The organism is Paenibacillus sp. NPDC056722, assembly GCF_042790635.1.
Lineage (GTDB): Bacteria > Bacillota > Bacilli > Paenibacillales > Paenibacillaceae > Paenibacillus_AQ > Paenibacillus_AQ agri.
Genome location: NZ_JBHTYV010000001.1, coordinates 57,672 through 114,129, shown reverse-complemented (window position 1 = coordinate 114,129; position 56,458 = coordinate 57,672). Strand labels below are relative to the sequence as shown.

General features: G+C 46.1%; 59 protein-coding genes, 1 pseudogene and 3 riboswitches (2 of these 63 only partly in view). Of the genes and pseudogenes, 51 read left to right on the top strand and 9 right to left on the bottom strand.

From position 1 onward, the window contains the following. From ACFRAM_RS00580 to ACFRAM_RS00550, 7 genes are all read left to right on the top strand, one after another. Positions 1–91 carry the end of a DsbA family protein gene (locus ACFRAM_RS00580; protein WP_379464001.1) on the top strand. 665 nt of this gene lie to the left of the window's left edge, so the window shows 91 of its 756 coding nt (coding positions 666–756); its start codon lies off the left edge, out of view; it ends in the stop codon at positions 89–91. Position 92: 1 nt separating this feature from the next. After that, entirely contained in the window at positions 93–539 is a 447-nt protein-coding gene (locus ACFRAM_RS00575; RefSeq protein ID WP_379464000.1) for a disulfide oxidoreductase, read from the top strand. Between the two features lie 214 nt (positions 540–753). Beyond that, a riboswitch (cyclic di-AMP (ydaO/yuaA leader) is annotated at positions 754–911 on the top strand. A 125-nt stretch (positions 912–1,036) separates the two neighbouring features. Next, positions 1,037–2,854 carry an APC family permease gene (locus ACFRAM_RS00570; protein WP_379463998.1) on the top strand — a complete coding sequence of 606 codons (1,818 nt, stop codon included), beginning with the start codon at positions 1,037–1,039 and terminating at the stop codon, positions 2,852–2,854. A gap of 465 nt (positions 2,855–3,319) precedes the next feature. Then, a complete protein-coding gene (locus ACFRAM_RS00565) occupies positions 3,320–4,333 on the top strand; it encodes an iron-hydroxamate ABC transporter substrate-binding protein (RefSeq protein WP_379463996.1) in 1,014 nt (337 codons plus the stop codon). 124 nt (positions 4,334–4,457) lie between these two features. Next, positions 4,458–5,525: a FecCD family ABC transporter permease gene (locus tag ACFRAM_RS00560; RefSeq protein ID WP_379463994.1), complete on the top strand. Its 1,068-nt coding sequence runs from the start codon at positions 4,458–4,460 to the stop codon at positions 5,523–5,525. Then, complete coding sequence (locus ACFRAM_RS00555) at positions 5,522–6,553, top strand: FecCD family ABC transporter permease (RefSeq protein WP_379463992.1); 1,032 nt, start codon at positions 5,522–5,524, stop codon at positions 6,551–6,553. Before ACFRAM_RS00560 ends, ACFRAM_RS00555 begins: the two co-directional genes overlap by 4 nt. A 60-nt stretch (positions 6,554–6,613) precedes the next feature. Continuing rightward, positions 6,614–7,420: an ABC transporter ATP-binding protein gene (locus ACFRAM_RS00550; RefSeq protein WP_379463990.1), complete on the top strand. Its 807-nt coding sequence runs from the start codon at positions 6,614–6,616 to the stop codon at positions 7,418–7,420. A 142-nt stretch (positions 7,421–7,562) separates the two neighbouring features. Here the strand turns inward: ACFRAM_RS00550 and ACFRAM_RS00545 are convergent, their stop codons facing one another. Next, positions 7,563–8,081, bottom strand: coding sequence for an NAD(P)H-dependent oxidoreductase (locus ACFRAM_RS00545; protein ID WP_379463988.1), 519 nt, complete (start codon positions 8,079–8,081; stop codon positions 7,563–7,565). Between the two features lie 120 nt (positions 8,082–8,201). Here ACFRAM_RS00545 and murB point away from each other — a divergent pair, with 120 nt between their 5' ends. Then, positions 8,202–9,113, top strand: a complete 912-nt coding sequence (gene murB / locus ACFRAM_RS00540) for a UDP-N-acetylmuramate dehydrogenase (RefSeq protein ID WP_379463986.1) — start codon at positions 8,202–8,204, stop codon at positions 9,111–9,113. Between the two features lie 116 nt (positions 9,114–9,229). Here the strand turns inward: murB and ymzB are convergent, their stop codons facing one another. Continuing rightward, positions 9,230–9,565 carry a protein YmzB gene (gene ymzB / locus ACFRAM_RS00535; protein ID WP_379463984.1) on the bottom strand — a complete coding sequence of 112 codons (336 nt, stop codon included), beginning with the start codon at positions 9,563–9,565 and terminating at the stop codon, positions 9,230–9,232. A 211-nt stretch (positions 9,566–9,776) separates the two neighbouring features. Next, a riboswitch (PreQ1 riboswitch) is annotated at positions 9,777–9,820 on the top strand. A gap of 163 nt (positions 9,821–9,983) precedes the next feature. On the opposite strand from ymzB, the gene queF reads away from it, so the two are divergent. The 5 genes from queF to ACFRAM_RS00510 all read left to right on the top strand — a co-directional run bounded on the left by queF (position 9,984) and on the right by ACFRAM_RS00510 (position 13,096). Then, the gene (queF, locus tag ACFRAM_RS00530; RefSeq protein WP_379463982.1) at positions 9,984–10,484 is read left to right on the top strand and encodes a preQ(1) synthase; all 501 of its coding nucleotides are present in this window, start codon (positions 9,984–9,986) and stop codon (positions 10,482–10,484) included. A 30-nt stretch (positions 10,485–10,514) separates the two neighbouring features. Then, on the top strand, positions 10,515–11,180 hold the full coding sequence (gene queC / locus ACFRAM_RS00525; RefSeq protein ID WP_379463980.1) for a 7-cyano-7-deazaguanine synthase QueC: 666 nt from the start codon (positions 10,515–10,517) through the stop codon (positions 11,178–11,180). Then, the gene (locus ACFRAM_RS00520; RefSeq protein ID WP_379463978.1) at positions 11,174–11,656 is read left to right on the top strand and encodes a 6-pyruvoyl trahydropterin synthase family protein; all 483 of its coding nucleotides are present in this window, start codon (positions 11,174–11,176) and stop codon (positions 11,654–11,656) included. Before queC ends, ACFRAM_RS00520 begins: the two co-directional genes overlap by 7 nt. Continuing rightward, complete coding sequence (gene queE / locus ACFRAM_RS00515) at positions 11,649–12,371, top strand: 7-carboxy-7-deazaguanine synthase QueE (protein WP_379463976.1); 723 nt, start codon at positions 11,649–11,651, stop codon at positions 12,369–12,371. Before ACFRAM_RS00520 ends, queE begins: the two co-directional genes overlap by 8 nt. A gap of 410 nt (positions 12,372–12,781) precedes the next feature. After that, a complete protein-coding gene (locus tag ACFRAM_RS00510) occupies positions 12,782–13,096 on the top strand; it encodes a hypothetical protein (RefSeq protein WP_379463974.1) in 315 nt (104 codons plus the stop codon). Between the two features lie 139 nt (positions 13,097–13,235). On the opposite strand, the gene ACFRAM_RS00505 is transcribed toward ACFRAM_RS00510, so the two are convergent. Beyond that, the gene (locus tag ACFRAM_RS00505) at positions 13,236–13,448 is read right to left on the bottom strand and encodes a hypothetical protein (RefSeq protein WP_175370154.1); all 213 of its coding nucleotides are present in this window, start codon (positions 13,446–13,448) and stop codon (positions 13,236–13,238) included. A gap of 256 nt (positions 13,449–13,704) precedes the next feature. Between ACFRAM_RS00505 and ACFRAM_RS00500 the strand changes: the two genes are divergently transcribed. From ACFRAM_RS00500 to ACFRAM_RS00485, 4 genes are read left to right on the top strand one after another with little or no spacing between them, the layout of a single operon-like run. Beyond that, on the top strand, positions 13,705–14,223 hold the full coding sequence (locus ACFRAM_RS00500) for a sigma-70 family RNA polymerase sigma factor (RefSeq protein WP_379463972.1): 519 nt from the start codon (positions 13,705–13,707) through the stop codon (positions 14,221–14,223). A 33-nt stretch (positions 14,224–14,256) separates the two neighbouring features. After that, entirely contained in the window at positions 14,257–15,372 is a 1,116-nt protein-coding gene (locus tag ACFRAM_RS00495; RefSeq protein WP_379463971.1) for a hypothetical protein, read from the top strand. After that, positions 15,369–16,355, top strand: coding sequence for an ABC transporter ATP-binding protein (locus ACFRAM_RS00490; protein WP_379463969.1), 987 nt, complete (start codon positions 15,369–15,371; stop codon positions 16,353–16,355). The genes ACFRAM_RS00495 and ACFRAM_RS00490 overlap by 4 nt, the downstream gene beginning before the upstream one ends. Next, entirely contained in the window at positions 16,355–17,242 is an 888-nt protein-coding gene (locus ACFRAM_RS00485) for an ABC transporter permease subunit (protein ID WP_379463967.1), read from the top strand. Before ACFRAM_RS00490 ends, ACFRAM_RS00485 begins: the two co-directional genes overlap by 1 nt. Before the next feature lie 105 nt (positions 17,243–17,347). Here the strand turns inward: ACFRAM_RS00485 and catR are convergent, their stop codons facing one another. After that, entirely contained in the window at positions 17,348–17,674 is a 327-nt protein-coding gene (gene catR, locus ACFRAM_RS00480) for a catDE operon transcriptional regulator CatR (RefSeq protein ID WP_175370149.1), read from the bottom strand. 198 nt (positions 17,675–17,872) lie between these two features. Between catR and ACFRAM_RS00475 the strand changes: the two genes are divergently transcribed. From ACFRAM_RS00475 to ACFRAM_RS00450, 6 genes are all read left to right on the top strand, one after another. Next, complete coding sequence (locus tag ACFRAM_RS00475; RefSeq protein ID WP_379463965.1) at positions 17,873–18,655, top strand: GTP cyclohydrolase II; 783 nt, start codon at positions 17,873–17,875, stop codon at positions 18,653–18,655. Between the two features lie 125 nt (positions 18,656–18,780). Beyond that, complete coding sequence (locus ACFRAM_RS00470; RefSeq protein WP_379463963.1) at positions 18,781–19,833, top strand: ABC transporter ATP-binding protein; 1,053 nt, start codon at positions 18,781–18,783, stop codon at positions 19,831–19,833. Between the two features lie 76 nt (positions 19,834–19,909). After that, positions 19,910–20,704: an ABC transporter permease gene (locus tag ACFRAM_RS00465; RefSeq protein ID WP_379464721.1), complete on the top strand. Its 795-nt coding sequence runs from the start codon at positions 19,910–19,912 to the stop codon at positions 20,702–20,704. Positions 20,705–20,752: 48 nt separating this feature from the next. Then, positions 20,753–21,496: an ABC transporter permease gene (locus tag ACFRAM_RS00460; protein WP_379464720.1), complete on the top strand. Its 744-nt coding sequence runs from the start codon at positions 20,753–20,755 to the stop codon at positions 21,494–21,496. A 338-nt stretch (positions 21,497–21,834) separates the two neighbouring features. After that, entirely contained in the window at positions 21,835–23,313 is a 1,479-nt protein-coding gene (locus ACFRAM_RS00455) for an Lsa family ABC-F type ribosomal protection protein (protein ID WP_379463961.1), read from the top strand. A gap of 211 nt (positions 23,314–23,524) precedes the next feature. Next, positions 23,525–24,985 (top strand): DHA2 family efflux MFS transporter permease subunit, encoded by a 1,461-nt coding sequence (locus ACFRAM_RS00450; RefSeq protein ID WP_379463959.1) that lies wholly within the window; start codon positions 23,525–23,527, stop codon positions 24,983–24,985. 103 nt (positions 24,986–25,088) lie between these two features. Here the strand turns inward: ACFRAM_RS00450 and ACFRAM_RS00445 are convergent, their stop codons facing one another. Continuing rightward, entirely contained in the window at positions 25,089–25,979 is an 891-nt protein-coding gene (locus ACFRAM_RS00445; protein ID WP_379463957.1) for a LysR family transcriptional regulator, read from the bottom strand. Between the two features lie 156 nt (positions 25,980–26,135). On the opposite strand from ACFRAM_RS00445, the gene ACFRAM_RS00440 reads away from it, so the two are divergent. The 6 genes from ACFRAM_RS00440 (at position 26,136) to ACFRAM_RS00415 (ending at position 32,007) form a co-directional block, all read left to right on the top strand. After that, complete coding sequence (locus tag ACFRAM_RS00440) at positions 26,136–26,888, top strand: SDR family NAD(P)-dependent oxidoreductase (RefSeq protein ID WP_379463955.1); 753 nt, start codon at positions 26,136–26,138, stop codon at positions 26,886–26,888. A 178-nt stretch (positions 26,889–27,066) separates the two neighbouring features. Beyond that, a complete protein-coding gene (locus ACFRAM_RS00435) occupies positions 27,067–27,873 on the top strand; it encodes a hypothetical protein (protein WP_379463953.1) in 807 nt (268 codons plus the stop codon). A 110-nt stretch (positions 27,874–27,983) separates the two neighbouring features. Beyond that, entirely contained in the window at positions 27,984–29,471 is a 1,488-nt protein-coding gene (locus tag ACFRAM_RS00430; RefSeq protein ID WP_379463951.1) for a spore germination protein, read from the top strand. After that, complete coding sequence (locus ACFRAM_RS00425) at positions 29,410–30,705, top strand: Ger(x)C family spore germination protein (protein WP_379463949.1); 1,296 nt, start codon at positions 29,410–29,412, stop codon at positions 30,703–30,705. Before ACFRAM_RS00430 ends, ACFRAM_RS00425 begins: the two co-directional genes overlap by 62 nt. A 36-nt stretch (positions 30,706–30,741) precedes the next feature. Further along, entirely contained in the window at positions 30,742–31,845 is a 1,104-nt protein-coding gene (locus ACFRAM_RS00420) for a GerAB/ArcD/ProY family transporter (protein WP_379463947.1), read from the top strand. 9 nt (positions 31,846–31,854) lie between these two features. Beyond that, entirely contained in the window at positions 31,855–32,007 is a 153-nt protein-coding gene (locus tag ACFRAM_RS00415; RefSeq protein WP_175370597.1) for a hypothetical protein, read from the top strand. A 661-nt stretch (positions 32,008–32,668) separates the two neighbouring features. Here ACFRAM_RS00415 and ACFRAM_RS00410 read toward each other — a convergent pair. Further along, positions 32,669–33,538, bottom strand: a complete 870-nt coding sequence (locus ACFRAM_RS00410; RefSeq protein ID WP_379463945.1) for a LysR family transcriptional regulator — start codon at positions 33,536–33,538, stop codon at positions 32,669–32,671. A gap of 150 nt (positions 33,539–33,688) precedes the next feature. Here ACFRAM_RS00410 and ACFRAM_RS00405 point away from each other — a divergent pair, with 150 nt between their 5' ends. The 14 genes from ACFRAM_RS00405 to ACFRAM_RS00340 all read left to right on the top strand — a co-directional run bounded on the left by ACFRAM_RS00405 (position 33,689) and on the right by ACFRAM_RS00340 (position 46,070). After that, positions 33,689–34,432, top strand: a complete 744-nt coding sequence (locus ACFRAM_RS00405) for an SDR family NAD(P)-dependent oxidoreductase (RefSeq protein ID WP_379463943.1) — start codon at positions 33,689–33,691, stop codon at positions 34,430–34,432. Positions 34,433–34,497: 65 nt separating this feature from the next. Further along, positions 34,498–34,830 carry an NIPSNAP family protein gene (locus ACFRAM_RS00400; protein ID WP_379463941.1) on the top strand — a complete coding sequence of 111 codons (333 nt, stop codon included), beginning with the start codon at positions 34,498–34,500 and terminating at the stop codon, positions 34,828–34,830. Positions 34,831–35,082: 252 nt separating this feature from the next. Continuing rightward, positions 35,083–36,108: an NADH:flavin oxidoreductase/NADH oxidase gene (locus ACFRAM_RS00395; RefSeq protein ID WP_066361320.1), complete on the top strand. Its 1,026-nt coding sequence runs from the start codon at positions 35,083–35,085 to the stop codon at positions 36,106–36,108. 21 nt (positions 36,109–36,129) lie between these two features. Beyond that, the gene (locus tag ACFRAM_RS00390; protein ID WP_379463939.1) at positions 36,130–37,311 is read left to right on the top strand and encodes an MFS transporter; all 1,182 of its coding nucleotides are present in this window, start codon (positions 36,130–36,132) and stop codon (positions 37,309–37,311) included. Positions 37,312–37,450: 139 nt separating this feature from the next. Further along, positions 37,451–37,885: a MarR family winged helix-turn-helix transcriptional regulator gene (locus ACFRAM_RS00385; protein ID WP_379463937.1), complete on the top strand. Its 435-nt coding sequence runs from the start codon at positions 37,451–37,453 to the stop codon at positions 37,883–37,885. 314 nt (positions 37,886–38,199) lie between these two features. Beyond that, positions 38,200–38,658, top strand: coding sequence for a MerR family transcriptional regulator (locus ACFRAM_RS00380; RefSeq protein ID WP_379463935.1), 459 nt, complete (start codon positions 38,200–38,202; stop codon positions 38,656–38,658). A 13-nt stretch (positions 38,659–38,671) separates the two neighbouring features. Next, complete coding sequence (locus tag ACFRAM_RS00375; RefSeq protein ID WP_379463933.1) at positions 38,672–39,619, top strand: SDR family NAD(P)-dependent oxidoreductase; 948 nt, start codon at positions 38,672–38,674, stop codon at positions 39,617–39,619. A 372-nt stretch (positions 39,620–39,991) separates the two neighbouring features. Continuing rightward, complete coding sequence (locus ACFRAM_RS00370; protein ID WP_379463931.1) at positions 39,992–40,570, top strand: ABC transporter permease; 579 nt, start codon at positions 39,992–39,994, stop codon at positions 40,568–40,570. 24 nt (positions 40,571–40,594) lie between these two features. Continuing rightward, positions 40,595–41,530, top strand: a complete 936-nt coding sequence (locus tag ACFRAM_RS00365) for an ABC transporter substrate-binding protein (RefSeq protein ID WP_379463930.1) — start codon at positions 40,595–40,597, stop codon at positions 41,528–41,530. Between the two features lie 130 nt (positions 41,531–41,660). Next, complete coding sequence (locus tag ACFRAM_RS00360; RefSeq protein WP_379463928.1) at positions 41,661–42,998, top strand: LLM class flavin-dependent oxidoreductase; 1,338 nt, start codon at positions 41,661–41,663, stop codon at positions 42,996–42,998. Between the two features lie 16 nt (positions 42,999–43,014). After that, positions 43,015–44,367, top strand: a complete 1,353-nt coding sequence (locus ACFRAM_RS00355) for an LLM class flavin-dependent oxidoreductase (protein ID WP_379463926.1) — start codon at positions 43,015–43,017, stop codon at positions 44,365–44,367. Positions 44,368–44,725: 358 nt separating this feature from the next. Continuing rightward, the gene (locus tag ACFRAM_RS00350; RefSeq protein ID WP_379463924.1) at positions 44,726–45,070 is read left to right on the top strand and encodes an ArsR/SmtB family transcription factor; all 345 of its coding nucleotides are present in this window, start codon (positions 44,726–44,728) and stop codon (positions 45,068–45,070) included. 28 nt (positions 45,071–45,098) lie between these two features. After that, on the top strand, positions 45,099–45,611 hold the full coding sequence (locus ACFRAM_RS00345) for an SRPBCC domain-containing protein (protein WP_379463922.1): 513 nt from the start codon (positions 45,099–45,101) through the stop codon (positions 45,609–45,611). A gap of 81 nt (positions 45,612–45,692) precedes the next feature. Further along, complete coding sequence (locus tag ACFRAM_RS00340) at positions 45,693–46,070, top strand: VOC family protein (RefSeq protein ID WP_379463920.1); 378 nt, start codon at positions 45,693–45,695, stop codon at positions 46,068–46,070. 91 nt (positions 46,071–46,161) lie between these two features. Here ACFRAM_RS00340 and ACFRAM_RS00335 read toward each other — a convergent pair whose 3' ends face one another. Beyond that, a complete protein-coding gene (locus ACFRAM_RS00335; protein WP_379463918.1) occupies positions 46,162–47,316 on the bottom strand; it encodes an epoxide hydrolase family protein in 1,155 nt (384 codons plus the stop codon). A 108-nt stretch (positions 47,317–47,424) separates the two neighbouring features. Here ACFRAM_RS00335 and ACFRAM_RS00330 point away from each other — a divergent pair, with 108 nt between their 5' ends. Then, positions 47,425–48,279, top strand: a complete 855-nt coding sequence (locus tag ACFRAM_RS00330; protein WP_379463916.1) for a helix-turn-helix domain-containing protein — start codon at positions 47,425–47,427, stop codon at positions 48,277–48,279. 438 nt (positions 48,280–48,717) lie between these two features. Beyond that, positions 48,718–49,425 carry a DsbA family oxidoreductase gene (locus ACFRAM_RS00325; protein WP_379463914.1) on the top strand — a complete coding sequence of 236 codons (708 nt, stop codon included), beginning with the start codon at positions 48,718–48,720 and terminating at the stop codon, positions 49,423–49,425. A gap of 276 nt (positions 49,426–49,701) precedes the next feature. Here ACFRAM_RS00325 and ACFRAM_RS00320 read toward each other — a convergent pair whose 3' ends face one another. Continuing rightward, positions 49,702–51,033 carry an MFS transporter gene (locus ACFRAM_RS00320; protein WP_379463912.1) on the bottom strand — a complete coding sequence of 444 codons (1,332 nt, stop codon included), beginning with the start codon at positions 51,031–51,033 and terminating at the stop codon, positions 49,702–49,704. Between the two features lie 693 nt (positions 51,034–51,726). Continuing rightward, positions 51,727–52,275 (bottom strand): TetR/AcrR family transcriptional regulator, encoded by a 549-nt coding sequence (locus ACFRAM_RS00315; RefSeq protein WP_379463910.1) that lies wholly within the window; start codon positions 52,273–52,275, stop codon positions 51,727–51,729. Positions 52,276–52,443: 168 nt separating this feature from the next. On the opposite strand from ACFRAM_RS00315, the gene ACFRAM_RS00310 reads away from it, so the two are divergent. The 6 genes and pseudogenes from ACFRAM_RS00310 to ACFRAM_RS00285 all read left to right on the top strand — a co-directional run. After that, a complete protein-coding gene (locus tag ACFRAM_RS00310) occupies positions 52,444–52,614 on the top strand; it encodes a DoxX family protein (protein WP_379463898.1) in 171 nt (56 codons plus the stop codon). 122 nt (positions 52,615–52,736) lie between these two features. Further along, positions 52,737–53,582: an SDR family NAD(P)-dependent oxidoreductase gene (locus ACFRAM_RS00305; protein ID WP_379463896.1), complete on the top strand. Its 846-nt coding sequence runs from the start codon at positions 52,737–52,739 to the stop codon at positions 53,580–53,582. Next, positions 53,579–54,262 (top strand): SDR family NAD(P)-dependent oxidoreductase, encoded by a 684-nt coding sequence (locus ACFRAM_RS00300; protein WP_379463894.1) that lies wholly within the window; start codon positions 53,579–53,581, stop codon positions 54,260–54,262. The genes ACFRAM_RS00305 and ACFRAM_RS00300 overlap by 4 nt, the downstream gene beginning before the upstream one ends. A 2-nt stretch (positions 54,263–54,264) precedes the next feature. Then, positions 54,265–54,350, top strand: a riboswitch (cyclic di-GMP riboswitch). 264 nt (positions 54,351–54,614) lie between these two features. Beyond that, a pseudogene (locus ACFRAM_RS00295) lies at positions 54,615–54,779 on the top strand (TetR family transcriptional regulator); the annotation flags it as partial. Positions 54,780–54,845: 66 nt separating this feature from the next. After that, positions 54,846–55,229 (top strand): hypothetical protein, encoded by a 384-nt coding sequence (locus tag ACFRAM_RS00290; RefSeq protein WP_379464757.1) that lies wholly within the window; start codon positions 54,846–54,848, stop codon positions 55,227–55,229. A 30-nt stretch (positions 55,230–55,259) separates the two neighbouring features. Then, positions 55,260–56,458, top strand: the 5' portion of a protein-coding gene (locus ACFRAM_RS00285; protein ID WP_379463892.1) for an MMPL family transporter. 1,162 nt of this gene lie beyond the right edge of the window; the window shows 1,199 of its 2,361 coding nt (coding positions 1–1,199); the start codon lies at positions 55,260–55,262; its stop codon lies beyond the right edge, outside the window.

Below are 56,458 nucleotides of genomic sequence, written 5' to 3'. Positions count from 1 at the left end.
CATTAATGGCGTGAAATCCGCAGAGCCGTTTAACTTTGACGCTATTTCGGCGGAAGTGAATACTGCAGCCAAAGCGGCGGAGGCCAAGTGAAATGAGTAAATTCTCCCTATTTTGCCGCCGTAACGCTCTTTATCTGGCCTGGTTTGTGTCAGTAGTGGCCGTGGCAGGCAGCCTTTATCTAAGTGAGGTTCTAAAGTATGAGCCCTGTAAGCTCTGCTGGTTCCAGCGCATTTTTATGTATCCCCAGCTATTTCTGCTAGGCATTGCCACGTACCGGGGAGACAAGCGCATTATTCCTTATGTGCTGCCACTGAGCATTATCGGGGGAAGCATTTCACTGTATCATTACGCAGAACAGAAAATTCCAGCTCTTAGCAAGATTATTCCCTGCACAGTGGGAGTTCCTTGCAACAAAGATTATTTGAATTATTTTGGTTTTATCACGATTCCTTTTATGGCGCTAATCGCCTTTGCCTTGATCACGGTTTTGCTCTGGTTCGGCCGTAAGCCGCTGGAGCAGGAAACAGAAGAAGCATAAGCAAGTACAACCAAAAAATATTCCCTGCTGATTCGTCACAAATAACGTCAAAATGTTATAAAAACACGGGCCGAAGGGATAATAGAAGAGAATGAAAGAGCGGACAGTTCCCGATATAAAATTTGCGGGTTTTGAATGTTTTTTCATTCTTTTTTCATTTTTTTCACCGCTTTACTGGATGCACTTTGTAGACTAATATTAGACCTTGTGAGAAGTTGAATATGCGCTGAATTTTCCTAGGAAAAACGGGGGAACCAATCTTGGCATAACGATGCCAAAGGGGTGAATCGGAAGCGGCCTATACGGCCGAACCGTAGGGCTACCACAGCCCGAATCCGCCAGCTAACCTCGTAAGCAAAAGTGGGATAATGACCATGCCCCAGGCATGCGGATCATTTCCGTATGCTTGTTTTTGTGCCTGCATTTATGAAATCCACCCGTGAAAACGGCGCACGGTATGACCGATTCAACTCACAAAGAGAGGAACTGTTTCTACAATGGTAAGCAAAGTAAAACGACTTTTGATCGGGCGTCCGATGAAATCCAACGAACTCGATCATGAAAAGTTATCCAAGGTGAAAGCACTGGCTGTTCTGTCTTCAGATGCGCTCTCGTCTGTAGCCTACGGAACGGAACAAATCCTGATTGTACTGGTCGCCGCGGGGTTCACTGCGATCTGGTACTCACTGCCAATTGCACTTGCCGTATTGGGACTGCTGGCGATTCTGATTTTATCATACCGGCAGACGATCTTTGCTTATCCACAAGGCGGCGGTGCTTATATCGTAGCTAAGAACAATCTAGGCGTTCCGACCGGGCTTTTGGCTGGGGGCTCTTTGCTCGTGGATTACATTTTGACGGTTGCCGTAAGTGCGTCAGCAGGGACAGATGCGATCACATCGGCTTTTCCAAGCTTGCATGGTCATACCGTTCTTATTGCAGTTACCGTAATTATCATCCTAACGATACTTAATCTACGCGGTGTAACAGAATCCGCATCTTTCATTGCTGTTCCAGTATACCTGTTTGTTATTTCCATTTTTGTCTTGATTATTTCAGGGGTTATAAAATATGCTACGGGCGGTGCGCATGCCCATGTCCCCGAGATCGGGACTGCGGTATCCAATGTCAGCTTGTTCCTGCTCTTGAAGGCCTTTAGCTCTGGCTGTTCGGCTTTGACCGGGGTTGAGGCTGTATCCAATGCTATTCCGAACTTTAAAGCGCCTGCTGAGAAAAACGCGGCAAAAACCCTAATGGCCATGGGCCTCATTCTAGGGATTATGTTCACAGGTATAACCGTCCTGGCTTACTGGTATGGCATTGTGCCCGATGAGAAAGCTACCGTCGTATCCCAGATCACGGAATCCACCTTTGGACGCGGCGTGCTGTATTTCTTCATTCAAGGGATTACCGCTGTCATTCTGTTCCTGGCAGCCAATACCGCTTACTCAGCGTTCCCGCTGCTCGCCTGTATGTTTGCCAAAGACAAATACATGCCGCATGCGTTCATGGTTCGTGGAGACCGGCTCGGTTTCTCGAATGGGATTATTTTCCTCGGTGTGATGTCTGCACTACTGGTAGCCGCATTTCACGGGAATACAGAAGGTCTGATTCCACTGTATGCTGTCGGTGTGTTCATTCCGTTTACATTGTCTCAGCTGGGCATGATGGTTCGCTGGTACAAATTGAAGCCGGCAGGCTGGAAAAGTAAATTTGCTGTCAACACAATCGGCATGCTGACGACATTAACGATTACCTTGATTTTCATCATCACCAAATTCTCCAGTGTGTGGATGGCCTTTCTCTTCCTGCCAATCGTAATGTTCGTGTTCTACCGCATACATGGTCACTACATGAATACAGCGGATCAGCTTCGTATCTGTCTCGACAAAGATAAACCAGTTATTAAAGGAAGCACCGTGGTTGTGCCTGTAGCTGGCGTTACTCGCGCCGTTCTGCATTCGCTTAGTTACGCAAAGTCGTTAACGGATAACGTGGTTGCAGTGTACGTCGGTTTTGATGAAGAGGAGATTCACCGGATGGAGCAGAAGTGGGAAGAATGGAATCCGGGTGTACGGCTTATTGTCCTGCGCTCCCGGTACCGCAGTATTCTCCGCCCGCTGCTTAAGTTCATCGATACGGTGGAGTGGAAGACCGCTTCGACAGATCACATTACGATCCTGATTCCGCAATTTATTACGAAGCATTGGTGGCAGGCTCTATTGCACAACCAGACCAGTTTCTTGATTCGTTCCTATTTAATGAACCAGAAGGATGTCGTGGTCGCCACAGTGCCTTATCATTTGAATAAATAGCTCAGAAGTAGCTGTACATTGAAGAGAAGCCGCGATGCGGCTTCTTTTTTTATTTCCATTCGTTTTGTTTGTGTCAAACAGGCGCGAACCCTGTAGAATTTTTAATATTTATGTTGACATAGATAATGAGAATCAATATCATTTAAAAGAGTTAAGATAAGAGGTAATGATCTATATAAGCCGAACAAAAGAAAGTAACAAAAAGCGAGAAGGAACGAAGGGGGAAGGTTGGAACTGTAGGAGCGAAAGCGCTCGCCTAAAAGCTTTCCGAAGGAAAGCTCGCATCGGAAGCCTAAGCTGGTGTCCGGATTTCAACCGCTAGAAGCGGTTATTCAGATGAAATCTGGAGACAACAGCGGCCGGAAGTCCAAACATTCCACCGAAGTGACGACCGAGCCTTACGTTCGGATCTTAAGTTCGTCTTATATAGAATAGGAATGGAAGCAGATACAAGGGGGATTTTGAATGTTTGCATTAAAAAGAAATATATCAGGCAGTACAAAGCTGGCGATGGCGGGTCTAGCGGCCCTCATGGTGATCTTGTCTGCTTGTGGCAATAACAATGCCGGGAACGCGGCTAATAGCGCTGCTGGATCAACGGCTGCTCCTTCTGCTCAAGCTACTGCAGCTCCGAATCAAGGGGAAGCGAAGACGGTAACAGATGCTATGGGTCATCAGGTCAGCATTCCAGCCAATCCGCAGCGTGTGCTTGCTTCCTATCTTGAAGATCACCTCGTTACACTAGGAGTTACACCTGTAGCACAGTGGTCGGTTCCAAACGGAATACAGGAGTATCTGTCTCCAGAATTAAAAGAGGTTCCGACAATCAGCTATGATCTTCCGCTTGAAGCGGTGACTAGCTTTGCGCCGGATCTTATCATCGTGGATTCGGAATCTGCGGTTCAGAACGGCCTGTATGATCAATATAACAAAATCGCACCTACGTATGTGCTTGGCGATGCCGTGAACAAAGACTGGCGCAAAGCCTTGACGACTATTGGTGATTTGCTCGGCAAGGGTGCAGAAGCCGCGCAAGCGATCAAAGATTATGATCAGAAAGCCGCAGAAGCTAAAGAGAAGCTTGCCAGTGTTGCCGGCGGACAGTCAGCTGCTGCTTTGTGGCTGGTGCAAAAGAATTTCTACCTAGTAGATGAGACACGTGCCAGTGGGGAAGTGTTGTATAAGGATCTGGGACTTGCTTCACCAAACCTGGTGACGGAAATTCCGGCAGATCAGAGAGCGACGTGGAATCCGATCTCTCTAGAGAAGCTCTCTGAACTGAAAGCTGATCATATCTTCCTGGTGAACAGTGACCAATCGGACAACTCGGAAATTTTGAATAGCGCGACCTGGAAAAGTATCCCTGCAGTCAAAGCGGGACATGTCTATGAGCTGAGTTCCAACAGCACCTGGTTGTATAGCGGGGCTACTGCAGATTCCAAAACCATTGACGATGTATTGAAGTTTCTCGTTAAATAATAAGTTTTTCAATGATCTACTGCAATTTTTGTAGATCTCTTTATCGGGATATTGTACATACTTCATATATTTGCGATAATGAGAATGATTCTTGTTATTACTCAATAAGGAGACAAGTTATTGAATGGTTTCATCCCAGGATTCAGATTCGATAAATAGCACCAAGTTAAGGACATCTGATCTTCCCATTACTTCGCGGCCGACAGCGGCCATCCTCATTCTGATCATTGGGCTGGGAGGTATTCTGTTCGGACTCGCGCTCTCGATCTCAGTAGGCGCTGCGGATATTAAACTATCGACAGTATGGGAAGCCGTATTTCATTTTAATCCTGACATACGACAGCATCAGGTGATATGGGAGCTGCGCATCCCGCGTTCCCTCGCCGGGGCACTGGTTGGAGCCTGCTTTGCCGTAGCTGGAGCTATGATGCAGGGGATGACCCGTAACCCGTTAGCGGATTCAGGCCTGCTTGGTCTGAATGCCGGAGCGACAGCTGCGCTGGCCTTAGCGTTTGCTTTTACACCTTCGATGCCTTTCACTTTGATTATGCTGTTTTGTTTTATCGGCGCAGCGTTAGCGGCCTTGCTTGTGTTCGGGATTGGCTCCCTCTCCCGCAATGGATTAACACCCATTCGTCTTACACTTGCCGGAGCTGCAGTAAGTGCGCTCTTGCTCGCTGTCAGCCAGGGAGTAGCGATCCTGTTCCACCTGTCTCAGGATCTAACGTTCTGGCTGGCCGGCGGGGTCGCCGGAACGACATGGGGTCAGCTTAAGATTATGGCACCGCCAATCCTCGTTGCCCTTATCGTGGCAATGATGATGTCTCGTTCCATTACACTGCTTAGCCTCGGCAGCGAGGTGGCAGCAGGACTTGGACAAAATACAAGGCTGGTGCAGGCCGGAGGCATGCTCACAGTTGTGGTGCTTGCCGGAACAGCGGTTTCGGCTGTAGGTCCGATTGCTTTTGTCGGTCTGCTGATTCCTCATATTACACGTTACCTGGTTGGCATTGATTACCGCTGGGTCATTCCTTGTTCAGCTGTACTCGGCAGTCTGCTGCTGATCTTTGCAGATATTGGAGCCAGACTCCTGAATGCACCTTATGAGACGCCGATCGGCGCTCTAATCTCGCTGCTTGGTGTACCGTTCTTTATTTATCTGGCGAGCAGACGGAAGGGGGCGCTGTCATGAGTAAGCCCATCCTCAGTACTTATGAGAAGCAGAGACGAACAAGGAACATCACGGTTCTGTCACTGCTCGGTTTTCTTATCGCCACTGTGTTCGTCATCAGCATGAATACAGGCTTTATGCGTCTCTCACCGCTGGAGGTTCTGCATACGATCCGCGGACAAGGAAATCATCAACAGAAGCTAATCCTGTTTGATTTCCGGTTGCCTCGTATCGTGATTTCGCTGCTAGTTGGGGCGGGCTTTGCAGTCTCCGGCTGTATACTGCAAAGCTTGTCGCGCAATGCATTAGCTGAACCTTCTACCTTAGGGATCACCGCAGGTGCTGGTTTTGCGGTCATCTTGTTTATTTCTTTCTTTCCAGCTACAACGGCGGCGCCGATCTACGTGCTTCCGCTGCTAGCCTTGCTGGGCGCCGGTCTTACAGCCGCGCTAATCTACATCCTGGCTTTTCGCCGGGAAGGGCTGTCCCCGGCAAGGCTTGTGCTGATCGGGATCGCGGTTGCCGCAGGCATCAACGCTTACCAGATTGTGTTGGCGCTGAGACTTGATCCCAAGAATTATCAATTCGTGGCCACCTGGATGGCCGGGAAGATCTGGGGTGGCGATTGGCGCTTTGTACTGGCGCTGCTGCCGTGGATTGTCGTTCTTCTGCCGTTCGCGTTCTATAAAGCCCGAGTGCTGAATGTAATGAATCTGGGCGACCAGATGTCCACCGGGCTTGGCGCTCCAGTGGAGCGTGAACGCTTGCTGCTGCTCGCGGCTGCGGTAGCCCTTGCAGGCTCCTGCGTCGCTGTCAGCGGCGGCATCGGTTTCGTTGGTCTGATTGCACCCCATCTGGCCCGCAGGCTGGTGGGGCCGCGGCATCAGGTGCTGCTGCCGGCCGCTGCCCTTACAGGCGGACTACTGCTACTGGCCGCCGATACCATCGGCCGCTGGATCATGCAGCCGGCGGAAGTGCCGGCAGGCGTCGTAGTGGCTGTAATCGGCGCACCCTATTTTTTATATTTGCTCGCCAAATCAAGAGCTTAATTTATTCTACAAATCCAATATTAACGGGCATACCCCGAAAAACTACAGGGAGTGAAGATCATGTCAGAACGTTTGAATACAGAACAGCTAAGCATCGGGTACTCGGAAGCTACTATAGTTAAGGGATTGAACCTGACGCTTCCAACAGGGAAAATTACGGCGCTTGTCGGGGCTAACGGCTCCGGAAAGTCGACGATTCTGAAGACGATGGCCCGGATCATGAAGCCGAAGAGCGGCAGTGTAATGCTGGATGGCAAATCCATTCATAACCTCTCGACCAAAGAAGTGGCCCGTCAGTTAGCGATTTTGCCACAGAACCCAACAGCACCAGACGGACTTACTGTAGCGGAATTGGTAAGTTACGGTCGTTATCCCCATCAGAAGGGCTTCGGTACATTAACACCGGAAGACCGCCAAATTATCTCTAATGCGATCGCTGAGACGGGGATGTCGGACTTCCATGACCGCCCGATTGATCGTCTCTCCGGGGGACAACGTCAGCGTGCTTGGATTGCTATGGCATTGGCGCAAGAGACGGATATTCTGTTCTTGGATGAACCTACAACGTTCCTTGATATGGCGCATCAACTGGAAGTGCTGCAATTGCTGCAAAAGCTGAATGAAGAGAAGGGCCGTACCATCATCATGGTAGTCCATGACTTGAACCATGCTTCCCGTTACGCGCAGCATATGGTGGCGATCAAGTCCGGCACAGTGATTAGTGAAGGTGCACCTGCCGAGGTAATGACCACACCGGTCTTGCGTGAAGTATTCGGAATCGAGTGCGATATCGTGCCTGATCCGCGCACGGGCGTGCCGCTGTGTCTCCCATATGAGCTTGCAGCTTACAAAGCTGTTGGACTGTAGCAAGCCATCAAGGGAAATTGGTTATATCGTCATAAAATTATCCATAATATCAATATATGTATAGAAGAACAGGCTCCCGTCATTGACAAGGGAGCCTGTTCGTTGTTAAAGTTGTGGTTGCCTGATCATCTATCCTTGATTCTTAGGTAGTGATAAGCTTGGCATATTGTATTGCAGAAGCATGAATTTCTTCATCTGTGATGGTCATTGCGCCACTGAGAATGAAGTAAGGCTGCAGTTTTGTGCCAATGAGATTGGAAGTAGCTTCAATGGGTCTAAGCAGCTCTTCCAGGCTGAATTTGTTATAGCCGGTTGGGGTATAAGCTTCCTTAGGACCGCCGGTGGACAATGCAATCTGCAATTCCTTGCCATGCAGCTTGTTGCCGTTCTCGCCATAAGCCCAGCCGTAGGTAAGCACGGAATCGAACCATTTTTTCAAAAGTGGCGGTGTGCTGTACCAATAGAAGGGATATTGAAGCACGATGCGGTCATGCTGTTCCACCAGCTTCTGTTCACGCTCTACATCGATAACCTCTGAAGGGTAAGTCTCATAAAGATTGTGTACGGTAACATCAGTATTGGCCTCGAGGTATTCCTGCCAGTATTTATTGATCTTGGATTGTTCAAGGTTGGGGTGCGCGACGATAACTAAAGTTGACATGAGTTAACTTCCTTTCCATAATAAAAATTAATTTTTAATGTTTGACCTGTAATCATTATAGTTACAAGTTTAACTCCCGTCAAGCGGGTTTATTTCTATTCCATCAAAGGGGTATGCAATATGAATATCAGCAAAGTTCAGGACGATCTGCAAGCCATTGTCACAGCAGGCGTCGTTAAAAGTCATGAAGAATTAAAGGACCGGGTATTCACCAAAATGGGGGGACGGGCAGATATTCTGGCAGCTCCCGCTACTTATGAAGAAATTCAGAAAATTGTTACATATGCGAGTGAACAGCGTATTCCGCTGACGGTACTTGGCAATGGCTCTAATGTCATTATCCGCGACGGAGGAGTACGCGGTATTGTGCTACAAACCTCAGACCTGACGGGCATGGAAGTGCGGGATGGACTGTTGTATGCAGAGTGTGGCGCCAAAATCATTGATGTATCGCGTTATGCGCTGGATCAGGAATTGGCGGGCCTGGAATTTGCTTGTGGTATCCCTGGTACAGTAGGGGGCGCTCTTTACATGAACGCAGGAGCCTATGGTGGTGAGGTCAAGGATGTACTCCACAGCGCCGTTGTCTTGAACATGGCTGGCGAACTAATAACGCTTCAAGGTGACCAAATGCAATGGGGATACCGGAAGAGCATCTTCTCCAGTGGTGAATACGTTGTTCTGGAGGCACGGTTTGCTCTTAAGCCGGGGGAAGCTGCAGCCATCAAGTCCGTTATGGATGAATTGACGTTCCTCCGGGAATCGAAGCAGCCACTGGAATACCCGTCTTGTGGTAGTGTTTTCAAACGTCCTCCAGGGCGGTTTGCCGGGCAGTTGATCCAGGAGAGCGGACTTCAGGGAACCCGTATCGGCGGTGCCGAGGTGTCCCGTAAACACGCTGGATTTATCGTAAATGCAGATCATGCCACGGCTAGCGACTATATCGGTCTGATTCAACATGTCAGAGAAACCGTGATGGATAAATTTGGCGTAGAGCTGGAAACCGAAGTGGAGATCATCGGTGAAGAGTAGTAGATATGGACTGGCAAGAGGCTGCGGGCTTTATCCGCAGCCTCTTTAGTCATCTTTTCATAACAAACGGTGTTATCCTGTTACAGATCACATGTGGTATTACGAAGCCTGAGGTATCATTCTTTAGACAAAGTGTAATGGGCACGGTCTGTCTTCACCTCTGCAGCCTCTGCATCGGAACGATTCAGCCGCAGCCCGCTGACTGCAATTTCGTAGTTCGCCTGGGGCAAGCGCACTAATTCGCCATCTCTGTTCAGCGTGCTTCCCGAACCTCTAAGAATTAGCGCACTATCCAGATAATCATCAATGACATCATCCGCATCACGGTAATCGACGCCTTCCAGCTTGAAATGAATGGTGTCTGTATCCGAAAGCTCTTGCTTCTCAATTAGAATCGTCTGGTTCACCTGTGTATTCAGCCAATCCGAGAGCTGTTGTACCTGCTGTTCCATAACCTGATCCCATCCTTTAGAAGATGATCTATAGGCTATAAGTTACCCTGTTCGCCAAAAATGAATCCGTCATTTTTGCGGTAGGAAATAAATTTATCACATTTATAATTAATATAATTAATCATTATTTTTACACTTGTCATCCCGCATACCCCATGGTATAGTTCAAGACGCACGATATCAGTTAAAGAAGAAGTCTGCGTCATTGTGCGCAGGAGAGGTTCGCAAACTCCCTCTATAAAAAACTAAGACCCTTAAGGGACGTCAGATGCCATAGCGAATGATGTTCCGCGTATAAACGGGATAACTCTGTCCATGGGTCAGTACTCGTTTATTCTTAGTAGAGCCAAGTTTTCGAAATCTCGTTCTTCTTTCCAATTCCGGCGCAGGCCGAAGGAAAAGAGAGGGATTTTTTGTCATGTCTGAAGGAAGATTGAAAGATGAAATGAAGGAAGTTACACTGCTGGGCAATCAGGGAACTCAATACCATTTTGGCTATGCGCCAGAGGTGCTGGAATCGTTCGATAACAAGCATCCGGGACGCGATTATTTCGTCAAGTTCAATTGCCCGGAATTCACCAGTCTGTGCCCCGTTACGGGCCAGCCGGATTTTGCAACACTGTACATCTCGTACATCCCGGAGCAAAGAATGGTGGAATCCAAATCGCTGAAGCTGTATTTGTTCAGTTTCCGCAATCATGGGGATTTCCATGAGGACTGCGTCAATATCATTATGAATGATCTCATCAGCCTAATGGACCCGCGTTATATTGAAGTATGGGGGAAATTCACCCCGCGGGGCGGCATTTCGATTGACCCTTATTGCAACTGGGGACGTCCGGGAACGAAGTATGAGGCAATGGCAGAACACCGTCTCATGAATCATGATCTTTACCCGGAAAAAGTGGATAACCGCTAACCCTATTTTGTAAAAAAGGAGATTTCGAAGATGAATAAAAAAGCATTGGTCGTCTTTAGCGGCGGCCAGGACAGCACGACCTGTCTGATCTGGGCGCTTCAACACTATGATGAGGTCCAAGTGGTCACGTTCAATTATAATCAGCGGCATGCCGCTGAGATTGAAGTAGCACAGCAGATTGCCGCTGATTTTAAAGTAAAGCAACATATTCTTGATCTGGGACTGCTAAATCAGCTGGCACCCAACGCATTGACACGGGAAGATATCGCCATTGAAGAAGGAGCAGAGAATGAGCTCCCAAGTACTTTTGTGGATGGACGTAATCTGTTGTTCCTGTCGTTTGCGGCAATTCTTGCCAAGCAGCTTGGCTACCATAATATTGTAACAGGGGTCTGTCAGACTGATTTCAGCGGATATCCGGACTGCCGTGATGTGTTCGTGAAATCGCTGAATGTGACGCTCAATCTGTCGATGGACTACGAATTCGTGATTCATACGCCGCTGATGTGGTTGGATAAAAAAGAAACCTGGAAAATGGCCGACGAATTGGGCCACTTTGATTATATTCGTGAGCGCACGCTGACCTGCTACAACGGGATCATTGGGAGTGGCTGCGGGACTTGTCCCGCGTGCCTCTTGCGCAGCCGTGGACTGACGCAGTACGAAGGGGAGCGAAAGAAGGGTGACTCATGCTGAACGAGGTTTCGGTATGCAAAATCTTCACCTTTGACGCTGCCCATCAGCTTATTGGTCATAAGGGGAAATGCAGCAATCTTCACGGCCATACCTACAAGCTGGAGGTTGTGCTGAAAGGTGTTCCTTCCGTGCAGGAGGGGCATTCTGACGAAGGCTTCGTCGTTGATTTTAGCGACATCAAGGCGAGGGTGCAGGAGGTACTGATTGATCGTCTGGATCATGCTTTTCTCGCTACAGGCAATGAACCTGTACTTGAGTCGCTGTACAGCTCGGGCTCTAAGGTTGCACAACTCTCATTCCGCACGACAGCCGAGAATTTGTCATCCTACGCGGCCTATGAGTTGAAGAAAGCCGGGCTGCCGTTGTACTCTGTGAAGCTCTGGGAAACACCAACGTCATGGGCGGAAGTATTGGCGGAAGATATTCCGATAGAAGGTCCGTCTTACCGCCTTTATGGGGGGTGTGACTGTGAGTAAGCTGCCGGTCATCGAGATCTTTGGCCCTACCATTCAGGGCGAGGGTGCAGTTATTGGGGTGAAAACGATGTTCGTACGCACTTACGGTTGTGATTACCGCTGTAGCTGGTGCGACTCGGCTTTTACCTGGGATGGGTCAGCTAAAGACAAGCTCCGCCTGCTGGAACCAGAAACGATTGTAGAAGAGCTGATGGCTCTGGCTGACGGCAATTTTGACAGTGTGACGATTTCTGGGGGCAACCCGGCGCTGATCGGTGAGGGGATGAAGCATTTCATCGATCTTCTTCATAGAAAAGGCATTCAGATCGCTATCGAAACCCAAGGGAGCCGGTGGCAGGATTGGTTCTATGATGTGGATGTCTTAACCATCAGTCCGAAGCCGCCAAGCTCGGGGATGAAGACCGATTGGGAAGTACTGGACCATATTCTGCGGAACATGAGGGAGTATGGACGCGCGACACATAATCTGAAGGTCGTGGTCTTTGGGGAAGAAGATTTGGAATATGCCAAATCGGTTCATAGGCGGTATGAGGATGTACAGCTCTTCTTGCAGCCGGGTAACGACAATGTTAAGGAGGCTGGCGACATCTCGGGAAGGCTGCTAAGGCGCCTGGAATGGCTGTTCAACAAGGTGATCGCCGATCCTGCATTGAACCGGGTGCGGGTATTGCCACAATTACATGCCTTAATCTGGCATAATAAACAAGGCAAGTAATAGGTTCATTGATGTGAGGTCCGGTTTCTTCCGTGTGGAGGGGCCGGTCTTTTTTACATAAGACGAATAAAAGAAATTAAAACAAAAAGTGAGAAGGAACGAAGGGGGAAGTTTGGAACTGTAGGAGCGGTAGCGACCGCCCAAAAGCTTTCCGAAGGAAAGCTCGCGACGGAAGCATAGGCTGTCTTCGGATTTCAACCGCAAACAGCGGTACAATGGAAAGAAATCTGGAGACAACAGCGGCCGGAAGTCCAAACATTCCACCGTAGTGACGACCGAGCCTTACGTTAGGATCTTAAGTTCGTCTTATGTAGAAAAGAAGATTTTACAATTTTTTATGGATAAGGCATTGCATTTTCCTTAATACCGAGTATAATACTTGGTATACAGAGAGTAAGGAGTCGGTACACATGTCAGTCGATGATTATCTGGATCTTTTAAATTACGCCAAAGCGATTAACGATGGACAGTGGCAGGCTGACATCATTGAGCGATTGAATAACCTTCCCGCAGCTTCCGCTCAGAAGCAAAGAGAAGAAAGTGTCCGGGAATTGTGGGTACAATTTGACGATGTGAATGCAGTATTGGTGGAGTTGTTCAACAAGCTGCGTGAGAATGAACCTACAGAGGATCAGAATTCGCTGAAAGAGAAGATCTGGGAGCTAAAGCTGGAACGGATTAGATTAGCGAAGCGGATTCAGAGTAAATATATCGGTATTAGATAGCAGAGGAAGAGATACGAGAGTAATAGGTGAACATAAAAAAATGGCATGCAGTTGTCTGCTCTGCCAAGACTTGATGGTCTTCTTGTAAAGTGAATTTTGGGGATTCACTTGATTAAGAAAAATAAATCAGACAATGGAATTACTTAGACATTTGCATTCCTTCACGCATCATGGTCATGCACATTGTCATCATTTCATCGCAGTCTTGCATTTTCTTCATCATCATGTCCATATCCATGTCCATCATGTTCATTTCAGACATCTTCTCCATGCACATCTTCATGGTGTTCATCTTAGCCATCATGTCCTCCATACACATGCTCATCATCATTTCCATACACATTTTTTCCATTTTAATTCCGCCTCTCAATTTGGTTTACTTGCCTACTTAAAATTACTATATTTTACTAGATAATTCAATAGCAAATTGTGAAGATTTCTAGCTTATTCCAGCATTAAACTGGGAAAAGTAAAAGACAGCTCTTTAAAAGGAGCTGTCTTTTTGCATGTGTTAAGATAAAAATGATTTTTTTCTAATCCTTCTGATACAAAAAATAGCTGTTAGTCGTCTTACTTATAGCTGCAGCGGATAAGGAGGTATAAACAAAATGAATATTCCGGAATCAGAAATATTTCAAAATATATTTTATGAACACTATCCCATTGTAAGACGTAAATTGGTGGCGCTGATCAGAGATGAAGCGGCTGCGGACGATTTGGCACAGGATGTGTTCCTGAGGCTGTACCGCAATCCACCGGATGATCCTGCAGCCCTTGGCGCATGGCTCCATAGGGTGCTTACTCGGATCGGATATGACTACATGACCAAGAAGGCCAGGGAACGCCGATTACAGGACAAGCAAGAATTGTTCTTAGGCAGTGAAGCTGCACCCCCGACGGGTGAAGACGCAGTGCTTCGTAAGCTGGACCAGGAGGATGTACGGGAATGGCTGGATGAACTGCCGGAACGTGACCGGCAGGTACTGCTCCTGAAATACTCGGGCTACAGTTATGCAGAAATCGCCGGTGAGCTAGGGGTGAAGGCACCCGTAGTTGGTACGTTGCTTAACCGGGCTACGACAAGATTGAGGAAGACGGCAACCAAAGCCCAGCCACAAATCGATTAAAGAAATCTTTTAAATTAAAGGAGGGTGAAACCGATGACGAAACTTCCCCTGAACAACGATAGAGAGAAACAAGCAACGGATGAGGCATGGGCCAGATTGCAAGCCACCCTTGCCGGAGAGGCAATAAATCCCCGCTGGAATGAATGGGGACTGACTTCAGATAAAGAAGAAGGGGGCCCTGTAATAAGCATGAAGTCTGAAATAACGGTTGGAGAAATGCCGCAAGAGGAGAGGGCCACGTATTCGGATAGCTCTTCTCACAATAATGTGCCATTACGCCGCTGGAAAATGACTCGTCGCAGCAAGTGGGCGGCGGCAGTAGCCGGCGTGGCTGCTCTTGCTGTAGTATTAGCGACCCCTGTCGGCAACACGGCCATGGCCTCGCTCCTGAACCAGTTCCGCATGGAGACAGTTACAGCTGTCAATGAGGATGACTTGCGTAATATGTTCTACCAGCTCACCGACAGAGATAACATCCATGAAGCTGTCAATGATTTTGGATCATTCCAGAGCACGCCTGGCATGGTTTCGGGAGACATGTCCCCGGCGCAAATACAGGAGTCCTTAGGTTATTCTCCCTTGAGCGCTGCACTCCGGAGTAACCATGGACAGCTGTTTGTTTCATCTTCGCAGGAGATTAAGCTTAGTCTGAAAGTTGAAAAAACAAACGAAGTCATGAAACGATTAGGAGCGGTAAAGCTGCTGCCTGAATCGGTGGACGGTAAGCCAATTACGCTGCATATCCCTGAGATTGTAAATTACAATCTTGCAGAGAATAAAAATGATTGGGCAAGCTTGCAGCAGATGAAGACACCTGTATTGACGGTAGATCCTTCTATTAAAGTAGAGGAAGCGCTGGAGGCCGTGCTCAACTTCCCGCTACTCCCTGAAAGCCTAAAGAGCAGTCTGCAGCAAACAGGAATCTTGTCAGGTGAAATTCCGATGCCGGTATTTGTTAACGACAGTAGCGAACAAGTTCAGGTAGCTGGCGTAACGGTTATGCTGCAAACGACCGATATGGGCAAGGATTATAAGAATTACAGTGCCATTTGGGTGAAGGACGGGCAGTTGTTCAACTTTAATGGAGGGAACACATTCAATAGTAAAGAGAAATTGATGGCTAAACTGCAGGAGCTGATCCAATCATGAGTGTTGCCGCGATCGAAACCCAGGGACTTAGCAAAACGTATGACAACGGCCGTGGCTGCCAAAATGTCACAATCACTGTAGGGAAAGGGGAAGCCTTCGGCTTCCTCGGCCCCAACGGGGCGGGCAAGAGCACCTTTGTCAAAATGCTCGTGGGGCTGATTTCACCGACGAGCGGTAGCGCCTCTCTAATGGGACACAGAATCGGTACAATGGAAGCCAAGTCACTGATCGGGTATTTGCCAGAATTGTACCGTTATCAGGAGTGGCTGACTGGACAAGAAGTGGTCAAGCTGCATGCCCGGCTCAGCCGAGTGGAGTCCTCTTCCATAGAGCGGAGAGTTCGTGAGGTTCTGGAAGAAGTCGGGATTGGTATCCGAAGCCGGGATAAGGTCAAGCATTATTCCAAGGGGATGCAGCAGCGGCTGGGATTAGCGTGTGCGCTAGTGGCTGACCCCGCAATTGTCTTTTTGGACGAGCCTTCCTCGGCCATGGACCCAATTGGACGCAGCGAAGTGCGCATTATCCTGAAGAAGCTCAAGAATCAGGGGAAGACTATATTTCTCAACTCCCACCTGCTGGAGGATGTTGAAATGCTGTGTGACCGGATGGCGCTGCTGAATAACGGAGTTATTCTGCGGCACGGCAGTGTATCCGAGGTGCTTCATAAGCGAATGAGCTGGCTTTTTAAAGTTGGCGGTTATTCGCCTTTTTTGCTGTCTTGGCTGGAAGAGAGAACCGGACTTGTCATCAAAGTGGCCATCGATCTGAAGAGAGACGCAAACGCCTTTTCACCAGCACAAGCAGAAGACAGCAGTGTGGTCTGGCTGGAAGCAGAGCTAGATAGTGAGGAGCAGGTAGGCTGGTTAAATTCGCTGATTATGGAGCAGGGGATGACCTTATATGAAGTTTCACGTAAAAAAGAACGTCTGGAAGAATGGTTCGTGAACGTCCTGTCGGGGCTGAACCATCGGGGTGAGCGATAATGGGCATCATTATGGGGATGACATGGAAAGAAATGCTGCGTAAGCGAGTCATGGTATTAACGTTGCTAATGACGATCATCTTTTTGTTGGCTTTTTGGTTTGTGGCATCCAGCTTAGGTAAACATGGGATTCCCGAGGGGAGATGGGGAACGGGCAATTCAGAACTGCTGATCGCCAAGTTTACCAATGGTACAATTATATTGACGCTAGGATTTTTCTTCGGTTCATTCGTGCTAGCATTTCTGGCCATTTTCAGTTCGTTTTCAGCTATAGCGGGAGAAGCTGAGCAAGGAGTGCTGCAAGCGTTGCTGCCTCGGCCACTCCCGCGCTGGAAATGGTATCTGGGTCGCTGGCTGGGGTTTATTACGCTGGGTCTGGGTTATGCCTTACTCTTGTATGTTGCCATTATGCTGATCACGAAATTTCATGCTGCAATACCAATGGACCCTACCGCGTGGATCCTGTCGTTTCTATTGTTTGCATCAGCAGTTCCCATGCTGGTGACGGTATCTATGTTGGGATCGAGCTGGTTCTCAGCTTTGGGCAATGGTGTATTTATGACCATGCTATACGGGGCGGGCTGGCTAGGGGGAATGATTGAGAAGCTGTCGACCTCGATTGGTCTGGAGCCTGAAATTATGAATTCGCTGAAAAATATGACCGGAGTCATTTCACTGCTCATGCCGGTAGACGGAATGCAGCGTAAGATGCTATCCGAGCTATTCAATTTAAAAGAACTGGGTGGTGTGGTTTCGCTGCAAACCGCTGCCTTCGGAATCAACAGTTTTGCCAATGTTCCATCAGGCACTTTCGTTATGTATGGCGCCGGATATACCTTAGTAGCATTTCTGCTAGGTCTGTGGATATTTGGGCGCAAGGATCTGTGAGCGCACGCAATACGCGCAGGAAATCTCTCCAACAACAAAAGCAGCCCTTTTTGGCTTCCGTATAGACGGGAAGTCAGAAAGGGCGCTTTTGCTTGCCGCGGGGAATCAAATCTTTACACCAAGCTCAATCCAGTCTGAAGACCAGTTGCTGATTTCCCCAAGGATCGGGGCTAGCGCATGACCTTTGTCCGTAAGCGAATACTCGATTCGTACCGGCATCTCCGGATAGACTTTGCGTTCGATAATTCCCTCATTCTCCATTTCCTTCAGACGGTCGGACAAGACTTTACCGCTGAGGTTCGAAAGACAGCTCTCAATTTCGCCAAATCGACGAGGGCCTGGGATGAGTACGAAAGCAATCAGGGCCACCCACCGTTTGCTCAATAGATCAACGGCTTTCTCGAAGCGCGGACACATGTCGAAATCATTCATTGGCATCACCTCTGCATTCATTATATCACAAACTTACATTAAGTAATTATAAATATTAAAATATATATTATAACTTGACGAAGTTATATTACAATGATAAACTAACTTACAAATAGTTACTTGTTTAGCGCAGCCTAATTGCAGCAATATTCTGTTTAACAAACATAACCTATAAATGAACTCAAGGAAGGTGTACTCATGATTAAACCTGATATCATTTCTATTCTGCAAAAAAAAATTAAGAAGATTACAATGGATGAGTCCACCAATATATTGGTAGGCCCGATTACTCTGCCAGTCAATCTGGACGGGGAGACGGTGACTTTTAAATGGTATAACTGGTTGAAAGTTACCGATGAAGAACTGCTTCAAGAAGACAGTCCGGAAGCTACAGCAGCCCTGATTAAACGTTTATCATCTCTGAATCTTGCCGAAGGTCAACAGTCGAGCGTATTGGTCTACGGCGACTTTGAAGGTTCTGAGGATGCGCTGATCCGTATGCACAGCATCTGCCATACCGGGGATATCTTTGGTAGCAAGCGTTGCGATTGCGGCTTCCAGTTGCATCAATCCATGAAAATGATCGTAGAGCATGGCTCAGGCGCCTTGTTCTATCTCGCCAATCATGAAGGAAGAGGCATTGGCCTGTTCAGCAAGGCGATGGCTTATATTTTACAGGAAGAAGGATACGATACGGTAGAGGCTAATCTGGAGCTGGGGTTTGCAGATGATTCCCGGAACTACTCCGATGCGATCAGCGTGCTGCAGCACCTGCGCCACAAACCAGTCACTCTGATTACCAACAACCCTAGAAAGCTTGATGCCTTGAAGACAGCGGGAATGAATGTTGTGAAAAGAGTACCGCTTTGGGGCGATGTTTCCTCCTTCAACGAGAAGTATCTGCGCACCAAGGTTACCCGTTCAGGTCACCTAAACGATGATACTAATGGCGAGCTACGCGACAATATTAGAATCGTTTAATAATTGTATCTTTTAAGCGGCTTCCACACACAAACTGGAAGCCGCTTATTTTGGCTAGTGCTTTTCCGCATTGTGCATTATAATATTAATCTGTTCATTCAACTCTTAGCTTAGCGAGGTATAATATGGCTGCCATTCAAGTGCAGGACTTAAGAAAGACATTTAAAGTCCAGAAAAACCGCGAGGGCCTCAAAGGGGCCTTCGCTGATTTGTTTAAAAGGGAATACACCGAAGTCACTGCGGTCAAGGACATCTCTTTCACGATTCCCGAAGGAGAAATCTGCGGGTACATCGGAGAGAATGGAGCCGGGAAATCGACAACCATCAAGATGCTGACCGGCATTCTTGTGCCGACCTCCGGCGTACTTTCGGTTGGTGGTTATGTGCCGTATGAAGAACGGGAGAAGTTCGTTCGTAATATCGGCGTTGTATTCGGACAGCGCAGCCAGCTATGGTGGGATATCGGCGTTATTGAATCCTTTCAGCTGCTGCGCAAGGTATATCGTGTATCGGAAGCTGACTTCAAGAAGCGGCTGGACGAGCTGGTGGAACGGCTTGCGCTCCAAGAACTGTTGAATCGTCCGGTGCGCAAGCTCAGCCTGGGTCAACGGATGCGCTGCGAGCTTGTGGCGGCGCTGCTGCATAATCCTTCGATCTTGTTCCTCGATGAGCCAACAATCGGACTGGATATTGTAGTGAAATCGGAAATTCGCGACTTCCTCAAGGATATGAACCGTGAGCATGGCACGACCATTCTCCTCACAACACATGACTTGCAGGATATTGAAGCACTATGCTCACGTGTCATTATGCTGGATGACGGACGGATCATTTATGACGGAGGACTGGAAGAGCTGAAGCAGCGCTGGGGGACCGGCCGGGAAGTGCTGTTCCAATTCGGAACGGCCACCAAGCTTGGACAGCTTAATCATTGGACGGACGGCATGCCGGTGACCTGGTCTGCGGAGAACGACCTGAATGCCAAAGCATGGATTCCGCTGGACTTGAACGTATCTGATGTGCTGGGCCGCGTGGTCGGACAGGCTGATATCACGGATATTAAGATCATCGAGACGAACACGGACGATATCGTACGCAGCATCTACCAATCTGGCTCTGCCGAGAAACCGGAAGAAGCGCGGGCCGAGCAGGACGGGAAAGAGGTTGTACATGTCTAAAATGCTCGGTGTGGCATCTTCATCTCCGGGTGGTTCCACCCGCAGGCCTGACTCCGGGGGCAACAGCCGCAAGCTGCTGCTCGGTGCCTATTTCGATTTCATTCGCATTCGTTTTCTAACGATGCTGGCTTACCGGGTGAATTACTACTCAGGTATCCTAATCTATACACTGAATATTGGGGTCAACTATTTTACCTGGAAAGCAATCTACGGCGACGGACAGGCACTTGGCGGCTTTACGGCTGCTCAGATGACCACCTATGTTGCGGTTTCCTGGATGGCGCGTGCGTTTTACTTTAACAATCTGGATAGGGAAATCTCGACAGATATACGGGATGGTAGTATCGCAATCCAATTCATACGGCCTTATAACTATATACTGGTCAAAATGATGCAGGGACTCGGAGAGGGACTCTTCCGGTTTATGCTGTTCATGATCCCAGGTATGGCCATTGCCATGCTGCTGTTCCCGGTAAATCTGCCGACTGCCCCGTCTGCTTGGATCGGATTCCTGGTCATGCTGTTCTTTAGCTTCCTGATCAACTCACAGATCAACATAATCACCGGTCTCTTGGCCTTCTTCGTGGAAAATAATGAGGGCATGATGCGGATGAAACGTGTTGTCGTCGATCTGTTCTCGGGTCTTATCGTACCAATCAGCCTCTTTCCGGGCTGGATGTCCTCCGTGCTTGAGGTGTTGCCGTTTCAGGCAATCACGTACCTGCCGGGTTCCGTGTTCACGGGACGGGTACAGGGCGTTGGAATATGGAATGTGCTAGGAATTCAGGTTCTCTGGTTCCTGCTGCTGCTCATTCCGATTGTCTGGCTATACCATGCGGCGCGGAAGCGTCTGTTCGTGCAGGGAGGTTGAGGAAGTTTGTATTACTTTGGATTAGTCATAGAGTATCTTAAAAATTATATGAAGACCCGGCTGACCTACCGTGCCGACTTTTGGGTAGAGGTCATTTCGGATTTGTTGTTTCAGGCAACGAACTTTATTTTCATTCTTGTTATATTCATGCATACCAACAGCCTTGGCGGCTGGAATCAGAACGAAGTGGTGTTCGTCTACGGCTTCTTTATGGTGCCTTTCGGCGTGTTCAGTTGTTTTGTGAACATGTGGGGCTTCAGTGAGCGTTATATCGTTAAGGGTGAGATGGACCGTATTCTGACGCGTCCGGCGCATAACCTGTTCCAGATTTTTCTGGAAAATATAGATCCGCCGGCACTCGTGGGCTCCTTCATCGGTCTCATCATCATGGGGATCAGCGGGTCCAATCTTGGCCTTCCGTTTGAGTGGTGGACCATACCGGTGCTGATCCTCTTTACACTAAGCGCGGTAGCGATCTATACAGGCATCTATACGGCTTTGACTTCGTTATCGTTCTACTCGGATGCACCGACCGGGATTCTCCCGCTGATGTACAACATTCAGTCGTATGGTCGCTATCCGGTGACGATCTATAACCGGGCAATTCAGGTGCTGCTCACCTGGATTATCCCGTTTGCGTTTGTGGGTATCTACCCAGCGGCGCTTTTCCTGCAGCGTGACGAAATGAAGAATATGGCGTTATTGACGCCTGTTGTTGGCCTGGTATTCCTGGGCATCGGACTGATGGCTTGGAACTATGGGGTAAGACGTTATAAAGGTGCAGGCTCGTAAAAAAGCAGCCGATTCTTATCGAAAAGAGCTCGCTAAAGGGAAATTTGCAGAGGAAACGAATTTGAAAGTTGAAATTTAACGACATGCATGTTAAAATTACCCTAATTATTGATGACAGGGGTTGAAAGGAATATGTAGAATTCTTGCGAAGCGATAAAACAAAAAAGCGATGATTTTTCGCATGTTTTATTTGTGATGCAAGAAAGTTACGTATTCTTTTCACTCAAACAATATCTCCTTATCTATGCCCTCAAGGGGTTAGATTTGTTGTGTTTATTTGAGCTACGAGAAAGTAACTTTCTTGTAGCTCTTATTTTTTTACACAAGGAGATGGTTGTATGTCATTGATTAATGTTATGAACCTCACGTTTGCCCATGAGGGCAGCTACGATAATATATTTGAGAATGTAAGCTTTCAGCTCGATAGTGATTGGAAGTTAGGATTTACGGGCAGGAACGGCAGAGGGAAGACGACCTTTATGAACCTTTTGCTCGGTAAATACGAATATAGCGGTCAGATTTCTGCTAAGGTCAGCTTTGATTATTTTCCGTTCCACGTTGAGCACAAGGAGTACCATACGATAGATGTCGTAGAGGAAATTTACCCGGATTATCAGCATTGGGAGTTGATGCGTGAGCTTACATTGCTGGAGGTATCTGAGGATGTGTTATACAGACCCTTTGATTCCTTATCAAACGGGGAACAAACCAAGGTGTTGCTGGCTGCTTTATTCCTCAAAGAGGATAGCTTCCTGCTCATCGATGAGCCAACCAACCATTTAGACATGAAGGCAAGGCGGCTCGTTAGCGACTATCTGAACAGCAAAAGCGGATTTATCCTCGTGTCGCACGACCGGTCCTTTCTGGATCACTGCGTGGATCACATTCTCTCAATCAACAAGACCAACATCGAGATTCAAAAAGGAAATTTCTCGGATTGGTGGGAGAACAAACAGCGTCAGGATCAATCAGAGCTGGCTGAGAACGAGCATCTGCGGAAAGATATCCGGCGTTTGTCGGAAGCGGCTAAACGAACTAGTGACTGGTCGGATAAAGTGGAAAAATCGAAAAATGGTACCCGCAATTCCGGCTCCAAGTTAGACAAAGGATACGTAGGCCATAAGGCGGCCAAAATGATGAAACGCTCTAAAGGTATTGAGCAAAGACAGCAGACGTCCATTGACGACCGTTCCAAGCTGCTCAAAAATATTGAAAGCTCCGAAAATCTGAAGATCTCACAGCTGGCTTATCACAAAAACCAGCTTGCCGAGCTGATTGGAGTCTCGATCCAATATGGGGAGAAGACGGTGTGTGAGGATGTCAGTTTCACCATTGAGCAGGGCGAACGGATCGCGCTTTCAGGGAAGAACGGTTCCGGTAAATCGAGCATTATCAAATTGATTTGCGGGGAGGAGCTTAGTTATACCGGTACTTTTAGAAAAGGAAGCCAGCTTAAGATCTCCTATGTATCCCAGGATACCTCACATCTAGAGGGTAATTTGACAGATTACGCGAGGCGGAATGACATAGATGAGAGCCTGTTCAAAGCGATTCTTAGAAAATTGGATTTCTCCAGAGTGCAATTCGAAAAGAACATTGAGGATTACAGCGGCGGACAAAAGAAAAAAGTGCTGATTGCCAAAAGTCTATGTGAGAAGGTCCATCTGCATATTTGGGACGAGCCGCTTAATTTTATTGATGTGATTTCCCGGATGCAGATTGAAGAGCTGCTGCATGAATACGCACCGACGATTCTTTTTGTAGAGCATGATAGTGAGTTCTGCAACAATATTGCCACTAAAGTAATTGAACTGTGATAAGATGCAAAAGGGAATGAGCTTAAAGCCGCGAATATCGCGGCTTTTTTTCGTGCGGTGATGTACATTTTCACGGAAATCAGGTGAGCAGATTCTTTGGATTATACAATTTAAATTGTTAATCAACAAAATATACATTCTTTTTCAAGTTAATAATACTCCTTATACTTTGTATGTAATCCCAACAAATACAGTGTAAGGGGGCAAAAAGATGATCACAGGAAGCAACACATCATCCAAAGTAGATTTAAGCACGATTAAACGTGGACCGATCATTACGGCTCTGATCATCGGTGCTTTTGTAGCGATTTTGAATGAGACGCTAATCGGCATCGCTTTTCCGGATTTAATGAAGCAGTTCAATGTAGAAACCTCGACCATACAATGGCTGTCAACGGTCTATATGTTGGTTATTGGCATTTTGGTGCCCGTAACGGCATTGCTGCAGCAATGGTTTAGCACGCGCCAGATGTTCTTATCTGCCATGATGCTTTTTCTGGTCGGCACTATAATCTGCGGATTCTCCGGTTCCTTTGAGCTTCTCCTCATTGGGCGAATTGTGCAGGCTGCGGGTACAGGACTCTTAATCCCGGTGATGATGAATACGATCCTGATTATTTATCCTCCAGATAATCGGGGAGCGGCTATGGGGATGATCGGGCTCGTGCTTATGTTTGGGCCAGCTATCGGTCCCACTTTATCCGGACTCATTATTGACTCTTTGTCTTGGCATTGGTTATTTTTCCTGGTCATTCCGTTAGTCGTAGTATCGCTTGTTTTTGGCTTCATTTATTTAAAGAATGTATCGGATATTACCAAGCCGAAAGTAGATTTCTTGTCTATTCTGCTGTCTACCATAGGCTTCGGCGGGATTGTGTATGGCTTTAGCAAAGCGGGAGAGATCTCCTGGTCAGAGCATGAGGTGATCTGGACCATTGCCGCAGGCGGAGTGTCCATCTTGCTGTTCGTCTGGCGTCAACTGGTCGTCAAAGAGCCGATGATGGACATGCGGGTATTCAAATATCCGATGTTCGCGCTAACGACTGTACTTATGCTTGTGATGACGATGACCTTATTCTCAACGACGATCATATTACCGCTATACATGCAAAAAGCATTGCTAATGACAGCATTCGCCGCTGGGTTGACACTCATGCCAGGCGGTATTGTCAACGGGATTATGTCGCCGATCTCCGGCAAACTCTTTGATAAATTTGGCCCTAAAGTGCTTATCGTACCGGGTCTCATCATCACGGCAATTTCACTCTTTCTCATTACAGGCATGGATTTAGAGACGTCCAAAGGAACATTAATCACGCTGCATGTCATTCTGATGATTGGTATTTCCATGATCATGATGCCGGCGCAGACGACAGGACTGAATCAGCTGCCAAGAAATCTGTATCCGCACGGCACGGCCATTATGAATACACTGCAGCAGGTGTCAGGTGCGATCGGGACAGCGCTGTTCATCAGTATTTTCTCAAATGGAACCAAGCGGTATTTGGAGTCGTCCGCCAATCCAACAGGACTTGAGGAAGCCACTAAGGGATTGGTATCAGGTATGCAGGGTGCCTTCCAGGTTGCTTTTTACATCTGTCTCGTTGCACTCGTGCTAGGTCTTTTTGTTAAACGGACGAAGGCGCCGGAAGAGAGTGCATCCAATGGATAAGAAGCAGCGCCTAAGAAAATGATTGCGGCATAAATAAGAAAGAATCCCTGCCATTCGTGGAATCGGCGGGATTCTTTTTTGTTTGCTTTTCTATGAACAGCATTCAAGGAATAAAGCTTCTTACGACTTCTGCGAATTGTTCTACCTGTGCCGTCTCGTTGCTGTGGAGCCAACAAATCGCGAGCTGAATGTTAAACATCGACTCCGCCATTGGAACATAAGTAATATCATTTTCGAACAGCCTGCTCATACAGCCCAGCACCAGAGCAGTACCCACACCAGCGGCTACTAACCCAATAACTGCCTGATCACTGGCAGCTTCCTGTACTATATTCGGACTGAAGCCGGTCTGACGGCAGAAGAGGACGAAAATATCGAACAACACGGGTGAATCGTTCCGGTTCAGCATAACAAAGGGCTCTTTTTCTAAATCGGCCAGGGAAAGCTCTTTTTTCGTGGCTAAGGGATGATGCTTCGGCAGGGCAAAGACAATGGACTCTGTTGAAAATGGAAGCCAATTCATACTCAGCTCGCTATGCTTATCGTTAAGATACACAGAAAAACCGACATCAATTTCGCCTTGTAGCAGCTTTTCCTCCAATTGGTGGGAGGGCAGCTCCTGCATAACAATCTCAACCTCGGGATAACGTTCCCGGTACAGTCGAACGGCGCTTGGTAAAATGCTGTAGAGCATAATGCCAAAATAACCTATTGTAAGCCGGCCCCTGCGGCCATGCTCTGCCCGTACGGCTTCGTCTATCCCTCGCTGTAAATGCTTGAAGACAAGATGAACCTGCTCAAGCAGCGCTTCCCCGGATTGTGTCAGCTCCACCTTACGCGTTGTACGCTTAAAGAGTTGAACGCCTAGCTCGCTTTCCAACTGTGCGATTTGATGGCTGACGGACTGCTGAGAAGCATGCAATCGTTCGGCAGCACGCCCAAAATGCAATTGATTGGCTACCTCGACAAAGTATTTAAGCTGCTGAAGCTCCATAATGTAATCTCCTTGTAAGCTGGTTCTGTACGCCTATTATGAAATTATACCGTTACGCTTGTTAATCGACAAATTATCCGCTCTATGTCCAGTCAATGGTTACCACTATACTTTGTCTATGCATCAAGCAATAACAATAAAACCTGAGGTGATAACATGAGAAAACTAGAGAATAAGGTAGCGATTATTACGGGCGGGGCGTCGGGCGTAGGGAATGGTATTGCCAAAGCTTTTGTAAAAGAAGGGGCAAAGGTTGTAATCGTGGACTACAACGAAGAGGCAGGCAATCAAGCCATTGAGGATCTGAAGCTGCTTGGGCCGGAGTCTATTTTCATTCATGCCGATCTGGCAGATTTCAGTACACATTCGAGAATTGTCAGTCGGACGATCGACGTCTTTGGACAGCTGGATATCCTGGTTAACAATGCCCAAGCTTCGCGCGTGAAGCCTTTCATGGAGATCACTCCAGCTGACCTGGAGCTGCCGTTCAAAACCGGATTCTTCCCCACGTTCTTTCTCATGCAGCAAGCCTTTCCTTATTTAAAGGAAACTCAAGGGCACATCATTAACTTTGCTTCCGGAGCGGGAATTAACGGAGACTTGAACCAAGCTGCCTATGCCGCCTCCAAAGAAGCTGTTCGGGGATTGTCCCGTGTCGTAGCCAATGAATTTGGACCACACGGCATCAAAGTCAACGTGATCTGTCCATTTGCTAATTCTCCAGGTGTTCAACAGTGGGCGCAGCATATGCCGGAGCATTTTGAAGAAACGTTATCCAAGATCCCGATGCGAAGAGTGGGAGATGTAGAGGACGATATCGGACGCGCTGTTGTTTTCTTTGCCAGCGATGATTCCAATTATATTACGGGTCAGACGTTGATGGTGGATGGCGGGGGGTGTCGCTTGTAAATTGAATTGAAAATGTAATGCCTAAAAAGTGTTCATGAACCTTGGCTAAATAGCTGGGTTTTTGAACACTTTTATCGTGGAGAGACTATGAGAAACCTCCTTTCCCATGCTAATGATTCCTATAGAATAGGACATATATTGGATGAAATAGGCTATTTTACAATGTAGGAGGGGTAGTATGAACAGTAAAGTGACAAAGAATAGATTCTATGATGATCTTCAGGATGCCAACAGATTCACTGAACTTGAAGAGATGTTGTTAGGTGAATCCAATTTGCCGGGACCACGTGCGAATCTGGAGATCGCTGCTACGTTTGCGAATGCTTTTGAATCTAGTGTGGTCACAAGCGACGCTTGGAGCCTTATCTTGAAGTGGGTGAACATCACTGCTACTGATGCGCCTACCAATAATCCCTGTGAATATCTACCTTTCTGTGCGCTGCAGGCGATGGGGGCCTATTACTATTATGCAGAGCTTTCTAGAAAGCAGATCATCCTCGAAAAATGCCAAGCGGCTATGAATGATGTCAGATGGCGAATGCGCGAAGCGGCAGCTATGGTACTCCAACGGATCGGAGAAAAAGAATTCAATGTCATCCAATCTCTGTTTGATTCCATCGGTCCCCAGGCCAATCCGCTGGAGAAACGCGCCTTTGTTGCGGCATTGGCCCATCCGCCTCTTCTGAAAGAATCCTCCCACGTACTGTATGCCTTAAAATTATCAGAACAAATTCTAGATGAGATTACTGCCGGCCAAATGAACCATAATACAGAAGATTATCGGGTATTATCCAAAGGATTGGAGTATGCGGTCAGCCTGTTTGTAGAGCGGGCCCCCGAAGCTGGTTTCGCGCTGTTGGCCAAATTTGCTAGGTCAGAGGACAAACGAATACAAAAGATTGTAAAATCCAATCTCGGCAAAGCAAGGCTTGCTAAAAAATTCAGCCAGGAAGTGGAGCGTATTGGGCGGTTGCTGAATGCATAACTCTTTGTGTATCCCCGAGCATCGTTAGACAACTAGTCACTTGCATATTAAAAAAGCGGGTTGGTTATATTAACAAAAATTAGTTGTCCAAAAAAAGGAATGAGTCTGAAATGGCCTCCAACTTACCACCAGCAGACGTTAATACCCACAATTACACCTTGAGCAGAGATTTGAATGAGAATCTCCAGCAATTTCTGGCTATTTTTGATAAGTGTGCGGATATTCAATATCGTCCATTTGAGATTAATGTTGGGCAAAAAGGGTCACTTATTTACTTGAGCGGAATGGTCGACACCAAATCCATTGATTTGGACATCATGAGACAGTTCATGGAGTCCAGTATTACAGGGGATTTCGTCAAGCTAACGGATGATATCAAGCATACGATTCAGTCTAAGCTGAGCTTCATTTCTCAAGTAAGCTGGGCGAAAGATTTTCAAGAAGCGGTTGGATATATTTTATCTGGCGATTTGGCGTTACTGATGGACGGGTGGAATCAGGTTCTAATTATGAATGCAAAGGGCTGGGAGAAAAGAGCGATCGAAGAACCCGCTACCGAAGCGGTGATTCGGGGTCCCAGGGAAGGCTTTCAAGAAGATCTGAGTACAAATATCAGCCTCATTCGCAGAAGACTAAAGACCGTACAGCTTAAAATGGAGATGGTTGTGCTCGGTCAGTTGTCCAATACGAATATAGCCATTACTTATCTGGAAGGCGTGGCGAAGGATGACTTAATTGCTGAAGTGAAAAAAAGGGTGGGCAGTATTCGCATCAACGCAATTCTGGAAAGCGGGTATATTGAAGAGCTGATTGAGGATAATTCGTTATCGCCCTTTCCCCAAGTGGTGATTACCGAACGACCGGATCGGGTAGTCGGCAACCTGCTCGAAGGGAAGGTAGGGATACTGATTGACAATACGCCGTTTGCAATCATTGTACCCGGAACATTTTTTCAATTGCTGCAATCGCCCGAGGATTATTATCAGAGGTATCTCGTTTCTACGTTTATTCGTTTTTTGCGTCTGCTGGCCGTTGCTTCCTCACTACTTTTGCCCTCGCTTTATATTGCCTTGACGACCTATCATCACGAAATGATACCGACTATGCTATTGGTCAGTATAGCTTCTTCCCGGGAAACCGTGCCCTTCCCCGCATTTGTGGAAGCTTTGCTGATGGAAGTTTCATTCGAGGGCTTGCGGGAGGCGGGGGTGCGTCTTCCGAGGCCAGTCGGACAAGCCGTAAGTATCGTTGGAGCTTTGGTCATTGGACAGGCTGCTGTAGCGGCCGGTATTGTATCTTCACCACTGGTTATTATTGTGTCCATGACCGGTATTGCTTCTTTTATTTTTCCAAGCTTTCAATTAGGGCTCTCCTTCCGCCTGCTTCGTTTCCCTATGATGATTGCGGCAGCAACACTGGGGCTCTATGGAATTTTGATGCTGCTTTTGATGCTCCTGCTTCATATGTTGAATCTCCAGTCTTTCGGTCATCCTTACATGGCACCTCTGGCACCTCTGCGCTTCCGCGGAATTAAAGATGTCATTGTTCGTGCCAACCGGCTCCGAAGATTTAAAAATTCGTCTCGTACAAGCGAATAATAAACTCGCACAAGAGGTCCTAATGAGAAAAACGCTGATTCTGATACTCACATTGCTAATCTCTATATCGCTATCGGGCTGCTGGAGCAGAGTGGAGTTGAACGACGTGGCTATTGTCACCGGGACTGCGATAGACCTTGCCGAGGACGACAAGCTGCAACTAAGCTTGCAGATTTTGAAGGTGAAAATGACCAAAGGAATCAGTGAAAAAGGAGGTGCAAGTGATAGCGCGACGCTCGTCGTCTCCGAGACGGGGGAGACTATCTTAGATGCCTATCATCTTCTTCAGAAAAAGCTTTCTCGCGTTGTGATTTTCTCTCATAATCGTGTGGTCATTGTGGGCGATAAATTCGCACGCTCGGGGATTACACCTGCGCTGGAATTTTTCAGCAGACACAGGGAAGCCCGGGGAAGTAACTTTTTACTTACAACTCAAGGAAAGGCGAAGGATTTATTAATGACACCTCCCAATTTTGAAATCTTTACGGCCGAGGAGATCAGGGAAGAGGAGAAGGCTTTGCTGATGGAGAGTGCCACTGTTCGGGATTTTATCTTTCGACTGCTTGAACAAGGGATCGAGCCGTTGAGCACACAAGTACAAGTTGTGCCCCTAAACGGCCTTGATAGCTCTCAATCCCAGAACGACCCCTCAGGATTCGGTATGGTGGGTGTAGGCATTTTCAATAATGATAAATTGATCGGATGGATGAAGCGGCGAGATGCTGAGACTTTATTATGGCTAAAGGGTAAAGTGAAAAACACTGCGATTACCGTCACTATGCCCGATGAAAAGGCACCCAATGAAAGGATATCCGGAAAAATAAGTGCTCAGCTCTATAAAGCCAAAACCAACATTAAACCCAAAATTCAAGGGGATAACATAAGCTTTGAGATTAATGTTCATATCACAGGCGAAATATTTGAGAATTCCACCAAACTTAACTTCACAGAGGTTCAAAGTTTAAATAAAGTGCAACATGCGCTGGAGCAAGAGATTGAAAAAAGAGTCACGAGCACTGTAGAAAAGTTAAAGAAGCAGTATAAATCTGATGTTATTGGACTGGGGATCCTCTTGCATAGAGCCAATAAGAAAGTATGGAATGAGAAGTATTCCAAGCAATGGCAAGAGGAATTTCCAAAGGTTGCGATCCAGACGAAAGCTCATTTTAAAATCGTCGGAACAGGGCGTGTGAACGACTCCATGTTCTGGGATGAAAAGAAATTAGACAAATAGCTGTATTAAATTTAACTAAGGAATAGGGACAACCGTATGGAAACCATCTCACGGCACCAATTGCTGACTATTTCGATTATTTATCAAATTGGAACGACCATCATATTTGGTTTCGCGGCTGGCGCAGGGAGAGATTCCTGGTTGGCTGTTTTGATATCCACTATTTTGGGTACAGGTGTTGTCTTGATTTATGTCAGTGTCACTAAATTAAATCCGGGGCTTACCTATGTTGAATGTTTTCCGAAGCAATTTGGCCGTTGGCTGGGTACGCCTCTTGCCTGGCTCCATCCACTTTTATTTTTGTATATCGCCGGGAGAATCGTGGCGGACATCAATAATTTAGTACCCTCAACCATTTTGCCCCGCACGCCTCCCTGGGCCATTTTGATTTTGTTTATGATTGCCCTCGCCTATGCTCTTTTTTTGGGAATACGAGTAATGGGGCGGCTCGCCGAGCTGATACTGCCGATCCTGGCCCTCATTTATGCAGTAGAAGTGATCTTAATATTTAGTTCTGGAGTTGTAGATACAAGAAATCTTTTTCCACTACTGGACCAAGGATGGGGCAGGATATGGAAAGTTGTATGGCCGTTAGGAGTTATCCAATCCTATGGGGAATCTCTGGCCTTGGCACTAATCTGGACTTCTGTCAAGCCCAAAGGGAAAGTAGGAAGGACAATGGTTGTTTCAACATTGCTGGCCGGCAGTTTTATCGCTTTCACCGATGCCTTGGCCATTTCCGTATTTGGGGAAGCGATTTTCCAGCGGGCAACTTACCCGATGTATGCGCTGATCCAAGTGATCTCTGTGGCAGACTTTATTACCCAACTTGATGCTACAGGCGTTCTTTATTTTTGCTTTATGGCATTCCTGAAGACCTTTATTTATTTGTTTGCCACGATCCGGAGCGTTCAAAAGCTGACTTACACACAAAGCAGCCGCATTTTTATTCTGCCTGTGGTCATCATTGCTTTCGTGTTAGGGATGACGATGGCTCCCAATGTCATTGAGCATATTGCTGTGGTGGAAAAGGTCGTTCCGTTCAGTCCGGTTTATATATTGTTAATGTTCGTGATCCCAATGATATTAATGTTTGTTTCATGGATTCGGCGAAAAAAACAAAATCTGACCAGCGAGTGAGGCGATTAAATGACAAACTGGATAGCCTTCTGGAAATCTAATGTGATGTTGGAACATCCTTGGGTTCAGCCTGTATACTTTGTGATTATTGCATTCGGATTGTCGTTCTTTACTTGGTTTAGAAAGCCCCGCCAAGAGCGGCGCAAGAAACCAAAAGATTAACGTCTGTGCAAAACTATTTGTTCAAGTTCAGGTGCAAGTTCCATATTTTTTGTTCGTATGAATTTTCTACGTAGTTCCCCCGAGTTGATTTCTATGTTACCTCCAACCAATGATAGACTCCAGTTAACGGTGAATGATCTATTTCGCAACAAGAACATATGTTCGTTACCGGTAATTATCGCATTTTTTCGCTTGAGAAGATACTCGATTTGAATACTCAAATAGGTATATTATAGGAATTATGACTTATTTGCGATATTAATAAACGATATGAGTCGTGTGTCGATAAAAATGCTGTTTTTACGTATATAGAACATATGTTCTATATTGCTTGAAATCGCATTTTAATTGTGCTATGTAAGCCGAACAACTAGAAGCGGCAATTCCCCTGCACCAGATGTCTTAACAGTGAAAAAGAGGGGACACTTACCCAATTAACGGCATTTTTGTACCTTATTTTCCTTCTATATAGGCAAAAGAGGGGAATAAGGGCATTTCTGTATCTTATTTTCGAAAAAGCAGGCTGTACGGGGTATTCTGGAAAATTTAAGGTACAATATTGCACTTAATCTCCACTAACCGCTAGCGGCAGAGGATTTAAGGTACGAAAATGCCGCTAATTACACTACGATACATTCTATATAGCGCTATTTCCAATGCTTCAGCTAAAGTGGGACCGCATTTCCGACAAGAAGGTTGATAAGGCAGGCGTCATTAAAGTGTCTTTTCGCATAATGAACACGGTTTGCGCCAAGGCATGTTTGTCAGAGATGGTATGACAGCGGACACGGCCTTGCTGCTCCGACACGGCTACCATGGAACGCGGCATAAGCGAAATCCCCAAGCCAGCGCTGACACAACCGATGATCGTTTCGAGCGATGCGAATTCCATCATCTTCTCAGGTGAGATCCCTTCTTCCTGGAGCATCTGACTTAATTTGGACCGATAGGTGCAGCCGCTTGGAAAGACAAGAACTGTGCGAAGCTGTATGTCATGGATTGCCTGGACGGGCGGATGGGAGAGGGGGGTGACAAGCACCATTTCTTCCTCAATGACATTTTCTTGAATCAATTCCGGATGCTCCACGGGGCCCGATACGAATGCTCCGTTCAGCTCATAGTGTAGAACCCCGTGAAGATGCTGCTCAGTTGGACCTGTGATTAAAGAAAAGTCGACCGCCGGATATTCGGCGTGATATTTAGTAAGCAGGGCAGGCAGCCGAACGGCAGCAGTGACTTCCAGGGACCCGATGTGGAGCTGTCCTGCAGGGACGGCAGTGTCTCCAACGGCCAATCTCGCTTCTTGAATAACATGTAATATTTTCTCCGCATAGGTAATCAGGGTTTGGCCGGAAGGGGTAAGTGTAATGCCCCGATTGTGACGGTAAAATAACTGTGTCTGCAAATCGGCTTCCAACTGTTGAATCTTATGCGTGACATTGGATTGAGCAAAGTTTAATTTATTAGCCGCCTTCGATATACTTCCTTCCTGAGCTGTGGTGAAAAACACTTTGAGCAACTGAATATCCATGTTGACCTCCTGTAGAGTTGATTTAGGTATCTTGATTATAGATATTTGGCATCATGATTCTGTATTATACATGATAGCAGATATCATTGTATGATGAGTGGGCAGATAAATACAATTACCTATTAAAAGGTAGACAAAGGAGATAACAACATGAGTTTTCAAAATAAAGTAGCAGTAGTTACAGGCGGAAGCAGCGGTATCGGAAAGGCAGTAGCGATTGAGTTGGTACAGCAAGGTGCAAATGTAGTGATTAACGGGCGCCGTGAGCAACTCTTGGTGGAAGCTGCTAAGGAAATCGATCCAACAGGTAAGCAGATCGCTTATGTTATCGGCGACATTTCAAATCCACAAATCGCAAAACGTTTGATTGCTGAAGGGTTATCGCGTTTTGGACGTATCGATACCTTGGTGAACAATGCCGGCATTTTTATATCAAAATCTTTCACAGATTATACTAAGGAGGACCTTGAATCCAAGCTGGACGTCAATCTCAAAGGATTCTTCCATGTGACCCAGCATGCGGTGACTGAGATGCTGAAGACGGGTTCTGGTCACATCGTTAACATCACGGCGAGTGGTGCTGTTGATCAGCCTATCAAAGGTGTGCCATCCGTACTTGCTGCCCTGACTAAAGGCGGTTTAGCGGCGGCAACAAAATCGCTTGCCATTGAGTATGCCGATCAAGGCATTCGCGTAAATGCAGTAGCGCCAGGGATTATCAAAACACCGATGCACCCTGTAGAGACACATGATTTCTTGGCTAAGTTGCATCCTATTGGTGTGATGGGCGAGGCTCAAGATATTGTGAATGCTATTCTGTATCTGGAATCGGCACGGTTCGTAACCGGTGAAATCCTTCATGTCGATGGGGGTCAAAGTGCTGGCCGGTGGTAAGCTATAGAACATCTTGCAAACGGGAATAATACTTGCATTCATAAAATGAACGGAGGATGATGTTTATGCTATATGAGCTGCGGATTTACCATGTCATTCCTGGTCGCATGCAATCTATACTGGATCGATTCCGGGATGGTACGATAACAATTTTTGCCAAGCATCATATGAAGGTCACTGAATTTTGGGTGGAAGCGGATGAATCCACGAATCGGTTGTACTATGTACTTGAACATCGTGATCTGGCTGCGCGGGAACAGAACTTTAAGGCTTTTCAAGAAGATCCGGAATGGCTCGAGCTTAAGGAGAGAACGGAACAAAATGGACCTTTACATGAGAATATCGACGTTGTGTATCTGAAAAAAGCAGATTTTTTTCCAGATGGAGTAAGAAACTAAGGGATTATTGTTACTAAAAAATCGGCTATCTCCATAAATAGATGTTCTGACATGTTATCGGACAATTGAAAAAAAAAAGTTAGTTTACATCGCCCTACGGGGCGGTGTTTTTCTTTTCGTAGAACTACAGTTGACAATGGATTTTTATTTTTATATATTATATGCATACGCATGCATCTAAATTTCGCATGCTGATTATTACAACTTGCAAGTTGATTACAGATCAAATTGCATATACAGAGGAGAGAAATCATGAATTACTTATTCAGTCCGTTTGAACTCAGTTCCTTGCAATTGAAGAACCGTGTCGTTATGCCTCCGATGTGTCAATATTCCGTAGTCAACAAAGATGGTATTGCTAATGACTGGCACTACAATCACTATGTTAGCCGGGCGGTTGGTGGAGCTGGATTGATTATTATAGAAATGACAGATGTAGACCCGGATGGTCGCATCTCTGATTACGATCTTGGAATCTGGAACGATGAGCAAATCCCTGCTCTAGCTAGAATTGTAGATGCCGTTCATGCTCATGGCGCAAAGGTTGGAATTCAGATTGCCCATGCTGGACGTAAGGCAGAGGATGCTGCCGTTCCGGTTGCGCCTTCAGCTATTCCTTTTAGCTCAAAATCCAAAACTCCGCGGGAGCTTACTACTGAAGAAGTGAAGGGTATGGTGGAGAAGTTCCGTCTCGGCGTTAAACGTGCGGTGCAAGCCGGAGTGGACGTTATCGAACTGCATGGTGCACATGGCTACCTCATTCACCAATTCCATTCACCGTTAACGAATCGCAGAACAGATGAATACGGTCAGGATCTAACCCTGTTTGGTAAAGAAGTGATTGCTGCCGCCAAAGGGGAGATGCCTGAAGGAATGCCGTTAATTATGCGGATCTCTGCCAAGGAATACACAGATGGAGGATATGATTTGCCTCAGGCAGTGGAATTCAGTAAAGCGTACAAGGAAGCAGGAGTAGATATGTTCCATGTCAGCTCCGGTGGTGAGGGTCCTGTATCACCTGCTAATGCCCCGGGAACACAGGCGGCTTATCAGATTTCGTTAGCTAGAGAGATCAAACAAAAATTGCAAGTTCCGGTTATTGCCGTAGGGAAGTTGGATGAGCCGGCGGTTGCGAACGCAGTTATTGCTAATGAAGATACTGACCTTGTTGCCGTAGGCCGAGGCATGTTGAGAAATCCATATTGGGCATTAACTGCTGCAGATTCCCTCAAACAGGAGAATAGCATCCCTAAACAGTACGCGATGGGATTTCGTTAATTCAGATTTGAGGAGGATTGAATGACAAAGACTAACCCTTTGCTTATAGTAGTATTGGCTTTAGGTGTATTCGGAATTATTACAACGGAGATGGGGATTATCGGCGTGCTACCGCAAGTAGCGCAGAAATTCAATATTTCTACATCAGAGGCCGGTTGGCTTGTTAGTATATTCGCCTTGGTCGTTGCCTTGTCTGGACCTTTTATAACCCTGTTCTCTTCAGGGATCAATCGTAAATTCATATTGTTAATCGCTGTGTTGCTGTTTGCGATCTCTAACGTTGTTTATATTTTCGCTACAAGCTTCAATGTGATGCTGGCATTTCGGATTATACCGGCTTTGGCGCATCCTGCTTTCTTTTCTGTAGCTCTTGTGGTGGCAGCTTCACTGGTTTCTCCAGAGAAAAGTAGCCAAGCGGTAACCAAAGTATTTACAGGGATAACAGCAGGCTTTGCCTTTGGTGTACCTTTGACCTCTTATCTCGCAGAGCGGATTTCCGTTGAAGTTGCCTTCATGTTTGGTGCCATAATTAGTATCATAGCCTTTATCGGCATATTGATCTGGCTTCCTTCGATGCCTGTTCAAGAAAAGATGACTTATGGAGAACAACTCCGTGTTTTACGTAAACCTGCTTTGTGGTTAAACATCGCATCTGTTGCAGCTTTATTTGCGGCTATGTTCTCTGTATATAGTTATTTTGCCGAATATCTCGGACAAGTAACTCAAATGAATGGCTCCTGGGTCAGCATCATGTTATTCATTTTTGGAGTGGTCATGATTTTGGGGAACTTCATATTTGGAGGGTTCGTGCAGAAGAATATTACGCTCACAACAACGTTGTTTCCTCTAATTTTCCTTATCATTTATGTGATGCTATATTTTTTAGGAAATCATTTTATTCCTATGTTTGCACTGATTTTCTTATGGGGTATTGTACACGCTGGTGGACTTATCATTGGTCAAAGCTGGCTGATCATCGAATCTCAATCAGCGCCTGAATTTGGAAACAGCTTGTTTGTAACCTTCACGAATTTAGGAATAACAATCGGAACAGCGGTCGGCGGCTGGTTTCTAGTGCAATGGGGAGTACATCAGCTTGTATGGTGCGGAATTGGATTTGCTGTACTGGCCTTCCTATTGATTATCATTAGAATAAAAATGTATGGTAAGCCCACAGCTAAGAAGCTGGAATTGCATCCCTAATCATTTTAACTATTTTATTGTAACTAGTGTTGTGTATTGGACGAGGTAACCTGCGAGTACATCATTAACTCTTATATGATCTCTTATGATATTATAGGATAGATGGTGTACAGCATTACCTTTAGAAAGGAAGTGTAAGATGACTACTACGTCTAATAATAATCTTATCGCTAACTGGTTAGCCTTTACACAAATGCAAAGTACTGTTGCGAATAAATTAGAGGCAAAGCTAATGGAAAAACATAATTATTCTTTAAATGATTTTTACTTGTTGATGTTTTTATCGCAAGCACCTGAGAAAAAACTTCGGTTGCAACAACTGGAATCCATGATCGGGCTGAGCCAAAGTGCGATATCCAGACTTGTGAGCCGTTTCGAAGCTCGAAGTTGTGGTGCTCTGGAAAGAATCTCTTGTGATGAAGATCGCCGCAGTATTTATACAGCGTTGACAGATCTCGGACAATCTAAAATAGATAGCGCTATGGTCACTTTTAATGAAGAATTGGCTGAGGCTTTTTCTACTGAGGAAGTTAGACAACTCCTAGAGCAAATGATGTCTCCTAAAAAGCCGTGAACAGCTTAACACATAATGCAGGGATTCTCTCCCACTCGAGCTTTACAAAACAAAACACCTTTCAGAGTATGCTCCCATGTCAGAGGATGTGGTGAACGACTTTGGAGGTGTTTTTCTGTTTGTATGCACGGGATTACATACTAAACGAGATCATTTTAGGAGAACATTGAAGTACAGCCGCTAGAACGGATGGCTTGACTTGGAGTGTACTCCAAGTTGTACATTTAACAGGTCACTATTTTTCAACGCCATTCTAAAAAGGTTAGATACAGTGTCCCCTGATATAGATCTATAAGGAGGCTTCATTAACGAAAATGTCCCAATTCCCTGGTAAGACTGAATGGGCTAATCTCATCCAGAAAATTCCGGAGCTTGTCACCTCCATCAAGGAAGCAGCACAATTGACAGGCCTGACAGAAGATACAATTCGTTATTATGAGAAAATTGGATTGCTGCCCTATGCCGATCGGAAGAAAAATGGGCATCGGGTGTATAGCCGGGAACAAATCCATAGTATTCTCTTTCTAACCCGATTGAAAGCGACTGGAATGACGATAGCGGAAATGAAGAAATTTCAGGAAATGACGAGTTCCGGTGATGAGACCATACCCGGAAGACTGTCACTGCTAGAAGAGCATAACCGGAATATTCAAAGCGAAATTGCCAGATTGTCTGAAATTCAAAAAATTATTGAATTTAAGATTCAGAACTTTCGGGAGATTTTCGAAAATCCAAGCGGTACGAATTGCCCGAAAACTTCAAAAGAAGAGTAGAGGTGAATGATAAATGCAGACAGCTGCAAAAACGGTCATTATTACAGGGGGCAATACAGGGCTTGGGTTTGAAACGGCCAAAGTCATTGCCAGCTCTACAACGGAGTGGCATATCGTTATCGCATCACGCAGTCAGCAAAAAGGAAACGAAGCAGCCCAAACCTTGATTCAGGCTACTCGTAATCCTCATATATCTGCAATGGTACTGGATTTATCCTCGTTCTCGTCGATTAAGCAATTCTCAGATCAATTCACGAAGAGTGATCTTCCTCCGTTACATGCTATCGTCTGCAATGCCGGTGCTGCTTTTGTACAGGGCACTCAAGTAACTGCGGATGGCCTTGAAGCAACCTTTGGTGTCAATCATATGGGACATTTCTTGCTCGTGCGGCTGCTTTATAATCAGCTGGTGGAGCCGGGGAGTATCGTTGTTGTTAGCAGTGATACGCACCAATCAAGGGGCAATTCTGCGACATCCGTTCGCTACGCTAGTCCGGGAACTATGGCCGATCCTGTGGCTTCGGATCAGAACTTGCACGATCTGAACGATTTTTCTAAAGGAATGGTTCGCTATGCGACCTCCAAGCTTACTAACTTGTACTTTACGTATGAGCTCTCACGCCGGGTTCAGCAGTCCAAGCCATCCGTATCCGTTGTCGCCTTTAATCCTGGTATGATGCCCGGTAAAGGCTCGGCACTAGCCAGGGACTATAATCCTGTTATGCAATTTGCCTGGAATCATATCATGCCGTTGTTCCGCTTCGTCAGCTCAGGTATTCGTTCAACCAAACAGTCCGGCAATGATCTTGCTCAGTTAGTATTAAAAGAATCGGTGAAGAGTGGAACGTACTGGGATGGCACGAAGGACATTGCCTCCTCCGAAGAGTCCTACGATGTCAGTCGTGCAGTTGAGCTATGGGACTGGAGCAGTGAAAAGGTTGGGCTGAAAAAAGAGCTATAATTAAAAATTCAGAAACATATATAGAAAAACATATAAATCCGATAAGAAAATAAAGAATAATTGTTGACAATTTTATAGAATGAATTTAATATTAAATTGTGATTATTGATTATCATAATTTAATAATTTTAGAGGTCGACCATACCATTCGGAGGTCTCATTTTCCTGTAAGCTAACGCGACGGGAAGGTGAGACCTTTTTGTTTTGGAGAAAGGATTCGAAGGTGAGGAGAGTTATGGATTTAGAGTTAGCACAAGTGAGAAAAAGCTATGCATCTGCCCAAGAATGGGGGGATGTCACTTGAACCATTTTTGAAACACACTACAGGAGGATTGGCCAATAGTTGCTGAAAAAACGTTGGAGCATATCGAGTTGTCTCTTCTTTCTCTGGCACTGGCTTGTCTGATTTCAATTCCGTTTGGAATCTATCTTGCACGCCATAAGAGATTAGCCAATTCTGTTATTACGGTTGTTTCAGCCGTACAGACGATTCCCGTCCTGGCACTTTTCGGCTTTATGGTCCCAGTATTCGGCATTGGATTTAAACCAGCCCTGATCGTGCTTACCTTCTATGGCATTTTGCCGGTACTCCAGAATACTTATGTGGGTATCACTTCTGTTAGTCCTGCACTGACTGAAGCAGGTCGCGGGATGGGAATGTCAAATTGGCAGCTGTTATGGATGGTTCAAGTACCGATTGCACGCAGCTATATTTTGGCAGGTGTAAGATTAATGGCCATTCAGATGATTAGTATGGCTACTATCGGGACCTTCATTGCTGCTGGCGGGCTTGGAGATATTATTACGACAGGGATTAATGATATGAACACTGCACGAATTTTGGAAGGCGCCATCCCTGTATCTTTGCTAGTTATTCTGATCAATATCGTCTTACTGCAACTCAATCGATTCTTAACGCCCAAAGGGCTCCGTAAGAATAAATCCAACTAAACATCTAAGAATGGAGAGAAAGTCATGCAAACATCTCAGAGATCATTCGTTCAGAAATTGAAAAAGCGCACGTTTAAGCAGGTAAGCATTCTATTATTAGCTATCATTGTACTTGTTATTGCGGGGTGCAGTAATGCTAAGCCCTCTAAAATCGTTATCGCGACTAAAGGGAATACCGAGTCAAATGTTATGCAACAGTTGCTAAAACTGATTGTGACGGAAAATACCTCGATTGATGTAGAAACAGTGAAGCTCGATAATAATATTCTTTGGGAAGCGATTAAGAAAGGCGATGTCGATGCCTATGTGGAGTATACGGGCACAGCGCTAATGAACATTTTAAAGCAGGAGCCAGAGCGTGATCCTGAGAAGGTCTATAACAAGGTTAAGACTATGCTGAACGAGCAAGAAAATCTGACAATGCTGGATCCGCTCGGGTTTGACAGTACGTACGCGTTTGCTATACGGAAGGAAGTTGCGGATAAATACGGAATTACTAATCTCACGCAATTGGCGGAGCATTCAAACGAATTAATCTTTGCAGCAGATCCGATGATTGAAAAATCCAACCGTCCAGACGGATATAGACTCGTTAAGGAAGCGTACGGCTTTAAGTTTAAGCAGCTTCTTGGTATCTCCAGTCCACCACTACAGCTGGAAGCTCTGAAAAGTAAAGAAGCGGATGTAATGATAACCCTGGCTACGAAAGGTATTTTTGAAGTGAACAATCTCGTTCCGCTGGCGGACGATAAACATATCTTTATTCCTTACTATGCTGCACCGCTCGTACGCAATGAGACGCTGAAAGCACATCCTGAACTTAAAGAAGTGCTTAATAAGCTGAGCAACAAAGTATCCCTTCAAGCCATTCGCGAGATGAACAGACAGGTGGACGCTGAGCAGAAAGAGCCGGAAGATGTGGCTAAAGCATGGTTGAAGCAGGAAGGATTTTTGAAATAATCGCTAGATAATTTGCAGCATTGCCGTTGAGATAAGTAGCAATCGAACGGTCATCGTAACATGACAGAGATCTGTTCGATGACCGTTTGAATCGCTTTATTAAAAATCGTATTTTAGGAGGAGCTCTTATATGGGAAATAATAACCGTCAAATGTCACTTGGAGCGATGATGTTTTATCCCTCCGGCGAGAATATTGCCAGCTGGCGGCACCCGGAGGTGGACGCCTCGCAAATGCTGGATTTCGATTACTATAAAAATATCGTTCAAGCAGCGGAGCGCGCCAAATTCGATTTGTTCTTCTATGCAGACAATCTGTACGTCTGGGATCGCTATGATTCCAGCATCCGCGGGGCAAACAGCATCCGTCCGGAGCCGATTACGTTAATGGCTGCTTTGGCATCTGTTACGAAGCATATCGGACTGGCGCCTACGATTTCTACGTCGTACAACGAGCCTTATCATATCGCTCGGAAGATGGCAACGCTGGACCATTTTAGCAAGGGCCGAACCGCATGGAATGTAATCACCTCTTCAGCTGATGAAGAGGCACAAAATTTCAATAAGGAAAAGCATCTGGAGCATAGCACGCGGTATAGACGGGCAGCCGAGTTCGTCGATGTCACGCTGGGCCTGTTTGACAGTTGGGAAGAGGACAGCGTTGTAATGAATAAGGAGTCGGGAGAATTCGCTGATCCTGAGAAGGTACACTACCTGAATCATTCCGGTGAGTTTTTCAAGGTTCGCGGGCCGCTTAATGTATCACGTCCGCCGCAAGGCCATCCTGTCCTGGTTCAGGCAGGTGCTTCTGAATCCGGAAAGGAACTCGCAGCGAGAACAGCCGAGGTTATATTTTCTCCATTCGTTCCATTGGAAGATGCAAAAGCGTTCTACCGGGATGTAAAAGGACGCTTGTCCAAATATGGCCGAGATCCGCATGAAGTGAAAATCATGCCGTCATTTATACCAATTGTCGGAAGGACAGAAGCCGAGGCCAAGGAGCAGCTTGAAATTGTCGGAGACCTGATCCCTGATGCATTATGCCGGGATCTGCTGTCGCATTATTTAGGGCAGGACATCTCTCATTTGTCGCTGGACGAGCCGCTTCCTTTTATTCCTAGCCAGGAAAACAACAATCAGAGCAAGAGCAGAATTGATCGTGTTATCCGGCTGTTGGAAAAAGAGCGCCTAACGCCGCGTCAGTTGTTCAAAAAAATCTACAATAACAGCTTTGCAGGCACACCAGAGCAAGTTGCGGATGTGATGGAAACTTATTTTAAAGAAGAGGCGGCCGATGGATTCATTATGCCATTCGCGCATCTCCCAGGAGGCCTCGACGATTTTATAGAGCTAGTGTTGCCAGAACTCCGGCGCAGGGGACTATTCCGCACGGAATATCCTGGTGGTACGCTGCGGGATACGCTGGGCCTGACACGGCCAGTCAACCGTTATTCTGTTAAGAACACATGACAGGGAGGTTAACAAAGTGAGCAAACCAGAGCGGCAAATGACGCTTGGGGCGATGATGTTTTTCCCGGCAGGAGGGCAAATTTCCAGTTGGAGGCATCCTGACGCGAATCCCCAAGGACTGCTTGATTTCAACTATTATAAGAATATCGTTCAGACTGCAGAACGCGGCAAATTCGATCTGTTCTTCTATGCAGATGAGCTGTATGTGTGGGATCGCTTCGAATCGGGCATCAGGCATGCTAACAGCATTCGTCCTGAGCCCATTACTTTACTCTCAGCGCTGGCCGCAGCCACAGAGCATATCGGGCTGGCGGCGACAATATCCACCACCTATAATGAGCCATACCATATCGCTCGGAAGCTGGCGACACTGGATTACCTCAGTAATGGGCGGGCGGCCTGGAATGTCGTTACCTCGCAAACAGATGAGGAGGCGCTTAATTTTGGCCGTGATAAACATCTGGACCACACCAATCGATATGAAAGGGCCGAGGAGTTCGTGGATGTGACGCAAGGCTTGTGGGACAGTTGGGAAGATGACGCTCTGCTCCTTGATAAAGAGAGCGGGTACTTCGCAGATAAGGATAAGCTACACAACCTTCAGCACAAGGGCAATCATTTTCAGGTGCATGGTCCGCTCAATGTGGCTAGACCTCCACAAGGCTACCCCGTGTTGGTTCAAGCCGGAGCCTCGGAGGCCGGTAAGGAGATGGCTGCAGCTAGAGCGGAGGTGGTCTTCGCACTTGTCAGTTCTTACTCAGCCGAGGGACTGCTGGCAAGTCAGCAGTTCTATGAGGATCTTAAGGGTAGAATGGCTAAGTTCGGCAGAAGTCGTGATGATCTGAAAATATTGCCTGGCATTATGCCGATTATCGGCCGGACAGAGGAAGAGGCGAGGGAGCGACTCGCGCTTACGGAGAGCTTGACACCGCCGCAGCTAGGTCTCGATATTCTTTCCCATCATCTTGGTCAGGATGTGTCATCCTACCCGCTTGATGAGCCGCTTCCGTTCCGTCCGGATATCGATCAGTATAATCAGAGCAAAACCGTTCTTAAGGGCATCCTCGATCTGATCGACAAGGGTCTGACGCTTCGCCAGCTGTATGAGCGGGTGACTAACAAACGCTCACTTGCCGGAACACCGGAGCAGATCGCGGACATCATGGAGGAGTGGTTCAAGAAAGGGGCAGCAGATGGCTTCAACGTCTCGTTCTCCCATCTGCCGGGCGGCCTGGATGACTTCGTGAATCTGGTTGTCCCTGAACTGCAGCGAAGAGGGGTGTTCCGCACAGAGTATACCGGACGCACATTGCGTGAGCATCTGGGGCTTAAGCGCCCCACCAATCGTTATGCTAAGGTCCGTGTATAGCTGAGTTTTAAGCTGACTGCCTTCGTTCCTTTTATGTCGGGTTGCTTATGTGGAATTACTTATTGTATGATCGGACTTTTGTTGTTCTACAATTAATAGAGCTCTCTTCCCATGCGTCTTCGGACGGAGCGGAGGAGAGTTTTTTTCGTCCCTGATGAGATTTGGAAATGGGTAGAGAATGAGTCCATGCTTTGATCTCCAGTTTCTAAATATCTGGTATCACATTCCTGTGGCGTTCATCTTCAATATTCCTTGACGGGAATATTCGTTATAAGGTATATTGTGATCAGCAGGTTGAAAGTCACTCTAAATCAAGGAGATGGTTAGATAACAACCATTAAATACAGAGGTGAGCAACATGTCCGGCACAAGTCCGGGAATGGACATAACGACGTTGAGTGCTTTAGCTGAACCGAATCGCATGAATATTGTTCAATTGTTGCGCAGCGGTCCTCTGGCTGTCGGCGAAATCGCTGACCAATTAGGACTACGTCAACCACAAGCGTCGAAACATTTGAAAGTGCTTAGCGATAGCGGGATTGTGGAAGTGAGAATAGACGCGAACCGTCGGATATATACACTCCGGCCTGAGCCCTTCCAAGCGATGGATTCTTGGGTACAGTCCTTCCGTCATCTTATGGAAGAACGGTTCGATAACTTGGATAATTACTTGCGTGAACTGCAGAATAAGGATAAGCCGTAATCATATTAGATTGGGAGGGATAGTAACAATGTCAAACAATATGGTGTCAAGAGTAGAGAACGATCGGTTCCTGGTACTGGAACGCGTATTCGATGCCCCGCGTGAGCTTGTATTTCAGATGTTTAAGGAAGCTGAGCATATCAAGCATTGGTGGGGACCGAGAGGGTGGGAGATCCCGGTATGCTCCATCGATTTCCGTCCAGGCGGTGTATGGCATTACTGTATGAAGTGCGTTGATCCGAATCAAGGCACATTTTACGGAATGGAATCGTGGGCAAAAGCTGTTTATGAGGAAATCGTCGAGCCGGAGAAGATCATCTACAACGATTACTTCTGTGATGCCGAGGGTAATATAAATGAGTCCCTGCCATCGACCCTTATCACGTTGGATTTTATAGATCTGGGCGGCAAGACTAAGCTAATAAATCGTGCTGAATATACATCGGCAGAGGCGCTTAAAACCGTTATGGATATGGGCATGCTGCAAGGAATCACTGAAACTTGGAATCGCCTGGAAGAGCGGTTGGAGTCCTTGAAGTAGAGAGTCCATAAATCGACTATCACCTGTATGTTAGAATGAGAAGGTTAGACATAAATTATTTCACCTAAGGAGTGTGCAAATATGATTAACAAAATTGGCCAAGTGATGTTGTATGTAAATAACCAAGATGAATCCAGAAATTTCTGGACAGAAAAGCTAGGGTTTGAGGTAATTGCAGATGAAACTAGTGGCCCGGTGAGATTTATTGAGCTCGCTCCAAAAGATGCAGCAACCAGTATTATTCTTCATAACAAGGAATTCGTTGCTAAAATGAATCCTGGCATGAATCTGGGAACTCCTTCGCTTATGTTCTTCACGGACAATTTCGATAAATTAAATAGTGATCTGAAGAACAAAAATGTCACCGTTGGAGAAATTGTAAAGCTTCCTAATGGCAGAGTGTTCAACTTCGCAGATAATGAACAGAATTATTTTGCGGTAATGGAAAAAGCACAGTAACATGAAGTGAATTACCAAACGCGTCTACATAAAAAAGCTCCTGAACTCGTCTAGCGGCGATTCAAGAGCTTTTTTATATACTTTGATATCACTATTTATTTTTCATTCTCATAGGTCTGTAGAAAGCGCGAATGTCGTCCGCCAGTGCCTCAGGTTCTTCCATGGCAGTAAAATGCCCGCCGGCAGGCATAGTGCTCCAACGAGTAATATTCAGATTACGCTCAGCCCAGGATTTTGGAGGCAGTACAATATCCGCGGGAAATATGGCTATCCCTGTTGGAACTTCTATGTGACCGAGTGGCGGCAAGGAGTGTGAATTTTCGTAATACATTTGTATAGATGTTCCTATGGTGTTAGTCACCCAATAGATCATGATATGAGTCAACAACTCATCCTTGCTGTATCTCTGACTCAGATCACCTTTACAATCGCTCCATGCCCGAAGTTTCTCGATGATCCAAGCAGCCACACCTACCGGCGAATCGGATAGTCCATAAGCAAGAGTCTGTGGCTTGGTGGACTGCATGGATATATAACCGCCCTCATTCGCTAACCATGAAGAAGCATTTTTCTTATATTGCTTCTCTTCTTCAGAAAGTTCTGCATCCTGTGAAGTCATGAGACTTCTTATAATGCCAACATCCGTTAGATGGATGCCATATAAAAGTTCAGGATCATTCGCTGCCAAATACCTTGTCACACCAGAGCCAATATCTCCACCGGCAGCTGCGAATTTTGTGTAGCCTAATTCTTGAGTCATTAGCTTAGCCCACAACTGGGACACACTATAATTGTTAAAGCCAGGCTTAGTAGGGCGACTTGAGAATCCGAATCCAGGCAATGAAGGGACAATAACATCGAAAGAGTCCTCTGGATTACCTTCATGGCTAGCCGGATCTGTAAGGAGCGGAATAATCTTTTCATAACGAAGGTAACTGTCGGGCCATCCATGGGTAAGAATAATCGGCATAGGGTTAGGGCCTTTACCACGCTCGTGCACAAAGTGGACCTCGATCCCATCAATATCACAGTGGAACTGGGCAAAGCGATTCAACTTCGATTCTTGTGCGCGCCAATCGTAATGATCCCGCCAATAGGAAAGTAGTGATTTTAAAAAAACTAAATCTGTTCCTCGCTCCCAGCCGGAGTCTTCTACCTGATCTGGCAGGCGGACGTGCTGCAGCCTATATTGTAGATCATTAAGAATGTCATCGGAGACCTGAATATGAAAAGGTTTAATAGCCACTATGATTTCCTCCCTGTGTTGATTTATAGCGTTATTATATCCATTGGACTTGTATGATACACTGTTATAAGTGAAGCAACTAACTATACTATTTGATAGGTGATCATCATGCCGCAGGTAGACCGACACAAAGAACGCACCGTGAATATAGAATTTGTAGCCGTGGAGGAGTTTAATATTCTTCCATACCCAGAACGGTTTACGATGATTTTTATTACGTCTGGGAAGTTAAAGGGGATACTAAACGAGCGTCCTATTTCTATTAGTGCGCCTGGCATCCTCTGCTTGGCTGAAGACGATCATGTGCATATGCTTGAAAAGAATAACGTATCCGCACAATCCTTCAGCTTTCATCCCGAATTTCTTAACACCAATACGCTTTCTGAAACGAAGGATTACTTTCCTTCAGGACCAAGAATACAAACAGGACTTTCCCTTTTTCAAAGTAATCATCTGTATCATGGAGTGCCTCGTGTAACGGAAAAAGCGTACCCGCTGTTGTTTGAATGGTTCTTCGTGCTTGGTATGGAAGTGCAGGCGCAAAGTGATGATCTCTGGGTGTGCAGAATAAAAAAGTACCTCATTCAAATTTTGGGGCTGCTTGAGGAATTGAATCAAAATAGCGAACATTCGCCTGTCGATGTAGTGCTAGACTATATTCACACCCATTATCCGCAAAAGATTACATTGGAAGAGTTGACGAAGTGTGTTCATTTGAACCGTGTGACGCTAAATAAGATGTTCCAGGAGAGATGCGGGCATACAGCGATTGGATACTTGCTTGCTCATCGCTTGAAGGTCGCGAGTGATCTTTTGACACACACAGATATGAGTCTTAATGAAATTGCGCGGGCTACTGGATTTGAGTATGATACTTATTTCATCAAACAGTTCACAGCTAGAAAGGGTATGTCACCGACAACGTATCGGACTTCTTCTCGTAAGTTCTCGAGTGCTCAGTAGTTTCTAATGGCAATCGCGAACGACTTAGAATTGTTTAGAAAAGAATGGTTTGAAAATAACTTTCATCTTTGCAATTCATGATTTGGATGTTGGTTAATCGCAATTCAAATCTGGGGAAGTTATTGCAAAATGGAGTTGTATCATTTATTATGGATATCATAGGTCTATGATAACAACGATAGAAAGAGGGGATTAGATAAGTTGTAGTTCTGAAAATGTTATGTACCCAAAATCATTTCAAGCTGAGGCAGGGCGGGGTCTCACGTGCTTGACGGTAACGAGCAGGATCAGGAGCGTTTAGAAAAGAGTGACAATGGTTGCAGCCATGAGGAAAACAAGCAGCATTACAATTTTTGCGTCTTAATTATGGATATTAAAGATCTGTATTGGGGTTTTTAGCTGTGGGAAAACACATTTAAATCATTGGAGGAATTGATCATGAGAATCGATGTTTGGTCGGATTTTGGATGTCCTTTTTGCGTGATAGGTAAAAGAAAACTGGAGAATGCTCTTGGCAAGTTTGCAATGGGAGATAAAGTGGAAGTTGTGTATCGCAGTTTTCAACTGGATCCGAAGGCGGAAAATAGAACACTTAGTACCCAGCAACTTGCCATCGAAAAGGGAATGAGTGTCGAGCAAATGAAAGTCAAGCAAGCACAAGTAGCTAATATGCTTAAAAAAGAGGCTGGACTTGAAATCAATTATGATCAAGTTGTGATTGCGAATACATTCGATGGGCATCGTTTGGCTCATTTTGCAGCAAAAGAGGGGAAGGGGGCTGAATTAACAGAACGCCTTATTCGCGCATACCTTTCAGAGCGCATGAATATTGCTGACCACAACGTGCTTATTTCCTTGGGCAGCGAGATGGGACTTAATGATTGCGACGTAGCGCAAATGCTTAAATCCGATGCTTATACAGATTCGGTCAAAGCTGATATCACCGAGGCCAAGGAGCTAAACATTTCAGGAGTGCCATTCTTCGTGTTTAATAACAAATACACCCTGTCAGGTGCTCAGCCTGAGGAAGTTTTCTTAAATGTGCTGAACTCGGTCTGGGATGAAGAGAAGAAACTTGAGGAATTGGAAGAAATGAACCGATCAAATGGTGACGATAGCTGCACTGACGGAGTTTGTAATGTGTAGTATAAAATGAGCAAAAGTAGAGATGAGTTTTACCATCCCAAGGACGCGACGTTCTTGCCGCAGCCTTTGGGCTTCATTATTTTGGCTCTAAATGAAGCACATAAAATTGAGATTTCCCAATCCGAGGCTATATAAACCTAATACAATTAGTATTTGGCCCATCGCCATATTTCAATTGTACTGAGGATAACTTGACAACACTGGGTCAAGTTATCCTTTTTATATTTCATAATTATCTCATCTTTGATTGTTTGAGCAGTCGATAGGAAGAGAGAGCTACGTGGTTTTTTGGAATAGTCGTCTCACGTACAGAAAAGCGCACAGATTGGCCAAAACCGCTATGACAGCCAGTCCCCAGAATAAATTTGCATACGCATGGCCTGGCGCAAGGGGTTGTTGCCATTCCAACGCGCTAGATAACACGGCAAGGCCGAATGATCCGCTGATAAATTGCATCAGTTGAAACAAGCCTGTGCCTGATCCAATTTGAGAGGAGGGCAATATGCGCGAAATTTCGTTTGAAACACTACTGCTGATGATAGCAAAGCCTAAGTTCATCAGCATGTACACGAAAATATTCGCCACCCAATATTGGGTACCCACTCCTGCGAACAATACGCCCGCCAATAGTATGAGCATAGGAGTCGTACTCAACATACTGCTATTTCCCCGCTTGTCGATCATCGTCCCAATCGTTCTTGATAGCAGCGTGGACAAAATAGCCCCAGGAAAAACAACAAAACCGGCTTGACTTGCACTCAAACCAAAATGCTTCAATAGCATTTGCGGTAACAAAAAGAGCGTGGCAAAGTTGCATAAATAGGAGAAAACACCGATTAAGGCAAGGACAAGATAGGTTCTATTGGTTAATAACGAAGGCAGCACAAACGGGTGCTTCGCGCGGCGGATACGTATAGTAAAGAGAAGAAGACCCAAAATTCCGATCAACAAAGCAATGGGATGATGGTTGGTTAAGAATAGTAATATACCCGCTGTACCCGCGCTTAGTGTCACTGCCCCCACCAAATCGAATGGCCGTTTAGCAAGCGACTCTTTTGGAATATAACGCATAAGCAGCGGGGCAATACACAACAGCAAGGATGTGACTGCAAAGAGATACTTCCAACCGAGATATTGCACCACAAGGCCGCCAATTACTGGGCCTAGTCCAAACCCCAGTGACACGGAGGACATGATGAACGTCATCGATTTTCCCCGGCGCACCAGCGGTACGTAACGGGTCAAAAGCACGATGGACAGGGAGAGCGCCGCACCGGCACCGGCAGCTTGTAAAATGCGGGCTGTAAGCAGCACCCAAAAATGATTGCTCAGCATCGCCCCAACCGATGCGCCTCCCGTCAAAACCAGACTAATGGCGAACAACCGGTTCAATGGAACAAAATCAGACAGCCGGCTGTAGGTGATCGAGGAGATGGCGAACATAATAGAATAACCGGTGACCGTCAATGAGACGATGGACGACGGCAGGTTAAAATAATGACTTAAATCGTTTAAAGCTAAATTAAACATGGCCGTATTCATCGTGACCAACACAATGGTAATGCATAGCAACGTAATAATGACGCCTTCACGGGGAAGAAGGGGCACTTCGTTTTCCTCCATCATCGTGTTGTGGAGTGCATCCTTCATAGAATTTTCCTTCTCTCTATCTTGTGATTATTTATCTAGCATCTTCCGTGTAGCCGAAAGTTTCTGGATCGGAAGCTTTCTTTCATAGCAGTCCCCCTATAAGTTATATTTTTATTCCACACCGGTGAAATAAAAGAGACCGAATGGTATCATTTATTGTAGCATGATTCTAGTGAATGGCAAGCCCCAGAATTGCATAATTTGTTTATAATAAATGATTCGAATAAGGTTCATACGGAGAATCTCATGAAAAAAGGGGATAGGATACGGGAAAACATCATTATGAAATCGTCTGAAATTTATAACCAGAGAGGATATGCCGGTACATCGGATAGCGGTTGAAAACTATAATTGAATTTTCACAGTTTAGTTGCCCGGCCTATCTAATGCCTGGTTTCATGGTGAATGGAATACTAGAGGGTAATTGAAGATAGATCTCAATTAAAAAAGGGGATGGTTTTACCAAGGTATCTTAAGCGGTTGACTGATAAAATCAACCGCTTTTTTTACATATGTGCGCCTAGTCAAGTTAGGCACAACCAACCAGTGAAGAGCCGTAGAAGTAAGTATTAAATCACCTCGGACTAAAGTTTTTCTGGTAGAAGAGATCTAGAACTAACGCTCCTCGTTGAAAACTTATTTTCCGGAAGATTATTCTCCTAGTATTATTAATGAGGTTTTCTTGGCTACTTCTTCTTTGTCAAATTCAACTTGCCCAGTAGCCCATAAGTAACCAGCCTCAAGGATAATGTTGGCATATATCGGTACATAAAAACTCTTCTCTATATCTGCGTATGTTAAATCTAAACTTTTTGATAATTTTTTTTTCAACTCTATTAACATTTTATCTTTCAATTGCGGAATTAAACTAAAATAACTGCTGCGACATTGAAAATTTGGTGGTTGATGATAATCACACACAGCTAGAACGAGCTGATGAATGTATTCTTTATCGAATTTCATATTTTCTGATGTGTGTTTTTCAATAACAGCCGCAGCAGATTCATTTACGATGTAATCCAATAATTCGTACTTATCATTGAAATGGGCATAAAATGTAGCTCGATTTACATGCGCTCCTTTTGTCAAATCGGCTATTGTTATTTTTTCAAAATCCTTCTCATTCACCAGATTAACAAACGCACTAATCAAAGACTGCTTCGTTTGAGTTGTTCGTATATTCCTCACTTTTGTTCCCAAGTTCTTCACCCCTATGCTGACATTTTTTCATTTCTGATGTTATAGCAACATTTCAGCTTTATTGTTGGTTGTTCTGTTTAGTCATTCGGTGTATGTTTATTAAAGTAACACTGTTGCTTTAACATATCATAAAAGGAGGGAATATACAATTGAGTTGGGACAGGGTTCATGTATGCGGTAGGGGCAATAGAAATTCTCGCAGTAGTAGGATTACTTTTAGGGTTTTGGAAGAAAAAGCTCGTCCCTGTATTCAGTTCAGTGTTGGTCGTGGTCATGACTGGGGCCATTTTAACGCATATTAGAGCCCATCAAGGATTTGACGTTATCGTTATGCCCTAGGTGCTTCTCGTGTTGTGTTTACTTCTGTTTCTTGGTCACAGAAAAATGCGTAATTAGTCTTTGGCGATATTTGTTGCGATAGTCGCTTTTAAATAAACTGTAACGAATGAGGAGAATAGAGGATGCAAACAATACTTATAACAGGCGGAACGGATGGTATCGGAAAAGGAGTTGCTACACACTTCTTAAAGAAGGGTGACCGTGTAATAGTGGTCGGCAGTTCATCTGCTAAAGGGGAACTCTTCTTAAGAGAGGCTAGACAGTCAGGAGCAAAGGAGAGGGCTTTCTTTCTTCAAGCAAATTTGAGTTTGGTCAAAGAAAATAAGCGCATTATTGAGGAAATAAAAAGCAGGTTCAATTCATTGGATAAGATTGTTTTATGTGCAACCAGTCACAAGACCAGAAAAGAATATTCTGAAACCCAAGAGGGCTTTGAGTTTAGCTTTGGTCTATCTTATTTGAGCAGATTTGTTCTTAGTTATGGCTTAAAAGATGTTTTGGAAAATTCTCTTAACCCTGTGATCCTTAATGTGTGTGCTCCAGGAATGAACGGAACAGTTAACCTGGATGATATCCAATACAAGAGGAACTACAACGGTGGAAAAACGAAATATCACGGCAGCCGATTAAACGACTTACTAGGTGTAGCCTTTGCCCAAAATGATACTATTGGAAAGGTAAAATATATTCTCTTTAACCCTTGGGCTGTCCAAACCGCTGGCACTTTTGATGCCATTGAAAATCCAGTGTTAAGGAGTATTACGAAGCTCCTTTATAAAACAGTAGGCAGACCGGTAGAAGAAGCGGTTCTTCCGATTATTGATTTGCTTGAAAATCCGCCTACAGCTTCTTTATCTGCTTATAAAGTGTGGAAAGAAGTAAGTCTAGCGATGAAAACTTTTGATAAAGAAAATGCTCAAACGCTTTATAACCAAACAGTTCAATTACTGAAAGGAGTTAAAGCATGATGAAAACTATTGCAATAATTGGTGCGGGTCCAGGGTTAGGATTGTCCCTTGCTAAAAAATTCGGGGAGAATGGCTTCAAGGTAGCTGCAGTTGCGCGCAATCCTGAGAAATTAGCCCTTATCATAAATGAGCTTAACAAGAAAAATATTGAAGTGAAGTCTTATGTTGCGGATATCGCGGATTTGATCGCTCTGAAAAAAGTGCTACAAGCTATTAAACAAGATTTTGGTCATATCGATGTGCTGGAGTTTAGCCCATATGCAGGACCTGAAATATTTAGGCATGTATTACAAACAAAACCTGAAGATGTAATGGAACAAGTAAGTAGTCATTTACTGCCAGTCATTCTTTCTGTCAACGAAGTATTGCCAGACATGATCAATAGTGGTTCAGGAGCGATTCTCTTTACAACAGGTTTATCCGCGATGTTCCCTATGCCATTTACCGGCAATGTAGGAATTACCATGTCAGGTCTTCGCAACTATGCAACAAATCTTCACAATGAATTAAAGGAAAAAGGCATATTTGTCGGACATCTCTCCATTGGCACATTGATTCAGCCAGGTACAGAAGGTGATCCAGATGTCATTGCAGAAGCTTGGTATGATTTATATGAAAGAAAAGATTACTTTGAACAAACTTTCCCTCAAGGAATTGATCTGACAAAACTGTCGTTTTAATTATTAGGAAATGGCAAACTGGATCGAAAGACTGGGACGCAAGGCCACGATCTTCTGCATGCGTGCGATGCATTCCCGGGTCATCAAAAGACACGTCCGTTAGGGTACGTGTCTTTTTGTCGTGATTTATAAAACGAATACGAGGTGATAATCCATGAAAGTGTGCAAGACATGCCCCAGAGATTGAAGAAGTCAGCTTCGCTCTATGACCCTGAGATCGTTGTGGACGCAGTGTTGGCCGGGTCATACGAAAACTGCACATTGAGCATTAATGCTCTTTGAGTATAATTGCACTATGGGCAATAATGTGTTAAGTTATTGTCATCCCAATGAGAGAGAGGTGTAAAAATCAATGGATAAGCATAGTTTGCGCTATATCAAAAAGGAAGCCACAGCCCACGCCTTATCGGAGGCGGCATTTCAGCTGGCGCTCGAACGCGGCTTGGACGGCTTTGTCGTGGACGAAGTGGCCCAGCGCGCCGGTTATTCTCGCAGGACGTTCGCCAATCACTTTACGTGCAAGGAGGAAGCCGTCGCGTCGGCTGCTTTCCCTTCTGACGATATGGCCGGCGCGGAAGAAATAATGACGGAATTGCCTGAGAGCGCCACACCACTGGATGTGCTGCACCACTGGCTGAAGGCGCAGTTCACCGCAGAGCTGTTCCGTAGAATGCGCGACCTGATGTCGTTATCCATACGATATCCCACGTTAGAGCCGTATATTCTCAGCACCTTCCGCCGGCTGCTAACGGCGGCCCGCGAGACGATCAGCTGTCATTTTCAAGGACGTTATTCGGAAGGATACAGCCACTTGCTCATAGGCGCGGTATACGGAGCGATCCTCCCCGTTATCGACGGAAGTCTCCAGATCCTGTTGCCTGGCGACTCCCCCGAGGAAACGCCCGACGCGGCTACCTTCAGCGAATATTTGGACATTACCTTCGGCTATTTGCGCAACGGCTTCTGATCTCAGATAAAAAAGGAGTGCCATACTGTTATGTCAACGTTTCTCTACAAAATAGGTAAAGCCGCCTACGGGAAGCCCTGGGCCTTCATTGCGAGCTGGATTCTGATTCTGGGCATCGTCGTGGCGATGATCGGCGTCAACGGACTTAACGTCAGCTCGGATATGAAGCTGGAGGGCACCGAATCTCAAAAGGTTCTGGACAAGCTGGTTCAGGAGCTCCCGGAAGCGGCGGGCGGCCAAGCGAGCGTCGTATTCGCCGCTGCAGAAGGTGAGCGTCTCGATACGCCTGAGCGCCTGGCGGAAATCACCAAAGCGATCAACAAAGTCTATGGGCTGGAATATGTGATAAACCCCGCCGAGCTAGCCGCCGCTGCCGCCCAAGGCCAGGGCGTTCAAGCAGCGACACAAACTGAAGGTGCTCAAAGCGGAGAAGCCACGCAAGGCGGCGAGGACACGCGAGCATCAGTGGCATTGGCGCCCGCTGAAATGCCTCCTTACATGCCGCTGATGATCGACGGCGTGCCGGTGCCCGGCGTACTGATCGCCACCGACGGCAGCGTCGCCCTGTTTCAATTCCAGTTTACCGTCATGCAAACCTCCTTGCCGAAAGGTGTCACGGATTCGGTCGTCGAAGCGGTCAAGGAAGTCGAGAAAGATCCCGGCATAGCCGTGCTGCCGAGCGACTCACTGAATGTCGTAGACATCCCGGTCGGCACGAACGAAATCTACGGCTTAGTCATAGCCGCCATTGTACTCATCGTTACGCTGGGCTCCATCGTTGCAGCCGGTCTGCCTCTGGTAGTCGCGCTGTTCGGCGTGGCGATCGGGGTCGGAGGCGCCTTCGCAATCTCAAGCTTCGTCACCATGAGCTCAATTACGCCGGTATTGGCGCTGATGATCGGTCTGGCCGTCGGCATCGACTATGCGCTCTTTATTGTCAACCGCCAGCGCCGCCTTATTCTGGATGAGGGACTTTCGGCTCGCGAAGCAGCTGCCCGAGCGGTCGGCACCGCCGGAAGCGCGGTATTTTTCGCCGGGTTGACGGTTATCATCGCTCTCTGCGGCTTACTCGTTATCGAAATTTCGTTCCTGAGCCTGATGGCACTCGTCGCTTCGGTGACCGTGTTCCTCAATGTGCTTATCGCGCTCACGCTACTGCCGGCGCTGCTAGGTCTGATGGGGGAACGCATCTGCTCCCGCAAAGCGCGCGAGAAAACCCCTTCCAAGCC

Excerpts from the sequence above, each read along its gene's own strand:
- ACFRAM_RS00305 (WP_379463896.1), top strand. The coding sequence starts at position 52,737 with ATGCAAACAATACTTATAACAGGCGGAACGGATGGTATCGGAAAAGGA.
- ACFRAM_RS00345 (WP_379463922.1), top strand. The coding sequence starts at position 45,099 with ATGTCAAACAATATGGTGTCAAGAGTAGAGAACGATCGGTTCCTGGTA.
- ACFRAM_RS00325 (WP_379463914.1), top strand. The coding sequence starts at position 48,718 with ATGAGAATCGATGTTTGGTCGGATTTTGGATGTCCTTTTTGCGTGATA.
- ACFRAM_RS00450 (WP_379463959.1), top strand. The coding sequence starts at position 23,525 with ATGATCACAGGAAGCAACACATCATCCAAAGTAGATTTAAGCACGATT.
- ACFRAM_RS00375 (WP_379463933.1), top strand. The coding sequence starts at position 38,672 with ATGCAGACAGCTGCAAAAACGGTCATTATTACAGGGGGCAATACAGGG.
- ACFRAM_RS00410 (WP_379463945.1), bottom strand. The coding sequence starts at position 33,538 with ATGGATATTCAGTTGCTCAAAGTGTTTTTCACCACAGCTCAGGAAGGA.
- ACFRAM_RS00435 (WP_379463953.1), top strand. The coding sequence starts at position 27,067 with ATGAACAGTAAAGTGACAAAGAATAGATTCTATGATGATCTTCAGGAT.
- ACFRAM_RS00350 (WP_379463924.1), top strand. The coding sequence starts at position 44,726 with ATGTCCGGCACAAGTCCGGGAATGGACATAACGACGTTGAGTGCTTTA.
- ACFRAM_RS00425 (WP_379463949.1), top strand. The coding sequence starts at position 29,410 with ATGTCATTGTTCGTGCCAACCGGCTCCGAAGATTTAAAAATTCGTCTC.
- ACFRAM_RS00385 (WP_379463937.1), top strand. The coding sequence starts at position 37,451 with ATGACTACTACGTCTAATAATAATCTTATCGCTAACTGGTTAGCCTTT.
- ACFRAM_RS00420 (WP_379463947.1), top strand. The coding sequence starts at position 30,742 with ATGGAAACCATCTCACGGCACCAATTGCTGACTATTTCGATTATTTAT.
- ACFRAM_RS00555 (WP_379463992.1), top strand. The coding sequence starts at position 5,522 with ATGAGTAAGCCCATCCTCAGTACTTATGAGAAGCAGAGACGAACAAGG.
- ACFRAM_RS00510 (WP_379463974.1), top strand. The coding sequence starts at position 12,782 with ATGTCAGTCGATGATTATCTGGATCTTTTAAATTACGCCAAAGCGATT.
- ACFRAM_RS00460 (WP_379464720.1), top strand. The coding sequence starts at position 20,753 with ATGAAGACCCGGCTGACCTACCGTGCCGACTTTTGGGTAGAGGTCATT.
- ACFRAM_RS00505 (WP_175370154.1), bottom strand. The coding sequence starts at position 13,448 with ATGGAAAAAATGTGTATGGAAATGATGATGAGCATGTGTATGGAGGAC.
- queF (WP_379463982.1), top strand. The coding sequence starts at position 9,984 with ATGTCTGAAGGAAGATTGAAAGATGAAATGAAGGAAGTTACACTGCTG.
- ymzB (WP_379463984.1), bottom strand. The coding sequence starts at position 9,565 with ATGGAACAGCAGGTACAACAGCTCTCGGATTGGCTGAATACACAGGTG.
- ACFRAM_RS00300 (WP_379463894.1), top strand. The coding sequence starts at position 53,579 with ATGATGAAAACTATTGCAATAATTGGTGCGGGTCCAGGGTTAGGATTG.
- ACFRAM_RS00565 (WP_379463996.1), top strand. The coding sequence starts at position 3,320 with ATGTTTGCATTAAAAAGAAATATATCAGGCAGTACAAAGCTGGCGATG.
- ACFRAM_RS00400 (WP_379463941.1), top strand. The coding sequence starts at position 34,498 with ATGCTATATGAGCTGCGGATTTACCATGTCATTCCTGGTCGCATGCAA.
- ACFRAM_RS00395 (WP_066361320.1), top strand. The coding sequence starts at position 35,083 with ATGAATTACTTATTCAGTCCGTTTGAACTCAGTTCCTTGCAATTGAAG.
- ACFRAM_RS00495 (WP_379463971.1), top strand. The coding sequence starts at position 14,257 with ATGACGAAACTTCCCCTGAACAACGATAGAGAGAAACAAGCAACGGAT.
- ACFRAM_RS00575 (WP_379464000.1), top strand. The coding sequence starts at position 93 with ATGAGTAAATTCTCCCTATTTTGCCGCCGTAACGCTCTTTATCTGGCC.
- ACFRAM_RS00545 (WP_379463988.1), bottom strand. The coding sequence starts at position 8,081 with ATGTCAACTTTAGTTATCGTCGCGCACCCCAACCTTGAACAATCCAAG.
- ACFRAM_RS00365 (WP_379463930.1), top strand. The coding sequence starts at position 40,595 with ATGCAAACATCTCAGAGATCATTCGTTCAGAAATTGAAAAAGCGCACG.
- ACFRAM_RS00550 (WP_379463990.1), top strand. The coding sequence starts at position 6,614 with ATGTCAGAACGTTTGAATACAGAACAGCTAAGCATCGGGTACTCGGAA.
- ACFRAM_RS00570 (WP_379463998.1), top strand. The coding sequence starts at position 1,037 with ATGGTAAGCAAAGTAAAACGACTTTTGATCGGGCGTCCGATGAAATCC.
- ACFRAM_RS00500 (WP_379463972.1), top strand. The coding sequence starts at position 13,705 with ATGAATATTCCGGAATCAGAAATATTTCAAAATATATTTTATGAACAC.
- catR (WP_175370149.1), bottom strand. The coding sequence starts at position 17,674 with ATGAATGATTTCGACATGTGTCCGCGCTTCGAGAAAGCCGTTGATCTA.
- ACFRAM_RS00445 (WP_379463957.1), bottom strand. The coding sequence starts at position 25,979 with ATGGAGCTTCAGCAGCTTAAATACTTTGTCGAGGTAGCCAATCAATTG.
- ACFRAM_RS00485 (WP_379463967.1), top strand. The coding sequence starts at position 16,355 with ATGGGCATCATTATGGGGATGACATGGAAAGAAATGCTGCGTAAGCGA.
- queC (WP_379463980.1), top strand. The coding sequence starts at position 10,515 with ATGAATAAAAAAGCATTGGTCGTCTTTAGCGGCGGCCAGGACAGCACG.
- ACFRAM_RS00380 (WP_379463935.1), top strand. The coding sequence starts at position 38,200 with ATGTCCCAATTCCCTGGTAAGACTGAATGGGCTAATCTCATCCAGAAA.
- ACFRAM_RS00390 (WP_379463939.1), top strand. The coding sequence starts at position 36,130 with ATGACAAAGACTAACCCTTTGCTTATAGTAGTATTGGCTTTAGGTGTA.
- ACFRAM_RS00430 (WP_379463951.1), top strand. The coding sequence starts at position 27,984 with ATGGCCTCCAACTTACCACCAGCAGACGTTAATACCCACAATTACACC.
- ACFRAM_RS00440 (WP_379463955.1), top strand. The coding sequence starts at position 26,136 with ATGAGAAAACTAGAGAATAAGGTAGCGATTATTACGGGCGGGGCGTCG.
- murB (WP_379463986.1), top strand. The coding sequence starts at position 8,202 with ATGAATATCAGCAAAGTTCAGGACGATCTGCAAGCCATTGTCACAGCA.
- ACFRAM_RS00560 (WP_379463994.1), top strand. The coding sequence starts at position 4,458 with ATGGTTTCATCCCAGGATTCAGATTCGATAAATAGCACCAAGTTAAGG.
- ACFRAM_RS00475 (WP_379463965.1), top strand. The coding sequence starts at position 17,873 with ATGATTAAACCTGATATCATTTCTATTCTGCAAAAAAAAATTAAGAAG.
- ACFRAM_RS00290 (WP_379464757.1), top strand. The coding sequence starts at position 54,846 with ATGACGGAATTGCCTGAGAGCGCCACACCACTGGATGTGCTGCACCAC.
- ACFRAM_RS00405 (WP_379463943.1), top strand. The coding sequence starts at position 33,689 with ATGAGTTTTCAAAATAAAGTAGCAGTAGTTACAGGCGGAAGCAGCGGT.
- ACFRAM_RS00340 (WP_379463920.1), top strand. The coding sequence starts at position 45,693 with ATGATTAACAAAATTGGCCAAGTGATGTTGTATGTAAATAACCAAGAT.
- ACFRAM_RS00455 (WP_379463961.1), top strand. The coding sequence starts at position 21,835 with ATGTCATTGATTAATGTTATGAACCTCACGTTTGCCCATGAGGGCAGC.
- ACFRAM_RS00360 (WP_379463928.1), top strand. The coding sequence starts at position 41,661 with ATGGGAAATAATAACCGTCAAATGTCACTTGGAGCGATGATGTTTTAT.
- ACFRAM_RS00330 (WP_379463916.1), top strand. The coding sequence starts at position 47,425 with ATGCCGCAGGTAGACCGACACAAAGAACGCACCGTGAATATAGAATTT.
- ACFRAM_RS00415 (WP_175370597.1), top strand. The coding sequence starts at position 31,855 with ATGACAAACTGGATAGCCTTCTGGAAATCTAATGTGATGTTGGAACAT.
- ACFRAM_RS00310 (WP_379463898.1), top strand. The coding sequence starts at position 52,444 with ATGTATGCGGTAGGGGCAATAGAAATTCTCGCAGTAGTAGGATTACTT.
- ACFRAM_RS00490 (WP_379463969.1), top strand. The coding sequence starts at position 15,369 with ATGAGTGTTGCCGCGATCGAAACCCAGGGACTTAGCAAAACGTATGAC.
- ACFRAM_RS00520 (WP_379463978.1), top strand. The coding sequence starts at position 11,174 with ATGCTGAACGAGGTTTCGGTATGCAAAATCTTCACCTTTGACGCTGCC.
- ACFRAM_RS00470 (WP_379463963.1), top strand. The coding sequence starts at position 18,781 with ATGGCTGCCATTCAAGTGCAGGACTTAAGAAAGACATTTAAAGTCCAG.